At 73.7% G+C, this 53679-nt stretch carries 54 protein-coding genes and 1 pseudogene (1 of these 55 only partly in view); 19 read left to right on the top strand and 36 right to left on the bottom strand.

Annotation, left to right across the window (positions count from 1 at the left end; all coding sequences use genetic code 11):
* Positions 1-802 carry the 5' portion of a beta-ketoacyl-ACP synthase III gene (locus tag ACZ7EC_RS32260; RefSeq protein WP_471068571.1) on the bottom strand. It extends 146 nt beyond the left edge of the window, so only the first 802 of its 948 coding nucleotides appear in the window; the start codon lies at positions 800-802; its stop codon lies off the left edge, out of view.
* Positions 803-1054: 252 nt separating this feature from the next.
* Between ACZ7EC_RS32260 and fdhD the strand changes: the two genes are divergently transcribed.
* A complete protein-coding gene (gene fdhD / locus ACZ7EC_RS32255; protein ID WP_471068568.1) occupies positions 1055-1909 on the top strand; it encodes a formate dehydrogenase accessory sulfurtransferase FdhD in 855 nt (284 codons plus the stop codon).
* Between the two features lie 81 nt (positions 1910-1990).
* Here fdhD and ACZ7EC_RS32250 read toward each other — a convergent pair whose 3' ends face one another.
* Positions 1991-2446, bottom strand: a complete 456-nt coding sequence (locus ACZ7EC_RS32250; protein WP_471068565.1) for a MarR family winged helix-turn-helix transcriptional regulator — start codon at positions 2444-2446, stop codon at positions 1991-1993.
* Positions 2447-2582: 136 nt separating this feature from the next.
* On the opposite strand from ACZ7EC_RS32250, the gene ACZ7EC_RS32245 reads away from it, so the two are divergent.
* On the top strand, positions 2583-3500 hold the full coding sequence (locus ACZ7EC_RS32245; protein WP_471068563.1) for a quinone oxidoreductase family protein: 918 nt from the start codon (positions 2583-2585) through the stop codon (positions 3498-3500).
* Positions 3501-3580: 80 nt separating this feature from the next.
* Here ACZ7EC_RS32245 and ACZ7EC_RS32240 read toward each other — a convergent pair whose 3' ends face one another.
* Entirely contained in the window at positions 3581-4711 is a 1131-nt protein-coding gene (locus ACZ7EC_RS32240; RefSeq protein WP_471068560.1) for a bile acid:sodium symporter family protein, read from the bottom strand.
* 161 nt (positions 4712-4872) lie between these two features.
* Here ACZ7EC_RS32240 and ACZ7EC_RS32235 point away from each other — a divergent pair, with 161 nt between their 5' ends.
* The 3 genes from ACZ7EC_RS32235 to ACZ7EC_RS32225 all read left to right on the top strand — a co-directional run bounded on the left by ACZ7EC_RS32235 (position 4873) and on the right by ACZ7EC_RS32225 (position 8833).
* Positions 4873-5742: a LysR substrate-binding domain-containing protein gene (locus ACZ7EC_RS32235; protein ID WP_471068557.1), complete on the top strand. Its 870-nt coding sequence runs from the start codon at positions 4873-4875 to the stop codon at positions 5740-5742.
* Between the two features lie 319 nt (positions 5743-6061).
* Positions 6062-7888, top strand: a complete 1827-nt coding sequence (locus ACZ7EC_RS32230) for an AMP-dependent synthetase/ligase (RefSeq protein WP_471068555.1) — start codon at positions 6062-6064, stop codon at positions 7886-7888.
* A 108-nt stretch (positions 7889-7996) separates the two neighbouring features.
* Positions 7997-8833 (top strand): aldo/keto reductase, encoded by an 837-nt coding sequence (locus ACZ7EC_RS32225; protein ID WP_471068552.1) that lies wholly within the window; start codon positions 7997-7999, stop codon positions 8831-8833.
* 163 nt (positions 8834-8996) lie between these two features.
* Here ACZ7EC_RS32225 and ACZ7EC_RS32220 read toward each other — a convergent pair whose 3' ends face one another.
* Entirely contained in the window at positions 8997-9608 is a 612-nt protein-coding gene (locus ACZ7EC_RS32220) for a hypothetical protein (protein WP_471068549.1), read from the bottom strand.
* A gap of 190 nt (positions 9609-9798) precedes the next feature.
* Between ACZ7EC_RS32220 and ACZ7EC_RS32215 the strand changes: the two genes are divergently transcribed.
* Positions 9799-10506: a glycoside hydrolase family 75 protein gene (locus ACZ7EC_RS32215; RefSeq protein ID WP_471068546.1), complete on the top strand. Its 708-nt coding sequence runs from the start codon at positions 9799-9801 to the stop codon at positions 10504-10506.
* Positions 10507-10566: 60 nt separating this feature from the next.
* Here the strand turns inward: ACZ7EC_RS32215 and ACZ7EC_RS32210 are convergent, their stop codons facing one another.
* Complete coding sequence (locus tag ACZ7EC_RS32210; RefSeq protein ID WP_471068542.1) at positions 10567-11493, bottom strand: class I SAM-dependent methyltransferase; 927 nt, start codon at positions 11491-11493, stop codon at positions 10567-10569.
* A 146-nt stretch (positions 11494-11639) separates the two neighbouring features.
* Here ACZ7EC_RS32210 and ACZ7EC_RS32205 point away from each other — a divergent pair, with 146 nt between their 5' ends.
* Positions 11640-12404: a phytanoyl-CoA dioxygenase family protein gene (locus ACZ7EC_RS32205; RefSeq protein ID WP_471068540.1), complete on the top strand. Its 765-nt coding sequence runs from the start codon at positions 11640-11642 to the stop codon at positions 12402-12404.
* A gap of 46 nt (positions 12405-12450) precedes the next feature.
* On the opposite strand, the gene ACZ7EC_RS32200 is transcribed toward ACZ7EC_RS32205, so the two are convergent.
* Together ACZ7EC_RS32200 and ACZ7EC_RS32195 are read right to left on the bottom strand one after the other, a co-directional pair.
* Positions 12451-13191 (bottom strand): class I SAM-dependent methyltransferase, encoded by a 741-nt coding sequence (locus ACZ7EC_RS32200; protein ID WP_471068537.1) that lies wholly within the window; start codon positions 13189-13191, stop codon positions 12451-12453.
* A 5-nt stretch (positions 13192-13196) separates the two neighbouring features.
* The gene (locus tag ACZ7EC_RS32195) at positions 13197-13502 is read right to left on the bottom strand and encodes a 4a-hydroxytetrahydrobiopterin dehydratase (RefSeq protein WP_471068535.1); all 306 of its coding nucleotides are present in this window, start codon (positions 13500-13502) and stop codon (positions 13197-13199) included.
* Between the two features lie 181 nt (positions 13503-13683).
* On the opposite strand from ACZ7EC_RS32195, the gene ACZ7EC_RS32190 reads away from it, so the two are divergent.
* On the top strand, positions 13684-14511 hold the full coding sequence (locus tag ACZ7EC_RS32190; protein ID WP_471068533.1) for a helix-turn-helix domain-containing protein: 828 nt from the start codon (positions 13684-13686) through the stop codon (positions 14509-14511).
* Positions 14512-14630: 119 nt separating this feature from the next.
* Positions 14631-15494, top strand: coding sequence for a helix-turn-helix domain-containing protein (locus ACZ7EC_RS32185; RefSeq protein ID WP_471068530.1), 864 nt, complete (start codon positions 14631-14633; stop codon positions 15492-15494).
* A 150-nt stretch (positions 15495-15644) separates the two neighbouring features.
* On the opposite strand, the gene ACZ7EC_RS32180 is transcribed toward ACZ7EC_RS32185, so the two are convergent.
* The 3 genes from ACZ7EC_RS32180 to ACZ7EC_RS32170 form a co-directional block, all read right to left on the bottom strand.
* Positions 15645-16070 carry an OsmC family protein gene (locus ACZ7EC_RS32180; protein WP_471068527.1) on the bottom strand — a complete coding sequence of 142 codons (426 nt, stop codon included), beginning with the start codon at positions 16068-16070 and terminating at the stop codon, positions 15645-15647.
* 112 nt (positions 16071-16182) lie between these two features.
* Positions 16183-18300 (bottom strand): alkaline phosphatase family protein, encoded by a 2118-nt coding sequence (locus ACZ7EC_RS32175; RefSeq protein ID WP_471068525.1) that lies wholly within the window; start codon positions 18298-18300, stop codon positions 16183-16185.
* Between the two features lie 175 nt (positions 18301-18475).
* On the bottom strand, positions 18476-18907 hold the full coding sequence (locus ACZ7EC_RS32170) for a hypothetical protein (RefSeq protein WP_471068523.1): 432 nt from the start codon (positions 18905-18907) through the stop codon (positions 18476-18478).
* Between the two features lie 84 nt (positions 18908-18991).
* Between ACZ7EC_RS32170 and ACZ7EC_RS32165 the strand changes: the two genes are divergently transcribed.
* Both ACZ7EC_RS32165 and ACZ7EC_RS32160 read left to right on the top strand, forming a co-directional pair.
* On the top strand, positions 18992-19765 hold the full coding sequence (locus tag ACZ7EC_RS32165) for an MBL fold metallo-hydrolase (protein ID WP_471068521.1): 774 nt from the start codon (positions 18992-18994) through the stop codon (positions 19763-19765).
* A gap of 20 nt (positions 19766-19785) precedes the next feature.
* Complete coding sequence (locus tag ACZ7EC_RS32160) at positions 19786-20394, top strand: DedA family protein (RefSeq protein WP_471068630.1); 609 nt, start codon at positions 19786-19788, stop codon at positions 20392-20394.
* 5 nt (positions 20395-20399) lie between these two features.
* Here the strand turns inward: ACZ7EC_RS32160 and ACZ7EC_RS32155 are convergent, their stop codons facing one another.
* The 3 genes from ACZ7EC_RS32155 to ACZ7EC_RS32145 all read right to left on the bottom strand — a co-directional run bounded on the left by ACZ7EC_RS32155 (position 20400) and on the right by ACZ7EC_RS32145 (position 23859).
* Positions 20400-21437 (bottom strand): MBL fold metallo-hydrolase, encoded by a 1038-nt coding sequence (locus ACZ7EC_RS32155; RefSeq protein WP_471068627.1) that lies wholly within the window; start codon positions 21435-21437, stop codon positions 20400-20402.
* Between the two features lie 149 nt (positions 21438-21586).
* Positions 21587-22843: an aminotransferase class I/II-fold pyridoxal phosphate-dependent enzyme gene (locus ACZ7EC_RS32150; protein ID WP_471068518.1), complete on the bottom strand. Its 1257-nt coding sequence runs from the start codon at positions 22841-22843 to the stop codon at positions 21587-21589.
* Positions 22844-23058: 215 nt separating this feature from the next.
* Complete coding sequence (locus ACZ7EC_RS32145) at positions 23059-23859, bottom strand: hypothetical protein (RefSeq protein WP_471068516.1); 801 nt, start codon at positions 23857-23859, stop codon at positions 23059-23061.
* Positions 23860-24223: 364 nt separating this feature from the next.
* On the opposite strand from ACZ7EC_RS32145, the gene ACZ7EC_RS32140 reads away from it, so the two are divergent.
* The 3 genes from ACZ7EC_RS32140 (at position 24224) to ACZ7EC_RS32130 (ending at position 27258) form a co-directional block, all read left to right on the top strand.
* Positions 24224-26020, top strand: coding sequence for a thiamine pyrophosphate-requiring protein (locus ACZ7EC_RS32140; RefSeq protein WP_471068513.1), 1797 nt, complete (start codon positions 24224-24226; stop codon positions 26018-26020).
* Between the two features lie 67 nt (positions 26021-26087).
* Entirely contained in the window at positions 26088-26465 is a 378-nt protein-coding gene (locus ACZ7EC_RS32135) for a DUF2795 domain-containing protein (protein WP_471068510.1), read from the top strand.
* A 250-nt stretch (positions 26466-26715) separates the two neighbouring features.
* Entirely contained in the window at positions 26716-27258 is a 543-nt protein-coding gene (locus ACZ7EC_RS32130) for a type 1 glutamine amidotransferase domain-containing protein (protein WP_471068508.1), read from the top strand.
* An 80-nt stretch (positions 27259-27338) separates the two neighbouring features.
* On the opposite strand, the gene ACZ7EC_RS32125 is transcribed toward ACZ7EC_RS32130, so the two are convergent.
* The 3 genes and pseudogenes from ACZ7EC_RS32125 to ACZ7EC_RS32115 form a co-directional block, all read right to left on the bottom strand.
* Entirely contained in the window at positions 27339-27626 is a 288-nt protein-coding gene (locus ACZ7EC_RS32125) for a DUF6158 family protein (RefSeq protein WP_471068505.1), read from the bottom strand.
* Between the two features lie 86 nt (positions 27627-27712).
* Positions 27713-29746 carry an ATP-binding cassette domain-containing protein gene (locus tag ACZ7EC_RS32120; RefSeq protein ID WP_471068624.1) on the bottom strand — a complete coding sequence of 678 codons (2034 nt, stop codon included), beginning with the start codon at positions 29744-29746 and terminating at the stop codon, positions 27713-27715.
* Between the two features lie 246 nt (positions 29747-29992).
* A pseudogene (locus ACZ7EC_RS32115) lies at positions 29993-30274 on the bottom strand (histidine phosphatase family protein); the annotation flags it as partial.
* A gap of 92 nt (positions 30275-30366) precedes the next feature.
* On the opposite strand from ACZ7EC_RS32115, the gene ACZ7EC_RS32110 reads away from it, so the two are divergent.
* Together ACZ7EC_RS32110 and ACZ7EC_RS32105 are read left to right on the top strand one after the other, a co-directional pair.
* Entirely contained in the window at positions 30367-31875 is a 1509-nt protein-coding gene (locus ACZ7EC_RS32110; RefSeq protein WP_471068502.1) for a phosphatase PAP2 family protein, read from the top strand.
* A gap of 111 nt (positions 31876-31986) precedes the next feature.
* Positions 31987-32808, top strand: a complete 822-nt coding sequence (locus tag ACZ7EC_RS32105; protein ID WP_471068499.1) for a class I SAM-dependent methyltransferase — start codon at positions 31987-31989, stop codon at positions 32806-32808.
* A 51-nt stretch (positions 32809-32859) separates the two neighbouring features.
* Here the strand turns inward: ACZ7EC_RS32105 and ACZ7EC_RS32100 are convergent, their stop codons facing one another.
* The 12 genes from ACZ7EC_RS32100 to ACZ7EC_RS32045 form a co-directional block, all read right to left on the bottom strand.
* Positions 32860-33141, bottom strand: coding sequence for a gas vesicle protein K (locus ACZ7EC_RS32100; RefSeq protein WP_450456600.1), 282 nt, complete (start codon positions 33139-33141; stop codon positions 32860-32862).
* Complete coding sequence (locus tag ACZ7EC_RS32095) at positions 33141-33362, bottom strand: gas vesicle protein (protein WP_471068496.1); 222 nt, start codon at positions 33360-33362, stop codon at positions 33141-33143. The genes ACZ7EC_RS32100 and ACZ7EC_RS32095 overlap by 1 nt, the downstream gene beginning before the upstream one ends.
* Positions 33359-34162 carry a GvpL/GvpF family gas vesicle protein gene (locus ACZ7EC_RS32090; RefSeq protein WP_471068493.1) on the bottom strand — a complete coding sequence of 268 codons (804 nt, stop codon included), beginning with the start codon at positions 34160-34162 and terminating at the stop codon, positions 33359-33361. The genes ACZ7EC_RS32095 and ACZ7EC_RS32090 overlap by 4 nt, the downstream gene beginning before the upstream one ends.
* Entirely contained in the window at positions 34159-34506 is a 348-nt protein-coding gene (locus tag ACZ7EC_RS32085; RefSeq protein WP_471068490.1) for a gas vesicle protein, read from the bottom strand. The genes ACZ7EC_RS32090 and ACZ7EC_RS32085 overlap by 4 nt, the downstream gene beginning before the upstream one ends.
* Positions 34503-35669, bottom strand: coding sequence for an SRPBCC family protein (locus ACZ7EC_RS32080; RefSeq protein WP_471068488.1), 1167 nt, complete (start codon positions 35667-35669; stop codon positions 34503-34505). The genes ACZ7EC_RS32085 and ACZ7EC_RS32080 overlap by 4 nt, the downstream gene beginning before the upstream one ends.
* Positions 35666-36286, bottom strand: coding sequence for a DNA primase (locus tag ACZ7EC_RS32075; RefSeq protein ID WP_471068485.1), 621 nt, complete (start codon positions 36284-36286; stop codon positions 35666-35668). Before ACZ7EC_RS32075 ends, ACZ7EC_RS32080 begins: the two co-directional genes overlap by 4 nt.
* Positions 36283-36546, bottom strand: a complete 264-nt coding sequence (locus ACZ7EC_RS32070; RefSeq protein ID WP_471068482.1) for a gas vesicle protein GvpG — start codon at positions 36544-36546, stop codon at positions 36283-36285. The genes ACZ7EC_RS32075 and ACZ7EC_RS32070 overlap by 4 nt, the downstream gene beginning before the upstream one ends.
* Positions 36547-36607: 61 nt before the next feature.
* The gene (locus ACZ7EC_RS32065) at positions 36608-37366 is read right to left on the bottom strand and encodes a GvpL/GvpF family gas vesicle protein (RefSeq protein ID WP_471068479.1); all 759 of its coding nucleotides are present in this window, start codon (positions 37364-37366) and stop codon (positions 36608-36610) included.
* A complete protein-coding gene (locus ACZ7EC_RS32060) occupies positions 37363-37776 on the bottom strand; it encodes a gas vesicle structural protein GvpA (RefSeq protein WP_421677306.1) in 414 nt (137 codons plus the stop codon). The genes ACZ7EC_RS32065 and ACZ7EC_RS32060 overlap by 4 nt, the downstream gene beginning before the upstream one ends.
* Before the next feature lie 53 nt (positions 37777-37829).
* Positions 37830-38288, bottom strand: a complete 459-nt coding sequence (locus ACZ7EC_RS32055; RefSeq protein ID WP_471068475.1) for a gas vesicle protein GvpO — start codon at positions 38286-38288, stop codon at positions 37830-37832.
* A gap of 56 nt (positions 38289-38344) precedes the next feature.
* The gene (ligD, locus tag ACZ7EC_RS32050; RefSeq protein ID WP_471068471.1) at positions 38345-39283 is read right to left on the bottom strand and encodes a non-homologous end-joining DNA ligase; all 939 of its coding nucleotides are present in this window, start codon (positions 39281-39283) and stop codon (positions 38345-38347) included.
* Positions 39280-41127 carry a transketolase gene (locus ACZ7EC_RS32045; RefSeq protein WP_471068469.1) on the bottom strand — a complete coding sequence of 616 codons (1848 nt, stop codon included), beginning with the start codon at positions 41125-41127 and terminating at the stop codon, positions 39280-39282. The genes ligD and ACZ7EC_RS32045 overlap by 4 nt, the downstream gene beginning before the upstream one ends.
* 370 nt (positions 41128-41497) lie before the next feature.
* On the opposite strand from ACZ7EC_RS32045, the gene ACZ7EC_RS32040 reads away from it, so the two are divergent.
* On the top strand, positions 41498-42457 hold the full coding sequence (locus tag ACZ7EC_RS32040; RefSeq protein ID WP_471068467.1) for an LLM class F420-dependent oxidoreductase: 960 nt from the start codon (positions 41498-41500) through the stop codon (positions 42455-42457).
* Between the two features lie 56 nt (positions 42458-42513).
* Here ACZ7EC_RS32040 and ACZ7EC_RS32035 read toward each other — a convergent pair whose 3' ends face one another.
* Positions 42514-42951, bottom strand: a complete 438-nt coding sequence (locus ACZ7EC_RS32035; RefSeq protein WP_471068464.1) for a phage holin family protein — start codon at positions 42949-42951, stop codon at positions 42514-42516.
* An 81-nt stretch (positions 42952-43032) separates the two neighbouring features.
* Here ACZ7EC_RS32035 and ACZ7EC_RS32030 point away from each other — a divergent pair, with 81 nt between their 5' ends.
* A complete protein-coding gene (locus ACZ7EC_RS32030) occupies positions 43033-43380 on the top strand; it encodes a VOC family protein (RefSeq protein WP_397983094.1) in 348 nt (115 codons plus the stop codon).
* 4 nt (positions 43381-43384) lie between these two features.
* Here the strand turns inward: ACZ7EC_RS32030 and ACZ7EC_RS32025 are convergent, their stop codons facing one another.
* The 6 genes from ACZ7EC_RS32025 to ACZ7EC_RS32000 all read right to left on the bottom strand — a co-directional run bounded on the left by ACZ7EC_RS32025 (position 43385) and on the right by ACZ7EC_RS32000 (position 51060).
* A complete protein-coding gene (locus ACZ7EC_RS32025; protein ID WP_471068461.1) occupies positions 43385-45358 on the bottom strand; it encodes a DUF5107 domain-containing protein in 1974 nt (657 codons plus the stop codon).
* 91 nt (positions 45359-45449) lie between these two features.
* Positions 45450-45995, bottom strand: a complete 546-nt coding sequence (locus tag ACZ7EC_RS32020) for a GNAT family N-acetyltransferase (protein WP_471068459.1) — start codon at positions 45993-45995, stop codon at positions 45450-45452.
* A gap of 41 nt (positions 45996-46036) precedes the next feature.
* Positions 46037-46960 carry a S66 peptidase family protein gene (locus tag ACZ7EC_RS32015; RefSeq protein ID WP_471068455.1) on the bottom strand — a complete coding sequence of 308 codons (924 nt, stop codon included), beginning with the start codon at positions 46958-46960 and terminating at the stop codon, positions 46037-46039.
* Positions 46957-48924, bottom strand: coding sequence for a dipeptidyl-peptidase 5 (locus tag ACZ7EC_RS32010; protein ID WP_471068452.1), 1968 nt, complete (start codon positions 48922-48924; stop codon positions 46957-46959). The genes ACZ7EC_RS32015 and ACZ7EC_RS32010 overlap by 4 nt, the downstream gene beginning before the upstream one ends.
* Positions 48925-48929: 5 nt before the next feature.
* Positions 48930-50234 carry a M20/M25/M40 family metallo-hydrolase gene (locus ACZ7EC_RS32005; RefSeq protein ID WP_471068450.1) on the bottom strand — a complete coding sequence of 435 codons (1305 nt, stop codon included), beginning with the start codon at positions 50232-50234 and terminating at the stop codon, positions 48930-48932.
* Entirely contained in the window at positions 50227-51060 is an 834-nt protein-coding gene (locus ACZ7EC_RS32000; protein WP_471068448.1) for a M55 family metallopeptidase, read from the bottom strand. Before ACZ7EC_RS32000 ends, ACZ7EC_RS32005 begins: the two co-directional genes overlap by 8 nt.
* A 221-nt stretch (positions 51061-51281) precedes the next feature.
* Between ACZ7EC_RS32000 and ACZ7EC_RS31995 the strand changes: the two genes are divergently transcribed.
* Positions 51282-52961: a chloride channel protein gene (locus tag ACZ7EC_RS31995; RefSeq protein ID WP_471068621.1), complete on the top strand. Its 1680-nt coding sequence runs from the start codon at positions 51282-51284 to the stop codon at positions 52959-52961.
* Between the two features lie 49 nt (positions 52962-53010).
* Here the strand turns inward: ACZ7EC_RS31995 and ACZ7EC_RS31990 are convergent, their stop codons facing one another.
* A complete protein-coding gene (locus ACZ7EC_RS31990; protein ID WP_397983101.1) occupies positions 53011-53547 on the bottom strand; it encodes a MarR family winged helix-turn-helix transcriptional regulator in 537 nt (178 codons plus the stop codon).
* Between the last annotated feature and the right edge of the window lie 132 nt (positions 53548-53679).

Here is a 53679-nt window from a genome sequence, read left to right as displayed (position 1 = left end):
CCGTCACATCGCGGGCGATCACCGCGTTCACGGCGCCGAGTTTCTCGGCGAGGGGCTCGATGATGCGCAGGTTGGCCTGGTGGAGGACGACACCGGCGAGGTCCTCGGGGGCGATACCGGCGCGCTCGCAGGTCTGGCGGGCGATGACGGGCAGCCGGGTGGTGGCCCAGCGGTAGACGCTCTGGCCCTCCTGCGCGAATCGCGGCGGCGTGCCCTCGATCCGCACCGCGTGCCCCATCTCCGGCACCGAGCCCCACCGCACGGGCCCGATCCCCGGCTCCTGCCCCGGCGCGCACGCCTCCACCACCGCGGCCCCCGCGCCGTCGCCGACGAGGACGCACGTGCTGCGGTCGGTCCAGTCGGTGATGTCGGTCATCTTGTCGGCGCCGATGACCAGGGCGCGGGTGGCCGCGCCGGCGCGGATCGTGTGGTCGGCGGTGGCCAGCGCGTGGGTGAACCCGGCGCACACCACGTTGACGTCCATCGCGGCGGGGCCGGGGACGCCGATCCGGGCCGCGACGCGGGCGGCGGTGTTCGGGGACCGGTCGATCGCGGTGGAGGTGGCCACGAGGACGAGGTCGATGTCGGCGGGAGCGAGCCCCGCGGCGGCGAGGGCCTTGGCGGCGGCGTGCGCGGCCAGCTCGTCCACGGGCTCGTCTGGCCCGGCGATGTGCCGGGTGCGGATGCCGACCCGCGTGCGGATCCACTCGTCGCTGGTGTCGACCATGCCGGCCAGGTCCTCGTTGGTGAGCACCCGAGCGGGCTGGTAGTGACCGATGGCGGCGATGCGAGAGCCGTGCATGACGGAGGTCCCCTTGTTGCCGTGGGTGGTGAACGGGTTCCACAGTCTGGCCAGTGACTCGTCAGTACGGCGGCACGTGAAGCCACAGGAAACGGGCAAACGAATTGTCGGCTCCCCTCAGCCCGCCGGGCCCGCGCGGAGCGGACGCGGCGTCGTCCTCCATGTGCAGGACAATGCGTGTGCAGGACAATGAGATCTCCGCACCAGGGCCGCCAGGGCCACCCGCACGGACAGACCGGGGCTGATCAGCACATGGGACGAGTCACGGACCGACGCAAGGTCCTCCGCATCCGGGACGGTGCGGTCTCCACCCGGCCGGACACGCTCGTCGCCGAGGAACCCCTGGAGATCCGGCTGAACGGCAAACCGCTGGCGATCACCATGCGCACTCCGGGCGACGACTTCGCGCTCGCGGCGGGATTCCTGGTGAGCGAGGGGGTGCTGGCCGCCGCGTCCGACCTCCAGAACATCGTCTACTGCGCGGGGGCGACCGCGGACGGTTCGAACACCTACAACGTGGTCGACGTGCGGACCGCTCCGGGCGTCCCGCTCCCCGATTTCACCCTTGAGCGGAACGTCTACACCTCGTCCTCCTGCGGACTGTGCGGCAAGGCCAGCCTGGACGCCGTGCGTACGACCACCCGCTGGCCGATCGCCGACACCCCCCGGCTCCGCGTCACGCCCGAGCTGCTGGCCGAGCTGCCCGAACGGCTGCGGGAGGCCCAGCGGGTCTTCGACCGCACGGGAGGTCTGCACGCGGCCGCCCTGTTCACCGAGGACGGGGAACTGCTCGACATCAAGGAGGACGTCGGCCGGCACAACGCGGTCGACAAGCTGGTGGGCCGGGCCCTCCAGGACGGCGGGCTGCCCCTGTCCCGGACGGTGCTGCTGGTCTCCGGCCGCGCCTCGTTCGAGCTGGCGCAGAAAGCCGTGATGGCCGGCATCCCCGTACTGGCCGCGGTGTCGGCGCCCTCGTCCCTGGCGGTCGACCTGGCGGCGGAGACCGGCCTGACGCTCGTCGGATTCCTGCGCGGCAGCTCGATGAACGTGTACGCGGGCGACGACCGGATCGCCCTGGAGGGACGACCGGAACCCACCAAGCCCTGACGGCTGGCCGTTCGCGGTGGCCGAGGGCGCGGCGCGGGAGGACGCCGAGGGCTGGTCGCCTCCCGGCGGCCCGGCCGGTCCTCACCCCGGCCCCGGTCCGCCCTCGGCACCGGAGATCCTGGTCAGCAGCAGGAGGAACAGCTCGCGTTCGCCCGCCGACAGCGGTGCCAGCAGTTCCTCGTTGGCCGTACGGGCGGCCCGCTCGCAGCGTTCCAGGAGCAGGCCGCCCTCCCCGGTGAGGGACACCGCGTTCTTGCGGCGGTCGCCGGGATCCGGCGCGCGGACGATCAGGCCGGCGCTCTGGAGGTCGTTCAGGACACCGACGAGGTCCTTGGGATCGAGCGCGATGCCCCGCGCGAGGTCGGCCTGGGCCACGGGGGCGAGGTCGCGGACGGCCGAGAGCACCACGTGGTGCCACATCTTCAGACCCTCCGCGGCGAGGGCGTCGGCGACGAGGGCGCGCCCCCGCGCGGCGGCCCGCCCGAGGAGCCAGCTGGGCAGCGCGCGGATCGCGGTCAGGGGAGGTTCGGCGGCCATGGCATCAGCCTATCCGAGAAATCGTTGGACTTCCCCATGACTTTCGGCTTATCGTTGGTGCTCCCAACGATTCCGCGGGGACGGACGAGTCCGCTCCCGTGCCCGAACGCCGGCCCGACCGGCCGAGGAGACCCCGATGCGCCGTGTCCGGTACGACTCCCCCGGCGGCCCCCTGTTCATGGAGAAGGCCGGTGTCCCCGAGCCCGGACCGGGACAGCTGCTCGTGCGCTGCGCCGCGATCGGGGTCACGCTGCCGGTCGTCCGCAAGGTCCGCGAGGCCGCCGAGCCGATACCGCTGGGCGGTGAACTGGCGGGCGAGGTGGTGGCGGTCGGCGCGGGGACGACCCGGTTCCGGACCGGCGACCGGGTGACCGGGCTCTGCTTCGGACACGGGTACGCCGATTTCGCGGTGCTGGACGAGGCCATGGCCTCCCCCGTGCCGGAGGGCGCCACCGAGGTGGACGCGGTCGCGCTGGTGCGCAGCGGGCTGGTGGCGCTGGGCGCTCTGTCGGCGGCGCGGCCGGAACCGGGCGAGTCGGTGCTGGTGACGGCGGCGGCGAGCGGCGTCGGACACCTGGCGGTGCAGTTGGCGCGGGCGCGGGGTGCGGGGCGGGTGGTGGGGGCCGTGTCCGACCCCGCGAAGGCGGACTTCGTGCGCTCCCTCGGCGCCGACGGCTGCGTCCGGTACGCCGACGGGAGCTGGGGAGACCCCGTGGACTGCGTCCTGGACGCGGTCGGCGGCGAGCTGCTCACCCCCGCCGTCGCCGCCCTCGCCCCGCACGGCCGGCTGGTCGCCTACAGCTCGGGCGGCGGCACGGTCCGGGCCTACGACCTGCTCGTGGGCGCCAAGTCGGTGATCGGCTTCCAGATGGCACTGATCGCCCGCGGCCGGCCCGAGCTGTACGAGCGCTGGCGCCGGGAGCTGTGGCGGCTGTTCGCCGAGGGGAGCGTACGGCCCGTCGTGCACGCGGAGTTCGCACTGGAGGAGGCGGCGCGGGCCCACGAGGCCATCGAGACACGGTCCAACCTGGGCAAGGTCGTGCTGCGCCCATGAACCCCCATCCGCTCGCCCCGGTGAGCCCTCGGACGGTTCCGGTGACCGGCCGGCAGCCGGCGGACCCGGAGGCGCTGCGGTCAGCGAAGGGCGCGGTGCTGTGGCTGCCCCTGGACCGGGCGAGCCGCTGGCCCCTCGGCGCCACCGCCCTCCCCGGCCGCGCCACCGCCCTCCCCGGCCGCGCCATCGCCCTCGGCCCCGGCCGTGCCACCGTCCCCGGTCCCGGCGTCCCCGTCCTCGGCCTCCGGGTCGTGGGCCCGGCGCTTGGCGATGACCGCGCACACCATCAGCTGCATCTGGTGGAACAGCATCAGCGGGAGCACGGCCAGGGAGGCATGGGCGCCGAAGAGGACGCTCGCCATGGGCAGGCCCGAGGCGAGGGACTTCTTGGAGCCGGCGAACTGGATGGCGATCCGGTCCTCCCGGCCGAAGCCCAGCGCCCGGCCGCCGTACCAGGTCCCCAGCAGCATCACGGCGAGCACCGCGGCCTCGACCAGGAGGAGCGCGCCGAGCCGGGCGGGGCTGACCTGGTGCCAGATGCCCTGGATCATGCCCTCGCTGAACGCGGTGTAGACGACGAGGAGGATGGAGCCGCGGTCGACCAGCCCGAGGACCTTCTTGTGCCGGGTGATGAAGGGGCCGATCCAGCGCCGCAGCAGCTGCCCGGCGAGGAACGGCACCAGCAGCTGCAGCACGATCTTGACGAGTGAGTCGGCGGAGAAGCCGCCCCCGCTGTTGCCGAGCAGCACCGCCGCCAGCAGCGGGGTGAGGACGATGCCGACCAGGGAGGAGAAGGAGCCCGCGCAGATGGCGGCGGGCACGTTCCCGCGGGCGATGGAGGTGAAGGCGATGGAGGACTGGATCGTGGAAGGCACCAGAGTGAGGAAGAGAAGGCCCTGGTAGAGCGGCTGGGTGAGCAGCACGGGCACGGTGGCGCGGGCGGCCAGGCCGAGCGCGGGGAAGACGAGGAAGGTGCAGGCGAGCACGGTGACATGGAGCCGCCAGTGGCGCAGTCCGTCGAGTGCCTCGCGGGTCGAGAGGCGGGCGCCGTAGAGGAAGAACAGGAACGCGATCGCGGCGGTCGAGGCGCCGGAGGCCACATCGGCGCCGGTGCCGTGGGCCGGGAACAGGGCGGCGAGGCCCACCGTGCCGAGGAGCAGCACGATGTACGGGTCGATCGGCATCCAGCTCGGCCAGCGCAGGCGTGTCACGGTGCTCCGATGGGTGTGCGACGGCAAGGGGGTGTCTGACGGCGTTCCGGTCGGGCCCCGCGGGGCCTGTCCTCATGATCCTCCGCCCCGCCTCGATCGGGAAACCCGTACACCACTCTCACTGTCATCACGTTCCGCGATAAGCGGCGTACGCTGGGGCGGTGTACGACCCGACGCAGTTGCGGACCTTCCTCGCGGTCGCCCAGACGCTGAGCTTCACCCAGGCGGCCCGGCGGCTCGGGCTGCGCCAGTCCACGGTGAGCCAGCATGTGCGCAGGCTGGAGGAGGCGGCGGGGCGTCCGCTGTTCGCGCGGGACACCCACTCCGTGGAGCTGACCGAGGACGGCGAGGCGATGCTGGGCTTCGCGCGCCGGATCCTCCAGGTGCACGAGCAGGCGACGGCGTTCTTCACCGGGGCGCGGGTGCGCGGGCGGCTGCGGTTCGGCGCGTCGGAGGACTTCGTACTGACCCGGCTGCCGGAGATCCTGGAGGGCTTCCGCTACGACCACCCCGAGGTCGATCTGGAGCTGTCGGTCGAGCTGTCCGGCACCCTGCACGAACGGCTGGCCGCGGGGAAGCTCGACCTGGTGCTGGCCAAGCGGCGTCCGGAGGATCCGCGGGGTGCGCTGGTGTGGCGCGACGACCTGGTGTGGATCGGCGCCGAGCGGCTGCGCCTGGACGCCGACCGGCCGGTCCCGCTGATCGTGTATCCGCCGCCCGGCATCACGCGGGCGCGTGCCCTGGAGGCGCTGGAGCGGCAGGGGCGCGACTGGCGGATCGTCTGCACCAGCGGCAGCCTCAACGGGCTGCTCGCCGCGGCCCGTGCGGGGCTCGGGGTGATGGCGCACTCGCGCCGGCTGATCCCGCCTGGGCTGTTCCGGCTGCCGGAGCGCGCCGGGCTGCCGGAGCTCGGCAAGGTCGACTTCGTCCTGGTGCACGGCCGCCGCCGGCCCGGCACGCAGGAGGCGGCGGACGCCCTCGCGGCGGCCGTCCTCGCGGGCGGGGAGCGGCTGCGGCGCCACGGCGGCTGAGCGCGGGTGTGGCACTGTTCACGCCGGGCCCGGCCGCGCCGCCCGGCCCCGGTGCGGTCATGGCCGTAATCGCCCTGTACACAGCGGTAATCGGTGCGTACAGATTCGGTGGAGATTACGGCGCCGAAACTTACTGACCCGTCAGTATTGTGTCCGTCCCTTCCGCATGTGCGGGCATTTTCCGGGCAACCCTCGGGTGGAAGGCGCAGTTTGCTCGGTTTCCGCCCCCCTCCCCTCCGGTCGGGGTGTGAGGTAGCTTTCACGGCGCTGTGCCGCACATCACCGGCGCGTTCAGGCAGCGAGGATCGGGGAGCGAGGATTGCGCGAGTTCACCAACCCGCCTCTCACGACGGCACCGCCGGTGGGTGGTCTGGCCGATGTCGTCTTCGAACACGCCCTGACGGACCCGGACCGGGTCGCCCTCGGCCGCAAGGACGCCGCCGGGCAGTGGCGCGATGTGACCTCCGCCGAGTTCCGGGACGAGGTCCTCGCGCTGGCCAAGGGTCTGCTGGCGAGCGGGGTCCGGTTCGGCGACCGGGTCGCGATCATGTCCCGTACCCGCTACGAGTGGACCCTCTTCGACTTCGCCCTGTGGACCATCGGCGCCCAGGTGGTGCCGGTCTACCCCACCTCCTCGGCCGAGCAGTGCTTCTGGATGCTGTACGACGCCGAGGTCAGCACGGCGGTCGTGGAGCACGAGGACCACGCGATGACCATCGCCACGGTGATCGGCCGGCTCCCGCGGCTGCGCCGGCTGTGGCAGCTGGACGCGGGCTGCGTGCAGGAGCTGTACGACGCCGGAGCGCACCTGGACGACGAGGTGGTGCACCGGCACCGGCAGGCGGTCACCCCGGAGTCGGTGGCCACCGTCATCTACACCTCGGGCACCACGGGCCGCCCCAAGGGCTGTGTGCTCTCGCACGGGAACTTCATGTTCGAGGCGGACAGCGTGATGGGCCGCTGGGAGCCGGTGTTCCACTCCAAGCGGGGCGACGAGGCGTCCACCCTGCTGTTCCTGCCGCTCGCCCATGTCTTCGGGCGCATGGTGGAGGTGGCGGCGATCCGGGGCCGGGTACGCCTCGGCCACCAGCCGCAGCTGAACGCCGCCGCGCTGCTTCCCGACCTCCAGGCGTTCAGACCGACGTTCATCCTGGCGGTGCCGTACATCTTCGAGAAGGTGTTCAACGCCTCCCGGCGCAAGGCGGAGAAGGAGGGCAAGGCGGGGCCGTTCGAGAAGGCGGTCGAGGTCGCGGTGCGGTACGCGGAGGCGATCGAGGCGAAGGCGTGGGGGGACGGGCCCGGTCCGTCGGCGGGGCTGCGGATGCAGCACCAGTTGTTCGACAAGCTGGTGTACGCGAAGGTCAGGGAGGCGATGGGCGGCCGGATCCGCAACGCCATGTCCGGCGGCTCGGGCATGGACCGCCGCCTGGGGCTGTTCTTCGCGGGCGCGGGCGTGCAGATCTACGAGGGGTACGGGCTGACCGAGTCGACGGCGGCGGCGACCGCGAACCCGCCCGAGCGCACCCGGTACGGCACCGTCGGGCAGGCGATCCCCGGAACGACCGTGCACATCGCGGACGACGGCGAGGTCTGGCTGTACGGCGGCAATGTCTTCCAGGGGTATCTGAACAACCCGAAGGCGACCGACGGATCGCTGCACGACGGCTGGCTGGCCACCGGTGACCTGGGTTCGCTCGACGAGGACGGGTATCTGACGATCACCGGCCGCAAGAAGGAGATCCTCGTGACCTCCGGCGGCAAGAGCGTCTCGCCCGGCGTGCTGGAGGAGCGGGTCCGCGACCATCCGCTGGTCAGCCAGTGCATCGTGGTCGGCAACGACCGCCCTTACATCGCTGCCCTGGTCACCCTCGACCAGGAGGCCGTCGAGCACTGGCTCCAGATGCGCGGCAAACCGGCGATGGCGCCCGCGGAACTGGTGCGGGACCCGGATCTGGAGACGGAGGTGCGGCGCGCGGTGGTCGCCGCGAACACGCTGGTCTCCCAGGCCGAGTCGATCCGCACCTTCCGGATACTGGCACAGCCGTTCACCGAGGAACACGGCCTGCTGACACCGTCGTTGAAGCTGAAGCGGAAGGCGATCGAAAAGGCGTACGAGCGCGAGGTCGAGGCTCTCTACAAGTCCTGAGGGACCGAAGCGGATCCGCGTGTCTCGGGCGCGTCAGGAATGGATCGCGGTGTGTGATCGTTGACGATGGAGAACCACGTTGTCGACAAGCGAAGGATCAACGAGCTCGTGAGCAGCAAGGTCCCCCCGATCACCCTCAACAACGGCGTGGAGATGCCCCAGGTGGGCTTCGGCGTGTGGCAGGTGCCGGACGACGAGGCCGAGCAGGTCGTCGGCACCGCGCTGGAGGCCGGGTACCGCAGCATCGACACGGCCGCGGCGTACGGCAACGAAGAGGGCACCGGCCGGGCCATCGCGGCCTCCGGCCTGCCCCGCGAGGAAATCTTCGTCACCACCAAGCTCTGGAACAGCGACCAGGGGTACGACGCGACCCTGCGTGCCTTCGACACGTCGCTGAGCAAGCTGGGGCTCGACCACCTCGACCTGTACCTGATCCACTGGCCGCTGCCGGCGCGGGACACGTACGTCGACACGTACAAGGCGCTGGAGAAGCTGTACGCCGACGGCCGGGTCCGCGCCATCGGTGTGTCGAACTTCCTTCCCGAGCATCTGCGGCGGCTCGCGGAGGAGACGTCCGTCGTCCCCGCGGTGAACCAGATCGAACTGCACCCGCATCTCCAGCAGCACGAGGCGCGGGAGTACCACGCGGAGCAGGGCATCCGGACGGAGGCGTGGTCGCCGCTCGGGCAGGGCAAGGGGCTGCTGGAGGTGCCGGCGATCGTGGCGATCGCGCAGAAGCACAACCGCACCCCGGCGCAGGTGGTGCTGCGGTGGCACGTCCAGCAGGGCACCATCGTGATCCCGAAGTCGGTGACGCCGTCGCGGATCAAGGAGAACATCGAGCTGTTCGACTTCAGTCTGGACGCGGAGGATCTGGCGGCGATCGGCGCGCTGAACGAAGACCGGCGGATCGGTCCCGACCCGGCGACGTTCGACCTGGCCTGACGAGAGGCTTCCGGCCGCGTGTACGGGCGCTGCCCTGTACCGCGGCCGGGTCGATGGCCGGAACGCTCACCAGCCGTGGCAAGCCCCGTGCGGGGCGCGGGGAGATGCGCGAGCGGCCACGGCGGGCCCGCGCGCACGCCGGCTCGGCAGGAGTCCGCCGCCGTCACAGCGCATGCGCGTCCGCGTGCACCACGGTGAATTCCTCCAGCGCCACCACCCTCGCCCGCGCCTTCGCCGTGCCGGATCGGCGGATGGCGGAGACGGCGGCGCGGGAGGACGCCAGGGCGTGGTGGTCGGTGAAGACCGTGCCCGCGATGCCCCGGCCCCGGTCGCGGTCCAGCAGCAGTGCCGTGCGGGCCAGCCCCGGTACCGTCTCCAGACGCGGCAGCACCGTCGCGTGGAAGGCGTCGGCCAGCAGATCCGCGTCGCGGGGGTCGAACTCCAGCCGGGCGACGCGCAGTCCGCCGCCGACCACGGGTCGCGGCAGGGCGTGGAAGACCGCGACGCGATAGTGCTCGACGGCCACCGTCGCGGCGAACGGCTCCAGGAGCGCGGGGCGCCGCTCCCGCATCACCTCGTCGCTGTTGACCTGTGCCTCCTCGGTCTCCCACCAGCTGACCGTGAGCAGTTTGCCCAGCTCGCGATCGACGAAGACGCCCGCACCCCGGTAGCCGGGCCGCTCCTCCAGCAGATCGTGGCCCTGGCTGTCCAGGGCGCGCAGGGCCGAGTCCAGCCGGGCCGGATCCCCGGTCGCGTACACCGTGCGTACGAACATGACGCCTCGCCTCCCAGGGCGCGGATGACGCCGATCCCTCAGGTGACTCCAGTCTCGCCACGGGCGCAAACCACCGCAATACACGCCGCGTTGCGCGAGTTCGCAACCCGAGGGTTGACGCGCACATGGCATCTACGCCACCGTGGAGCCGCCCGGTAAGGAAAGTTTCCTAACAGAAGGGTCCCCCACAGTGCGTCTTCGCTCACTGACCCTCGCCGCGGCCTCCGGGGCCGCCCTGCTCGCCGCCGGCCTCGCGCCCGCGCACGCGCTCGCCAGCCCCGCGCCGGCCGCCGCGCCGAAGACCGCCCAGGAGGGCTCGGTCAGCGCGGCCGATCTGCTCGCCAAGGTGAAGTCCTGTTCGCAGATCTCCAACGGCAAGTACAAGACCGACGACGAGACCTCGGCCACGATCCCCGTGTGCGGCAAGAACGGCGCGGTGTTCTGGAAGGCCGACATGGACATCGACTGCGACGGCCAGCGCACCACCAACTGCAACGAGGACCGCGACCCCTGGTTCCAGGACGACACCGCCTTCCACCAGTCGGACGGCAAGCCTCTGAAGTCCGAGTCGCTGCCCTATGTCGTGGTGCCCAGCACCAGCAGCATCTGGAAGTACACCGACTACGGGATCAAGGGCGGCGGTGTGGTCGCCGTCATCTACAACAACAAGGTGGAGTACGCCGTCGTCGGCGACACCGGACCCACGAAGATCATCGGCGAGGCGTCGTACGCCACCGCCAAGGCGCTCGGCATCGACCCGGACCCGGCGACCGGCGGCGCGGACTCGGGGGTGACCTACATCCTGTTCGAGAACTCGAAGGTCTCCCCCATCGAGAGCCACAGCGCCGCCGTGTCCCTGGGCGATCAGCTCGCCAGGCAGTTCATAGCCGACAACTGACACGGTTGCCACGCCAGCCGGGCCGGCCCGGCTGGCGTGGGCCGCCGGGCGCGGACCGGGTCAGGACGGGCGTACGGCCGTGTACACGGTGTGGGCGGCCAGCAGGAACACGTCCGGCCGCCGGTGGACGCTCGCCGGGTCGGCCGGGTCCAGGAGCCGGTCGAGGGTGTCCCGGTCCTCGGCGCCGAGGGCGTCGCCGAAGCCCTCGCGCAGCCGGCCGAGGTGGGCGGCGGCATAGGCGCGGGTCCGGTCGTCGGCCGGGGCGGGCAGGTCGAGCAGGAAGCTGCGGGTGCCGGTGTGCTTCAGGCCCGCGGCGGTCAGCAGGGCCGGCCAGTCCTCGGTCTCGGCGACGGTTCCGGGGAGGTCGGCGCGCATCCGCGCGAACCAGTCCTCCTCCAGCGCGTCCAGCCGCGCCTGGAGTCCGGGGCGGCCGATGCCGAGGTCGCGGGGCAGGAAGCGGGAGGGCAGGCCGCCTTCGAGCAGGGCCAGGGTGCCGCCGGGGGCGAGCCGCTGCCCGAACGCGGCGAGCGCGGCCCGCTGGTCCCCGAGGTGGTGCAGGCTGCGGCTGGCCCACAGCAGATCGGCCGGCTTCGGCAACTCCTCCAGTACGTCCGGGAGTTCACCGGCGAGGGTGTCGAGGCGCTCGGCGAGGCCCAGCCGGTCGGCACGGGCGCGGGCCCGGTCGAGGAGCGGCGCGGTACCGTCGACGGCGACGACGTGCGCGCCGGGGAACGCCTCGGCGAACAGGCAGGACAGGACGCCGGGCCCGCTGCCCGCGTCCGCGATCAGTCCCGGCGCGGCGACCTCGCTCGCGAGCCAGGACAGGGCCTGCCGGTACAGGGGGGCGAACAGCTCGGCCTGGGCCTCCAGGTGGGGGGCCATCGCGTTCCAGTCGAGGTCCGCGCCGTGGCTGTGCTGATGGCCGTGGCCCTGTCCGTGTCCCTGTCCCTGTCCGTGGGTGTGGTTGCCGTCGTGGTCGTGCGCCATGGTGGTCAGCCTTTCTTCCGGTGCCGTCAGGGTGCGACGGCACACCGGGCGAAGGCCAGTCACGTTGCCGACCCGGCAAATCCGTGGCGGGCGGCCGCCGGAAAAAACCGGATGCCCGGCCGCCGCTCCTCGTCCACCATGGCCCGATGGGCAACGACATGAGGGAGCGCTTCCTCGCCGACGGGTTCGTGAAGGTCGAGGGTGCGGTCGCGCCTCGGGTCGCGGAGGACTGCGCGCGGCTGCTGTGGCGGGAGACGGGGTACGACCCGGAGGACCCCGGCACCTGGAAGGAACCGGTGGTACGGATCGGCGGGCTGGCGCAGGGGCCCTTCGCGGCCGCCGCCAACTCCCCCGTGCTGCACGAGGCGTTCGATCTGCTGGTGGGTGAGCGGCGGTGGCAGCCGCGGTACTCGCTCGGCACGTTCCCGCTGCGCTTCCCGCACACCGAGGATCCGGGCGACGCCGGCTGGCACATCGAGGGCAGCTATCTGCCCGAGGGCGCGACCTGGTTCCACACCAATCTGCGCTCGCGGGACCGGGCGTTGCTGATGCTGTTCCTGTTCAGCGAGGTGGGCGAGGAGGACGCGCCGACGCGGATCCGGGTCGGCTCGCATCTGGAGGTGCCGCGGATCCTCGAACCGTACGGCGAGGCGGGTGTCTCGGGGCTGGAGATCGCGCCGGAACTGGACGCGGCGAGCGCGCACCGGCCGCTCGCCCTGGCCACCGGGCGCCCCGGCGATGTCTATCTGTGCCATCCGTTCCTGGTGCACGCGGCGCAGCCGCACCACGGCACCCGGCCGCGGTTCATGGCCCAGCCGCCCCTGGAGCCCGCGGTGCCGTACGAACTGGAACGGCCGGACGGCGCGTACTCCCCGGTGGAGACGGCCATCCGCCGGGGACTCGGCCGCTAGGGCCGCTCGTTCGGATCACGCCGGCCCCGGTGTGCGCGGAGGCCGCTCACTGTTTGCGGAAGGCGCGCAGGGAGAAGGTCGGGTCGGGGCGAGGACGGTCCTGGTCGGGGAGGGCGGCCAGGCGGGCGGCGTACGTGGCGCGGCGGGGGTCGCCGGGCGGAAGCCGGCTGAACCAGCCCCGGTGCAGGTCGGCGATGGTGCTGCGGGGGCTGCGGCCCTGGCCGGTGCCGGGGAAGGCGGACCGCCCGGCGAGGGCGAGCCCGTGCCGGGCGGCGTGCGCGGTGACGAGGGCGGCGGCGTCCGCGGCGGGGCGGACGGGCCGGTCGGCGAGGGCGGCGTCGATGTCGCTGCCCACGTCGTGCGCGGCGGCCTTGTCGACCGTCGTGACGTACACCCCGCCGGGCCGCAGGACGCGGGCGCATTCGGCGAGGACGGCGTCCAGGTCGCCGGGGCCGGACAGCAGGTGCAGCAGCCAGATGCTGACGACGGCGTCGAAGGTGGCGGCCGGGAAGGGCAGTCGGCGGCTGTCGGCCCGGACGAGCGCGCCGGGCAGCCGGGCGGTGGCCCGGCGGATCATGCCGTCGGCGAGGTCCGCACCGGTGACGCGGGTCGCGGGGCGGGCCGCGGCGAGCCTGCGGGTGACGATGCCGGTGCCGCAGGCCAGGTCGAGGAGGCGGCCGGGACGGTCGGGTATCAGGTCGAGGACGGCTCCCGCGGCGGCCGCGGCACGCTCCTCGCCGCCGCGTAAGGCGTCGTAGTCACGGGCTTCCTTGTCGTAATCGAGCACAGCGCTCAGTGTGCGCCGTGGCCCGGTGCGATGTCCTCCACCCTGCGGGCGAGGGCGAAGTCCTTCTCGGTGAGGGTGCCGCCGGCGCTGTGGGTGGTGATGGCGAGGTCGACGGAGTGGTAGCCGAGGGTGCAGTCGGAGTGGTGGTCCAGCTCGTCCTGGATGCGGGCGATGTGCATGACCAGGGCGGCCGCGGCGAAGTGCGAGGCGAGCCGGTAGGTGCGGGTGAGCCGGTCGCCGTCCGCGGACCAGCCGGGGAGTCCGGCGATCCGGTCCTCGATCTCCTGCGGCGACAGCGGTGCGGCGGCCATGGCGCGGCTCCCTTCGGGACGGGGGCGGGTCTCCTCCCAGCCTGCCACGCGCGGGGCCGGGGGATCCGGCGACGCGTCCGCGCGGCCGGTACCGGCTGGCGCACCGCCGATTCCGGCCTGAGCTGGCGCGTCCGCGTCCGCGAGGTCGTTGCGGTGCGCACTTCTCGTCTAGGGTCGAGGTATGACCATGGTCGCCACCGAAGCTTCCGTGTCCACCGCCGCCCCCGACACCAAGGGGGTGGGCCCGCTGCTGCGTGCCTGGCGGGAGCGGCGCCGCATCTCCCAGCTGGAGCTGGCCCTGCGCGCCGACTCCTCCGCCCGGCACATCAGTTTCGTGGAGACCGGCAGGTCCCGGCCCAGCGAGGAGATGGTGCTGCGGCTCGCCGAGCATCTAGACGTGCCCGTGCGGGAGCGCAACGCCCTGCTGCTGGCCGCCGGTTACGCCCCGCGCTACCCGGAGACCCCGCTGGACGACCCTGCCCTGGCCGCCCTGCGCGACGGCATGGAGCGGCTGATCCAGGGCTACGAGCCGTATCCCGCGCTGGTGGTGGACGCCGGGTACACGGTGGTGGCCGCCAACCGGGGCATCACGATGCTGCTGGACGGCATCCCGGAGAAGCTGCTCCAGCCGCCGAACGCGATGCGGCTGACCCTGCACCCCGAGGGCCTGGCACCGCGGATCCGCAACCTCCGGGAGTGGCGCGGGCATCTGGTGGCGCAGATGGAGCGCCAGCTCGCGCTGCACCGCTCGGACCAACTCCGCGCGCTGTACGAGGAGGTGACGGCGTACCCGGTGCCCGAGGACGCGCCGGGCGAGGAGCCGGACGAGCCGGTGCCGTACTTCGCGCTGCCGATGCGGGTCGAACACGAGGGCCGCGTCCTGTCGTTCGTGTCCTCCATCTCCACGTTCAACACGCCGATGGACGTCACCGTCGCCGAACTCGCCATCGAGACCTTCCTGCCGGCCGACCCGGCGACCGCCAAGTACCTCCAGACGCTGGCGGGTTGACGGGCCCTCTCGCCGGTTGACGAACCTGTGATCCTTTAGTGCGTTCGATCCGCTGTGCGAGAAGGCCGCGCGTGACAGACTGCTGCGCGCCAGGGCGGCACGGCAGGGGAGGGCGTGGCGTGAGTGAGCGGCGGGCCGCACCCACCGTGGGGCAGGTGGTGCTCGGCAAGCGGTTGCAGGAGTTGCGGGAGGCGGCGGGCCTCAGCCGGGAGGAGGCCGCCGGGGTGCTGCGGGTCGCGGCGGCGACCGTACGGCGCATGGAGACGGCCGAAGTCGCGCTGAAGATACCGTACTTGCAGGTCCTCCTGGACACCTACGGGGTGGCGCGGGAGGAGGCGGCCGCGTTCGTGCGGCTGGCCGAGGAGGCCAACCAGCCGGGCTGGTGGCAGCGGTTCCACGATGTGCTGCCCGACTGGTTCAGCCTCTACGTCAGTCTGGAGGGCGCCGCCCGGATCATCCGCTCCTACGAGCCGCACTTCGTGCCGGGGCTGCTCCAGACGGAGGCGTACGCGCGGGCGGTGCTGGAGGCGGGGACGATCGGGCAGAGCTCGCCGGAGTCGGTGGAGCGGCATGTGGCGCTGCGGATGGAGCGGCAGCGGCTGCTGGAGCGCGCGGATCCCCCGCACCTGTGGGTGGTCATGGACGAGACGGTGCTGCGGCGCCCGGTGAGCGCGTCCCCCGAGGTGATGCGGGACCAGCTGGACCGGCTCGTGGAGTGCGCCGAGCAGGACCGGATCACGCTTCAGATCGCGGAGTTCGCCGCGGGCCCGCATCCGGGGACGTACGCGCCGTTCACGCTGTTCCGGTTCGCCGAGCCGGAGTTGCCGGACATGGTGTTCACGGAGTATCTGACCGGCGCCCTGTATCTGGACGCGCGGCGGGAGGTCGCCGCGCATCTGGAGGTGCTGGACCATATGACGGCGCGGGCCGCCTCGGCGCGGCGTACACGGAAGATCCTGCGGGAGTACCGGGCGCGGATCTGAGCGGTGCGGGCCGGCACCGGTCCCGCGGGGCGCGCGCCCGGCTCTGCGTTCTACGACTTCCGGGTGCCGCCCCGCTCCGCGTCGTACGACCCCTGAGTGCCGCGCTCCGGAAGGGAGCGCGGCACCCGTGCCGGCCGACGCCGGCCCGGCTCAGGCCAGTTCGGCGGTCAGGGTGATGGTCGTACCGGTGAGCGCCTGGCTGACCGGGCAGTTCTTCTTGGCGTCCTCGGCGGCGGACTGGAAGCCCTGCTCGTCCAGGCCGGGCACGGTGCCGATCACGGTGAGGTGGATGCCGGTGATGCCGGTGCCGGGCTGGAAGGTGACGTCGGCCTTGGTCTCCAGCTTGGTGGGCGGGGTGCCGGCGCCGGAAAGGCCGTGGGCGAGGGCCATGGAGAAGCAGCTGGAGTGGGCGGCGGCGATCAGCTCCTCGGGGCTGGTCTTGCCGTTCGCCTGCTCGGCGCGCGAGGGCCAGGACACCGGGTACTCGCCGATGCCGGAGGAGTCGAGGGTGACGAGGCCCTTGCCGTCGAGAAGGTTGCCTTCCCATTCGGTGTGCGCGGTGCGCGTGGTGGCCACGATGGTTCCTTTCGCGAGGAGTGCGGTTCCGTTGCCGGGTGTCCGGGATCCCTATCCGATCACATCCGGGCGGCGCGGGCGGAGGTTCGGCGGCACCCCGCGGGACGCGTCGTCAGGCGGCCCGCTCGTCCTCCGCCGCGGCGGCCCCGGCGAGCGGCACCTCGGGGCCGGACAGCTCGCCGAGCCAGCGGCGCAGCACCCGGTGCACCTGCTCGGCCCCGGCCAGCCGCTCCCCGGAATCGCCGGGCGCGGACAGCTCCAGCGGGGACAGCAGGAAGGGGCGGGACTGGGCGCCGCCGAGGCCGCCGTGGGAGCCGATCTGCTCCTCGAACGCGAGCACCTCCCCGTCGGCGGGCTCGTACGCGGAGTTCACCATGATGTCGGCGGTGTGCGGGAAGGAGTGGGTGCGGCGCACCGCCTCGACGGCGCCGGGGCCGAAGGCGGCCAGCGGTCCGGGATCGCGGTCGAGGTCGGCCAGCGGGATCTCGGTGCCGCCGGGACCGAGCAGCACGCCGTCGTGCGCCTCGCTCGCCACCAGCAGGAAGCCGATGCCGGGGTGGTTGGCGAGGGTGGTGAGCAGGGCGGGGTGGCGGGCCTCGATCTCCTCCTTGGTCATGCGGTGGCCCACGTCCGGGAAGGAGACGAGGCCGAGGTTGCCGGAGGCCAGCACGATGGGTTCGCGGCGGCGCGCGGGGCGGTGCCGCTCGCCCTCCTCCACGGGCCGGCGCAGCGCGGCGCGGACGGCGGCCCGCGCCTCGGTGCCGCTGTGGGTGCGCTCCGCCCGGCGCGGCACATGCAGTCCGCAGCCGGCCCGCACCAGGTCGGCGAGGGTGAGGCCGTAGCGGGCGTGGAAGGTCTCGCCGGGGCTCTGCCCGTGGTCGGAGAGGACCACGAGGCGGTACGGGCGCGGGGCGTGCTCGGCGACGCGGGCGAGCAGGGCGAGGCAGCGGTCGAGGCGGGTGAGCACCTTCGCGGCGTCGCGGCTGTGCGGTCCGGAGTGGTGGGCCACCTCGTCGTAGGCGACCAGGTCGGCGTAGACGGCGGTGCGGCCGGCGAGCATGTCGCCCATCACCGCGGCGACGACGACGTCGCGTTCCACGACGGTGGCGAAGGCGCGGACCAGCGGGTAGAGGCCGCCGCGGGAGACGCGGGGGCGCCGGCGGCGGATCCGGGCGCGGGTGGACTCGCCGATCTCGCGGGCCACCTCGGCGAGGAAGGACAGCGCGGTGCGCACGGCGTTGGCCGGATCGGAGAAGTAGGCGAAGTACCCGGCGCGGGAACGGTTCTCCCGGCCCCGGCGGCGGGCCGCTATGGACAGCACCAGGGCCTGTTCCCCGGCGCCGCCGCTGAAGAGGTTGCCGCGGCTGGCGCCGTCCCCGGTGAGCAGTCCGCCGTCGCCGGTGCGGGCGATGGCGCGGCGCTGGAGTTCGGCGGCGCTCGTCGGCCGGTTGCAGACCATCACCTCTCCGCGGTCCTTCTCGTACCAGCGGAAGGCGGGCACGTCGTAGGTGCTGCCGTGCAGGATGCCGAGCTGGCTGGCGCCGGTCTGGCTGGACCAGTCGGTGTGCCAGGGGGTGAGGCGGTGGGTCGGGCGGGCCGCAGGGTGCGGGGCGTCCGCCGCCAGCCAGCGGGCGACCGTGGGCATCAGCCCCCGTTCCACGGCCGCGGTCAGCACGTCGTGGCCGACGCCGTCGAGCTGGAGGAAGACCACGCCGGGGGTGGCCGGGCAGGGCGGATCGGTTCTCCGGCGGCGGGCGGCGAGGCGGTGCAGCCGGCGCCGGTACGCCTCGTCGTCGCGCACGGCGAGCGCGCCGCCGGTGGCCGAGGCGACGGCCGACATGACCGCGGCCACGATGACGGCGGTCTCCGGCGCGACCGCGCCCCGGCCGGTGGGGTTGAGGCGCAGCGCGACCAGCAGCAGGGATCCGTTGAGGAAGAAGACCAGCAGGCCGAGGACGAGGGCGGGCACGAGCAGCAGCAGCCGCACGAGCAGCGGCCACACCACGGCGGACAGGACGCCGAACGCACCCGCGCCGAGGGCCGCGGTGAGGGCGATCCGGGTGGCGCTGTCGCCGTCCGCGGACTGGAGCCGGAAGTCGGGCAGGAGCAGCGCGAGGACCAGCATGGTGAGCGTGGAGACGGCCCATACGGCGACGCTGCGCCCGATCTGGCGGGCGATCCGCCGCCATCCGGTCCCACCGGTGATCCGCCGCCACCCTACGCCCCGCACGCCCGCGCTTCCTCCGCCTCGACCCGCCCCGCCGCGCGGCGGGGCCACCATCCCGGTGCACCGCGGCGACCGGGCCGCCCTCCACCTTGTCATACCGGCAGGGAACCACTCGAAGGAGTGATGACGGGCTCACGGCCGTGGCACCGGGGGATCATCGTCCGCCGTGTCGCCGGGATCACCTTCCGTCGTATCCGGCGGTCGGCATGGACAGCCGGCGGTGCACTCGGGCCTTCATCTGCGCGTCGTACGACGGCTCCGCCCGGCCCACCGTGACCACCCGCACCCCGCGCCGGGCGCACTCGGCGGTGAACTCCTCCACGGAGGACAGGGCCCGGCGCAGGACCCGTAGGCTGGGCGCGACGAACACGTCCACGCCGGGGCGTACGCCGTCCCACAGCGCGCGGTGGTCGAAGCGGAGCCCGCCGACGAGCAGTTCCCGCGCGACGACGTAGCCGTGCTCGTCGGCCCAGCGGGCGCACATGGCGTGCTGGGTGCGGCTGTCGACGAGGAAGGGGTCGGCGTCGAGTTCCTCCAGGGGGGTCAGGCTGGCGATGGCGATGACCCGTGCCGCTGTGCGCGCGCCGGAGGCGCCCCGTGGTTGTCCCATGGCGTCCCCCTCACCTCCGGATTTCGCCGCCGACCCTACTCCTGCACGTAGGCTTCGGACAGGCGCGTGAAGGAGGCGAAGAGGGTGCCGGTGGAGATCACCTGGTGGGGTCATGCCACCTGCACGATCGAGGATTCGAACATACGAGTGCTCACCGATCCCCTGTTCGCCCGTCGCCTCGCCCATCTGCGGCGCCGAAGGGGTGCGCTGCCCTCCGCCGAGGCCCGGCGCGCCGACGTGGTGCTCGTCTCCCACCTGCACGCCGACCATCTGCATCTGCCGTCTCTGGGGGCGCTCGATCCGGGCACACGCCTGCTTGTGCCCCGAGGCGCACTCCGGGTGGTGCCCGGCGTGCGCCGGCTGCGACACCTCCGCGTCACCGAGGTGGTGCCGGGGGACGAGATACGCATCGGCGACCTGCTGGTGCGGGTGGTGCCCGCACGGCACGACGGGCGGCGGCTGCCGGTGGGTCCGCACCGCTCGCCCGCGCTGGGCTTCGTCGTCGAGGGCGAGGCGCGGACCTACTTCGCGGGGGACACCGGGCTGTTCGACGCGATGGCCGACTGGGTGGGACCGGTGGAGGTGGCGCTGCTGCCGGTGGGCGGCTGGGGGCCGTTCCTCGGGGAAGGCCACCTGGACGCGGGCCGGGCGGCACAGGCGCTGGACCGGCTGGCGCCGCAGGCGGCGGTGCCGGTGCACTACGGGACGTACTGGCCGATCGGTATGGACGCGGTGCGCCCGCACGAATTCAACGCGCCGGGCGACGAGTTCGTACGACTGGCCGCCCTGGCCGCTCCGAAGGTGGCGGTGCACAAGCTGGGGCACGGGGAGCGCGCCCGGCTGGCGGCCGCCCGGTGAGCCGGCTGTCCTCCGTCGCGGTGCTGGCCGCCGCGGTGAACTCGGCGGTGCCGCCGGAGACGACGCAACAGGCGCTCGGTTACCCGTCGTTGTTCCTGCTGGTGCTGATCGGCGCGTTGGTGCCGGTGGTGCCGACGGGGGCGCTGGTGAGTTCGGCGGCGGTGGTGGCGTTCCACCAGACGGCGCCGTTCGCGCTGGCGCTGGTGTTCGTCACGGCGTCCCTCGCGGCGTTCCTCGGGGACGCGGCGCTGTACTGGCTGGGGTGGCGGGGGATGCGGTCGCGGGGCGGGTCGCGGTGGCTGGCGGCGATACGGTCGCGGGCGCCGAAGGAGCGGCTGGCGCAGGCGCGGGGGAAGTTGGCGGAGCACGGGGTGGCGGTGCTGGTGCTGTCCCGGCTGGTGCCGGCCGGGCGGATCCCGGTGATGCTGGCGTGTCTGATGGCGGAGTGGCCGCTGGGGCGGTTCGCGCGGGGGAACGTGGCGGCGTGTCTGGCGTGGGCGGCGACGTACCAGGTGATCGGGATCGTCGGCGGTTCGCTGTTTCCTGAGCCGTGGGAGGGTGTGGTGGTGGCTGTGGTGCTGACGGTGGCGGTCAGCGCGGTGCCCGGTCTTGTCCGGCGGTTCCGGTAGCGGGTTCAGTCCAGCTGTCTCGAAGAACCGATCGGCATGTCCCACAGGTCCGCTCTGGGCAGACCCGCCTTTTCCCAGGCCGTCTGGACACGGGTCAGTGGTTCGAGGACCGGTTCCGCCGAGAGGATGAAGGTGGCCCAGTGCATCGGGGCCATGCGGCGGGCGCCCAGGTCGAGGGTGGCCTGGACGGCTTCCTCGGGGTCGCAGTGGACATCGCTGAGCCACCAGCGGGGGTCGTAGGCGCCGATGGGCATCAGCGCGAGGTCGATGCCGGGGTAGCGGCGGCCGATGCGGGAGAACCAGTGGCCGTAGCCGGTGTCACCGGCGAAGTAGAGGCGCGGGCCGCCGGGAGCGGTGAGGACCCAGCCGCCCCACAGGCTGTGGCAGGTGTCGGTCAGGGTGCGCTTGGACCAGTGGTGGGCGGGCACGAAGTCGAAGCGGACGCCGCCCAGTTCGGCGCCCTCCCACCAGTCCAGCTCGGTGACGCAGGTGAACTCGCGGCGCCGGAACCAGCGGCCGAGCCCGGCGGGGGCGAACACCGGTGTGTCGCGCGGGAGTCGGCGCAGGGTGGGGGCGTCCAGGTGGTCGTAGTGGTTGTGGCTGATGACGACCGCGTCGACGCGGGGCAGCCGGTCCCAGGGCACGCCGACGGGGGTGATGCGGGCCGGGGTGCCGAGGATGCGGCGTGACCAGACCGGGTCGGTGAGCACGGTCAGACCGCCGACCTGGACGATCCAGCTCGCGTGTCCGGCCCAGGTGACGGTGAGGGTGCCGGTGCCCGCGCGGGGCAGCGGGGCGGGCGCGTACGGCAGCCGGGGGATGCCGGCGAGGCCCCGGGCGTCGGGGCGTACGGCGCCCTCGCGGGCGAAGCGGGCGAGAGCCTTGAGGCCGGGCAGGGGCGCAGTGAGCCGGTCGTGGAACGTGCGCGGCCACACCCGGCGTTCGCCCAGCGGGCGGGGTTCGGCCAGCGGCGGGAAGGGGGGCGTGCCGGGGGCGGGCGGGGCGCTCGCCCCCGGCACGCCCCCGGCCGCCGTCACCGTCATCGTGTCGGTGGCGCTCGCCGTCGCCGTGACCATGTCGGTGCCGCTCGCCGTCGCCGTACCGGTGTCGGTGCCGCTCGCCGCCGCGGCCGTGGGAGCCGTGGGTGAGGTGTCGGACGGCGGGGTCGATCCGGGCTCGTGCGTCTGCTGCGTCATCGAGGGGGCTCCCGTCGCTTGGCGTCGTCGCGGAGATCGTCGAGGACCGACCTCAAGGAGATCAACGAGCTTTGCACGAAGGGCAATTCCCAGGGTGTGGGGGAGGTGAGGGATTGCGCGCGTTCCTCGTCCGTGCCGACCAGCAGCGGCCCGGTGCCCAGTCGTACGCGCGGCGCCGCCAGGTCGTCGCCGAAGCGGTGGCCGCCGGGGGCCGGCATGCCGGTCGCCGCGGTGAGGAAGTCCTCCAGCTCCTGGGCGTCGCCCACCCCTCGGGCGGCGAGGGCGTCGCGGAAGGGGCTCAAATCGGCGTAGAGGTGGCGGCCGGCCTGCGGGGGGCGGGCGACGGCCCCGGCGGCGGTGACCTCGGCGTGCGCGGCGGCGGCCAGCCGGGCGTGCAACCGTACCGCGGCCTCGCGGCGTTCGGTGACCGGCGGGGGTTCGTCCAGGGCGTAGCACGCGGCCGCGGCGACGGGGGCGGCGAGGCGGGCGCCGAGCGCGGTGAGGATGTCCAGCACCCGTGCGCGCAGGCGCCGTCCGCTGTCACAGGCGGGGAAGCGGGCGACGGCGGCGGGCCAGCCGGGCGGCAGCAGGGCGCCTGCCAGGTCGGTGACGACGGTGACCCGGTCGGGCCACATCTCGGCCGGGCTGAGCAGGACGGTGTCGTGCGGCGCGTGCACGGTGTCGCGCCAGGTCTCGTCGCTCACCAGGTGCAGGCCCTCGGCGGTGGCGGCCTCCACGGTCTCGTGCAGCAGTTCGGGCGGGGCGACGGTGGCGGTGGGGTCGTCGGCGACGGACAGCACCAGCAGCCGGGGGTCGCCGCCCTCGGCGCGGACCCGGCGTACGGTCTCCAGCAGCGCGTAGGGGTCGGGGACGCCGCCGCTCTCGGCGGGCGTCGGCACATGGAAGACGGGTCGGCCCAGGACGCGGGCGTACGGGGCCCACCAGGCGGCGCAGGGGCGGGGGACGAGGATGTCCGCGCCGTCCCCGGCGAGCGCGGCGGTGAGGGCGAGGAGCAGCGCGGGTGCGCCGGGTCCGGCGGCGATCTGGTCGGGGACGCAGGGCAGGGCGCGCCGGGTCCAGTAGCCGCAGGCCGACTCCAGCAGGGCGGGGGCGCCGCCCACGGGCTGGGCGTCGGCGCGACCCGCGGCGGCGGCGACCACGGCGGTCAGTTCGGGGAGCACGGGCAGGCCGTCGCCGGGCAGCGGGGGGCCGTAGCGGACCGGGCCGTGGCCCTCGGGGTCCGTCCGCCGCATGTCCGCCTCCGCGCAGTCCTGGCGCCGCCCGCCCTGGGCCGTGCCGTCCGGTATGCCGCTCGGGAGACGCGTCCTGCCCGCGCCGGACGGTGCCGAAGGTGCGGCGGTCGGTGGATGGTTCCGGTGTTCCGGTCTTCTGGTGGGTCGGGTGGTGCTCTCGGGATGCTGTGTACCCGCTCCGCGTAACTCCATGGGCGGCGCGGGAGTTGTGCGGGTCACACGCCCGCGGGCCGCTCCCCCGCCCCGTCGCGGACGCGGCCGTGGATCCGGTAGCCGGCGCCCGCGCAGGCGGCGGCGATCAGGGCCGCGCCGGCGGCCAGGGCGGGGACCGAGTCGCCGAAGGTGCCGCCCGTGCCGGCGGCGACGCCGTGCCGGCCGCCGGTGCCGCCCGCGGCACAGCCGTCGCCCTCGCCGTCGTCGTCCCCCTGCCCGGCGTCCCAGCCCGTGTCGCCGTTGCGGCCGTCGCCGCCGCCGTCGTCGTAGGTGTCGCGGGATTCGTACGAGCGGGAGGAGTCGCCGGCCCCGTCGGAGCCCCTGGACGAGGTGTGGGGGTCACGGCAGGAGTCGTCGCCGGAGTCCGCGCAGGCGCCGGAGCGTGCGCCGTCGCACGCGTGGTCGTCGTCGGCGCAGGACCCGCTCCTCGCGCCGGTGCACTGGCGCGCGTCACCGGTGCAGGTCTCCCCCGCCCGGCACTGGCTGCCGGTTCCTGTCCCGGTCCCGGTCCCGGTCCCGCCGCACGGTGTGCCGGGGCCGCTGCTCGCGCGGACGTCGGGGCCCCCGCTCGCACGGGACGTGGGTCCGGGCACGCGGCCCGCGGCGCCTCCCGTGTCCGGGTCCGGCGCGGGTGCCGGCGCCCGGCTGGTGCCCGGCATCCGGGGCTCCGGGGCGTTCGTGGGGGCGCAGGTCGCGGACCCCGCGCCGGGGGTGGCCGCCGCGGCGAGGGCGGCGGGACCGGTCAGGGCGAACGCGGCGCCGGCGGCGAGGACGACGGGCAGGGCGCGGGCGGTGCGGCGCATGGAGGGGCTCCTCGGGAGCTGCGGCGGACTGCGAAACGGGAGGGCGGACGGCGGATCGGCGAGAGGCGGATGGCGGGCGGAGGGAGGCGGATGGCGGGCGGAGGCAGCGTGGTGCGGCACCCGCGCCGGCCGGCGCCCGGAGCCGTACCCCTGCCTCCTCAGCCATCACAGCCCGCCGCCCGCCCCGGCGCGCGCGGCCGGGCCCCATTCGCGGGACGCGGACGGCCAGCCGGGTGACGGTGCGCCGCGCACGGGGCCCGCGCCGTCAGTCACCGGCCCCGAGAGGTTTTCCGCTCTGCCCACCGGAGACTCGGTCACCGCTGACCGGATCGTCCGCTCCGCAACCCCACCGGGAGGTCCCTTCATGAGCACCAAGGTGTCCGACCACGTCCTGGAGCGTCTGCGCGCCTGGGATGTCGAGCAGGTGTTCGCCTACCCAGGCGACGGCATCAACGGGCTGCTCGCCGCCTGGGGCCGCGCCGGGGACAAGCCGCGCTTCATCCAGTCCCGGCACGAGGAGATGTCCGCGTTCGAGGCGGTCGGGTACGCGAAGTTCAGCGGGCGCCTCGGTGTGTGCGCGGCGACCTCCGGGCCGGGCGCCATCCACCTCCTGAACGGCCTGTACGACGCCAAGCTCGACCACGTCCCGGTGCTGGCGATCGTCGGCCAGACCAACCGCAGCGCGATGGGCGGCTCCTACCAGCAGGAGGTCGACCTGCACACGCTGTACAAGGACGTCGCCTCCGAGTTCGTGGAGACGGTGACGGTGCCCGAGCAGCTGCCTAACGTGCTGGACCGGGCGATCCGCACGGCGTACGCGCGGCGCTGCCCGACCGCGCTGATCATCCCCGGCGATGTGCAGGAGCTGGACTACTCGCCGCCCACGCACGCCTTCAAGATGGTGCCCTCCAGCCTGGGCATGAGCGAGTGGACGGCGACCCCGACGGACGAGGCGCTGCGCCGGGCCGCGGAGGTGCTGAACGCGGGCGACAAACCGGCGATCCTGGTCGGGCAGGGCGCCGCGGGCGCGGTCGCCGAGGTGCGGGAGATCGCGGAGCTGCTCGGCGCGGGCGTCGCCAAGGCGCTGCTCGGCAAGGACGTGCTCAGCGACGAACTGCCGTACGTCACCGGGCCGATCGGGCTGCTGGGCAGCCGGCCGTCGTACGAGCTGATGCGGGACTGCGACACGCTGCTGACCATCGGGTCCTCGTTCCCCTACACCCAGTTCATGCCGGAGTTCGGCAAGGCTCGCGCGGTGCAGATCGATCTCGACCCGCACATGATCGGGATGCGGTACCCGTACGAGGTGAACCTCGTCGGTGACGCGCGCGAGACGCTGCGGCGGCTGATCCCGCTGCTGGAGACCGACCGGGGCGGCCGGGAGTGGGCCGACACGGTGGCCGCGAACGTGCGGCGCTGGCGCGAGACGATGGACCGGCGGGCCGCCCTCGAAGCGGACCCGATCAATCCGGAGTACGTGGCGCGGGCCCTCGATCCGCTGCTCCCGGACGATGTGATCCTCACCTCCGACTCGGGGTCGGTGGCCAACTGGTACGCGCGGCACATCACCATGCGGCCCGGCATGCGCGGCTCGCTGTCCGGCACGCTCGCGACGATGGGGCCTGGCGTGCCGTACGCCATCGGGGCGAAGTTCGCGCATCCGGACCGGCCGGTGGTCGCGCTGGTCGGCGACGGCGCGATGCAGATGAACGGTCTCGCGGAGATGATCACCGCGGCGAAGTACCGGGACCGCTGGACGGACCCGCGGCTGGTGGTCGCGGTGTGGAACAACCAGGACCTGAACCAGGTGACGTGGGAGATGCGGGCCATGGAGGGCGCGCCGTCCTTCCTGCCGTCCCAGCAGATCCCGGACGTGCAGTACGCCGCCTTCGCGCGCTCGCTCGGTCTGGAGGGCATCCGGGTGGAGAAGCCCGAGGACGTCGAGGCGGGCTGGCGGGCGGCGCTCGCCGCGGACCGGCCCTGCGTAATCGAGTTCCTGACCGACCCCGCCGTACCGCCGATCCCGCCGCACGCCACCTGGGAGCAGATGGAGGCCACGGCCTCCGCGGTCCTCAAGGGCGACCCGGACCGGGGCTCGGTGGTCAAGCAGGGGCTGAAGGCGAAGGTGCAGGAATTCCTGCCGGGCCGCACCCGGCAGTAGGCGGCGGGCGGTGTCGGTGGTGCCGTACCGGGTACGCGGTGCGGACGTTCGACCCCTGGAGGGAGATATGCAGCGAGGCAGTGACCGGCTGAACGTGCACCGGGACGACGAGATGAAGCACGAGCTCAAGGGGCTGCTGCGGTCCGGGCACCCGACCCGTGTCGAGGAGTGGCACGACCCGGAGCCCGCCGCGGACGACGACCCGGAGGTGACCGGCGGCCCGGTCGGCGGGATCGGTTCCCCCGCCTCCGTGGAACGGGTGCGGCTGGAGCTGGCCCGCAGCCTGAGCCGCAGCACCTTCCCGGCGCGGCCCGGCGAGCTGGCCTCGGCCCTGCGCCGGGACAACGCGCCGGACCCGCTGGTGGACGCGGTGGCCCGGCTGCCGCGCGGCGAGCGGTACCGCAATGTGCAGCAGCTGGCCGAGGCGCTGACGAGCGGCGGATGAGCGAGGGCCAGGCGGCACGGATCGCGCGGGGCACCACCGTCGACGTCGGAGACGTGCCCACGGCCGTCGACAGCGACCGCGAGGTCAGGCCGGCGGAGCGGCACATCCACAGTTTTCCGGAGTCGCTGCACGCCGATCAGGTGCCGTACGGCGAGGAGCTGCTGCGCTGCGCGCGGGCGGACAAAGCGAGGAGGTGGCGCGCCCGGAACGCCGAGGCGGACCGGGGCGCCGGGAAAGGAGTACGAGGATCATGCGTATCGCGTTTCTGGTGGCGCCCGAGGGCGTCGAGCAGGTGGAGCTGACCGAGCCCTGGAAGGCGGCCTCGGACGCGGGGCACCAGCCGGTGCTGGTGTCGACCGAGTCCGGGAAGGTTCAGGGGTTCAACCATCTGGACAAGGCGGACACCTTCGACGTGGACGAGGTGGTCGGTGAGGCGGACGCCGGTTCCTTCGGGGGCCTGGTGCTGCCCGGCGGGGTGGCGAACCCTGACTTCCTGCGGATGGACGAGAAGGCCGTCGCGTTCGTGAAGGGCTTCTTCGAGCAGGGGCGTCCGGTCGCCGCGATCTGCCACGCGCCGTGGACGCTGGTGGAGGCGGACGTCGTACGGGGCCGGGTCCTGACCTCCTGGCCGAGCCTGAAGACGGACATCCGCAACGCGGGCGGCACCTGGGTGGACGAGCAGGTCAAGATCTGCGACCACGGGCCGAACCATCTGGTGACCAGCCGTAAGCCGGACGATCTGAAGGCGTTCTGCGACGCGTTTCTGCACGTTTTCGCGGGAGAGGCCGGCTGAGGGCCGCTCCGCGGAAAAAGGGGGGGCCGGTCCGTGGTGGACCGGCCCCCTTTCCTGACTTCTTCCTGGTTTCCGCCAGGTCAGGTGCCCGATTGCCCCGGCGTCACCGATTCGCCGGGGTGGCGCTCACGGGCGCCCTCGCGGGTGCGGGCCGCGCTGACCACGCGGCGCGGGTTGCGGCGCAGATACTCGCCCTCCAGCTGCGCCATGCGCTCGTTGTGGGCCCGCAGCGCGTCGTTCGAGCCGTACAGGAGGGTGTCGTGGCGCGTGCGGTGGATCGTCGCCAGCTCCTTCATGAGCTGCTGGTCGTCCAGTCGGCTGGGGTCGACTCCGGTCATGGTGGTGCCCCGCTCGTCGTGTCCGTTCATGGGGTCCGGGTACCCGCGTTCCTCAGTCCACTGTACGAACATCCCGGACCCGCGGCCTCCGCATCCGGCGGCGGCCCCGGCGGGGGCTACCGGGCCCGCTGCACACGGCGCTCGTCCCACACCGGCTCCGGGGTCTCGCGGACGTGACCGTCGGTGCCGAAGACCAGGAAGCGGTCGAAGGAGCGGGCGAACCAGCGGTCGTGGGTGACCGCGAGCACCGTGCCGTCGAATGCCTCGAGGCCCTCCTGGAGCGCCTCGGCGGACTCCAGGTCCAGGTTGTCGGTCGGTTCGTCCAGCAACAGGGCGGTGACGCCCGCGAGTTCGAGCAGCAGGATCTGGAAGCGGGCCTGCTGGCCGCCGGACAGCCGCTCGAAGCACTGCTCGGCCTGCTGGGTCAGCTCGTAGCGGCGCAGCCGGGACATGGCCGGGCCCCGGTCCTGGGCGTGCTCCTTCCACAGGATGTCCAGCAGGGTGCGGCCCTGGAGTTCGGGGTGCGCGTGGGTCTGCGCGAAGTGGCCGGGCACGACGCGGGCGCCGAGCTTCCACCGCCCCGAGTGCTTGACGTCCTCCCCGGCCAGCAGGCGCAGGAAGTGGGACTTGCCGGAGCCGTTGGAGCCGAGGACGGCGACCCGTTCGCCGTAGAACACCTCCAGGTCGAACGGCTTCATCAGGCCGGTCAGCTCCAGTCCCTCGCAGGTGACCGCCCGCACTCCCGTACGGCCGCCCTTCAGGCGCATGCTGATCTCCTGCTCGCGCGGCGGCTCGGGAGGCGGTCCCGCCTCCTCGAACTTGCGCAGCCTGGTCTGGGCGGCGGCGTAGCGCGAGGCCATCTCGTGGCTGACGGCGGCGGCCTGACGGAGGTTCAGGACGAGCTTCTTCAGCTGGGCGTGCTTCTCGTCCCAGCGGCGGCGCAACTCCTCGAAGCGGGCGAAGCGTTCGCGGCGGGCCTCGTGGTAGGTGGCGAAGCCGCCGCCGTGCACCCAGGCGTCCGCGCCGGCCGGTCCCGGTTCGACGGAGACGATCTTCTCGGCGGCGCGGGCGAGGAGTTCGCGGTCGTGGGAGACGAACAGGACCGTCTTGCGGGTCTCCTTGAGCTGCTGCTCCAGCCACCGCTTGCCGGGTACGTCCAGGTAGTTGTCCGGTTCGTCGAGGAGCAGGACCTCGTCGGTGCCGCGCAGCAGCGCCTCCAGCACCAGGCGCTTCTGCTCGCCGCCGGACAGGGTGCGCACCTGGCGCCACTGCGCCGTGTCGTACGGCATGCCGAGCGCGGCGGTGGTGCACATGTCCCACAGGGTCTCGGCCTCGTAGCCGCGCGCCTCGGCCCAGTCGGCGAGCGCCTGCGCGTAGGCGAGCTGGGCGGCCTCGTCGTCCACCGTCATGACGGCGTGCTCGGCCTCGTCCACCGCCTTCGCCGCCTCGCGGATCCGCGGGGTGGCGACGGAGACCAGCAGATCACGCACGGTGCTCTCGTCGCGCACCGAGCCGACGAACTGGCGCATCACGCCGAGCCCGCCGCTGACGGTGACCGAGCCGCCGTGCGGCTTCAGCTCGCCGGAGATCAGCCGCAGCAGGGTGGTCTTGCCCGCGCCGTTCGGGCCGACCAGGGCGACGGCGGAGCCTTCGCCGACCCGGAAGGAGACATCGCCGAGCAGCGTCCTCCCGTCGGGGAGGTGGTATTCGAGGTGTGCGGCTTCCAGATGTCCCATGGGGAGGCATTCTCCGGGCCGGGGGCGGAGCGGGGCAAACCGATATCGGACCACGGGGGCCGCCGGGCCTTCCCCGGCGCCCCGGCCGGGCTGCCCCGGTTCAGCCGCTGGTGTCCAGGGCTCCCCCGCCGGGCCGGATGCGCCCGGCGGCTCGACGGTGCGGGTCTCCCAGGTCAGGACCCGCCAGCCGGTGCCGGGGGTGCCCTCCAGGGTGACCACACCGGTGTTGGCCAGTGGGCGCGCGGCGGCGAAGGCGACGTCGATGTTGCGGGCGCGGGCGGCGGTCCACACCCGGATGGCGGCGCCGTGGCTGACCAGGGCGGCCGTCGCGGCGCCGCTGCCGTACGCCTCCTTGACCACGGCGTCGAAGCGCGCGAGTGCCTCCTCGCCGCTCTCTCCGCCGTGGACGCGCAGCGCGGTGTGCCCGGCCGACCAGGCGAAGGCGGTCCGCAGATAGGACCGCGCCTAGGGCCTTTCTTCCGGATCAGGTCGGCTTGAGTTGGCGGTGCCTTACGGCCGAGCCGAGCGGGGGCTGGTGCGTGCAGATGCAAGGCGGAGGAGGGAGTCGACGCGGAGCGTCGACGACCGACGACAACGCCGCAGATGTGCGTACCAGGCCCCGCGACCCCGGCAAGATCCGGAAGAAAGGCCCTAGGGGGCGTCGCCCGGCAGCATCTCCAGGTGGCCCGCGGACAGCTCCCGGATGCCGTCGCGGACGGTCACTCAGAGCCCGCGCGCCAGGGCCAGCGGGGCGGCGGTGAGCCGGGTGCGGATCAGCGGGGAGGCGTACAGGGCGCCGATGTCCTCCGCTGCCAGCGTCCGCGGCAGCGCGGCGGCCTGCGCCTCGCCGAGGGGGGTGAGCCCCGGACCGGGTGCGGCGGTGTCCAGCAGGTCGCGCACATTGGACGCGGTCTGGCCGTGGCGGATCAGGAGCAGGCGCATCCGGGCGGCGTCCTCGCGGCATCCGGGCGGCGTCCTCGCGGGACAGGCCGTCGCGGGACAGGAAACGGGCACTTCAGGGTATCCGCACCCCTATGAACCAGACCGAGACTCCGGACGTGGATCTGACCGCCCCGACCGCCGCCCCGCATCCCCTGTACGAACGGCTGCTCGCCGCCGACGGCCGCCTCTTCCAGCGGGCCGCCCGCTGGAACTGGCCGGGGGCCGAACACGTGCTGCCCCGGCTGAGTCGCGCCGCCAACCACGGGGTGCTGTGGGGGGCGGTGGCCGCCGCGGTGGCGGCGAGCCGTACGCCGCGGGCCCGGCGGGCGGCCGTGCGGGGCCTGGCCTCGCTTGCCGTGGCCTCCGCGACCGTCAACACGCTCGGCAAGCGTTCGGTGCGCCGGGCCCGGCCGCTGCTGGACCCGGTGCCCCTGGGGCGGCGGCTGCGACACCAGCCGGTCACCACCTCGTTCCCCTCGGGCCACGCGGCGTCGGCGGCCGCCTTCGCCACCGGAGTGGCCCTGGAGTCCCCGGCGTGGGGCGCGGCGGTGGCGCCGCTGGCTCTCTCGGTGGCCGCCTCGCGCGTCTACACCGGGGTGCACTTCCCGAGCGACGTGCTGGCCGGCGCGGCGCTGGGCGCGGGCGCCGCCTTCCTGGTGGAGCGCCTCGTGCCGGCCCGCACCGCGACGGTGCCCGGCGCCCGGCCGCGCGCCGAGGTGCCCGCGCTGGTGGAGGGCGAGGGGCTGGTGATGGTCGTCAACCAGGGCTCGGGCACCGCGGACCGGGTGGGCGGGCTGCGCGCGGCACTGCCGCGCGCGGAGATCGTGGAGTGCGAGCCCGAGGAGGCGGGCGACGCGCTCGCCAAGGCGGCGGAGCGGGCGCGGGTGCTCGGGGTGTGCGGCGGCGACGGCACCGTGAACACGGCCGCCGCCGTCGCCCTGCGCCACGGGCTGCCGCTGGCCGTGCTGCCGGGCGGCACCCTGAACCACTTCGCGCTCGATCTGGGCGTGGAGGACGAGCGCGACCTGGCCCGTGCGGTGCGCAAGGGCGAGGCGGTGCGGGTGGACGTGGGCCGCTTCGTCTCCGACGGCGACCAGGGCCTGTTCCTGAACACGCTGAGCCTCGGGGTGTACCCGGAGCTGGTGCGCGCCCGCGACTCCTGGTCGCACCGGATCGGCAGCTGGCCGGCCGGGCTGCTGGGCGCGCTGCGGGTGCTGCGCGAGGGCCGGCACCCGCTGGAGGTGGAGGTGGGCGGTGAGCGGCGGCCGCTGTGGATGCTGTTCACCGGCAACGGCGTCTACCACCGGATGGGGCTCGCGCCGGGCCGCCGCAACGACCTGGCGGACGGACTGCTGGACGTGCGGGTGGTGCACGGCAGCGGCCGGCCCGCGCTGCGGCTGCTGGCCGCGGCCGCCGCGGGGCCCCTGACCCGCTCGCCCGCCCATGCGGCCGTCCAGGTGAACCGGCTGCGGCTGACCGGCCTCGCGCCCGGCACCCCGCTGGCGTACGACGGGGAGGTCACGACCGTCTCGGGCGAGGTGACGGTGGAGAAGCTGCCGGAGGCGCTGACGGTCTACCGTCCGCTGCCCGAATCGATCTGACGGCCTGTCAGTCCGTATGGCGAAACAAGGGTCTCGCCATACGGGCGCCGCGCGTACCGTGAACCGTGACGCGGGCCGGGTCCGGCCGGTGCGGTGAGAAGGGGTACGGGCATGGTGAAAGCACGGGAGACGGCCATCTACACGCACGGGCACCACGAGTCGGTGCTGCGCTCGCACACCTGGCGTACCGCCGCCAACTCGGCGGGCTACCTGCTCGGTGTCCTCAAGCCGCACATGAGGATCCTGGACATCGGCTGCGGGCCCGGCACCATCACCGCCGACCTGGCCGAGCTGGTGCCCGACGGTCATGTGACCGGCGTCGACCAGGCCCCCGGCATCCTGGAGCAGGCGCGGGAGACGGCCGCCGCGCGCGGGCTCGCCAACACCGACTTCGCGGTCGCCGATGTGCACGCCCTGGACTACCCGGACGACACCTTCTGCGTGGTCCACGCCCACCAGGTGCTCCAGCACGTGGGCGACCCGGTGCAGGCGCTGCGCGAGATGCGGCGGGTGACGAAGCCGGGCGGGTTCATCGCCGTACGGGACGCCGACTACGCGGCGATGACCTGGTACCCGGCGCTGCCCGGCCTGGACGACTGGCTGGAGCTGTACGAGCAGGTGGCGCGGGCCAACGGCGGCGAGCCGGACGCCGGGCGCCGGCTGAAGTCCTGGGCGCTGGCCGCCGGGCTGCGGGACATCACCGCGACCTGCGGCACCTGGACCTTCGCCACCGAGGAGGAGCGCGCCTGGTGGAGCGGCCTGTGGGCGGACCGCACCCTCGCCTCCGCCTACGCCGAACGGGCTACGGCGTCCGGCCACGCCACGCCCGAGCGGCTGCGGGCGGTGTCGGACGCCTGGCGGGAGTGGGGACGGCGGGAGGACGGCTGGTTCGCGGTGCTGCACGGGGAGATCCTGTGCCGTAAGGAGGCGTGAGCACCGTGGGGCGTTCCTGAGCGCCCCCGGTGCGCCCCTGCCCTGTGTGCGTCAGTCGCGGGGCAGCAGCGGGCCGAGCGGCCCGAGGTCCAGGTTGAGGTCCTCGGGCCGCAGCCCGTAGCGGTCGCGCAGCTCTGCCATCCGGTCCTCCAGGAGCATCAGGGTGAGCCCGATCCGCTCCTCCTGCTCCTCGGTCAGGTCGCCGGTGTCGAAGCGCCGTACCGCCTGCCGCTCCATCAGCTGGCGCAGCAGCTCCACCACGGTCAGGACCAGTTTCACCAGGTCGCGCTCGACGGTGTCGGGTTCGAGGTCGAGCCGGTTGCGCGCGGACATCACAGCTCCTTCGCGGGCGCCCCGGACGGCGCTTCGAGCGGTATCGCGAACGGCGAGGGCACGGTTTCGTTGACCGAGCTGATCAGCGCGTTCAGGTCGATGCGGACGAGGTCCACGTCGGCGATGCGCAGCGTGACGTCGCCGGTGATGACGACACCGCCCGCCAGCAGCCGGTCCAGCAGGTCGACCAGGGCGATCTCCCGGCGCTCCACGACGGTCACCGGCCCTCCCCCACCCGCGCACCGTGCCGCGCCTCCTCGTCGGCGAACCCGCTGAACGAGTACGCGGCCCAGGGCCCGGTCAGCTCCACCCGCAGCCCGCCGGCCTCGTCCTTGGTGCGGTCCACCAGCTCCACGAACTCCTCGCACCGGTCGCGGGGCACCAGATAGGCCGCGTTCAGCACATTGCGGCCGCGGGCGCCGGACAGCGAGGCGTTCTGCGGGGGATGCAGCCTGCACGCCTCGGCGTGCGCGCACAGCCGCTCGTGCAGGGCGTCCGCGAACGCCTCGGCGGCCTGCAGGTCCGCCTCGTGGGCGTGGGTTTCCGCGCGGCGGCGGCGCAAGTAGTCCCGGCCGCTCATGGGCTTGCCGGACGCGCCGGCCGGTGCGGCGGGTTCGGCGGGCGGCGGCTCCGTGAACACCTTGACGCCCCACTCCACCCGCCCCTCCAGCCGGTCCAGGGCGCTCAGGAAGTCCGCCTCGCGAGCTTCGATCATGCTGCGCACCCCGCTGTCGTCCCGGAAGACGGTCGCGAGGCGCAGTGGCAGCGGGGTGGTGACGGTGGTGAGCGCGTCGATCACACCCTGGTGGGCGCGGGCGGTGGCGGCCAGCCAGTCCAGGTCCTCCAGGTGGGCTTTGAGGCCCTCCTCGCAGAAATCGGCCTCGGGGACCGTGCTGACCACCGCGACCAGGCCGCGGTGGGACAGCAGGGCCGGCGGGGCGCCCCCGACGCCCGTCAGCTGGGCCTGGAGGGGCGCCCCGAGGGGGCGGCAGACGGCGTACACATAGCGCAGCCCGGTCATGGCGCCTCCTTCCGCGCGCGGCCCGGCTCCAGTTCCTCCAGCCGGGCCAGCCGCTCTCTCAGCTCGGCGTTCTCCCGCGTCAGCTCGTCCCGGCGGGCCCGTGAGGACAAGGCCGGGTCGCTCTCCCACCAGTCGATCCCCATCTCCTTCGCTTTGTCCACCGAAGCCACGATGAGCCTCAGCTTGATGGTGAGCAGTTCGATGTCGAGCAGGTTGATCCGGATGTCACCGGCGATCACGACACCCTTGTCGAGCACCCGTTCCAGGATGTCGGCGAGGTTCGCGCCCGAGCTGTGGCCGTACGGGTCGGGGAACCCGCCCGACCGGGGGGCGGGGGTCGTCATCGACGGCTCCCGCGCTCGGTGTACTCGGGTTCTTCCTCCTCGTCGCCCTCGTACTCCTCGTCCTCGGGCTCCTCGTCCTCGTACTCGTCCTCCAGTTCCTCCTCGTCCTCCTCGCCCTCTTCGGGCTCCCCGGCTTCGTCTTCCTCGTACTCGTCCTCGTCCTCGTACGAGTCCTCGTCCTCCTCGGGCCCGGCCGGTTCCCGGTCCCCGGCCCGGTCCTCGGGCTCCTGGTCCTCGGGCTCCTGGTCCTGCGACTCCTCGGATTCCTCGGATTCCTCCTCCGCGACCGCGTCCTCGTGGCTGCGGACGACCTCGCCGTCGCGGATCTCACCGCGCCAGCCGTCCTCCGCCTCCGCCTTGAGGGTGATGAAGCGGGCGAAGTGCTTCAGGTCCAGCCTGGTCCGGCGGCCCTGGGCGCGCCACAGGTTGCCGGTCTTCTCGAAGAGACCGCTCGGGTAGTACTCCATGACCAGCAGGACCCTCGTCAGGTTCTCGCCGAGGGCGTGGAAGGTGACGACGCCCTTGGTGCTGCCCTTGGCGCCCTCGGAGGTCCACTGGATGCGCTGGTCGGGGATCTGCTCGGTGGTGCGGGCCTTCCAGCTGCGGCTGGACAGGAAGATCTTCGCCTGCCAGTCGGTCTCGGTGTCGCCCGCGCGGGAGACGCTCTTGACGCCGTGCGCGAAGGTGGAGAAGTCCTGAAACTGCGTCCACTGGTCGTAGGCCGTGCGCAGCGGCACGCCCACGTCGATGGACTCCATGATCACGGTCGGCTTGTTGCCGCCGCGGCCCTTGCCCTTCTTGCCACCGCCGAGGTTCTTGACGGCGTTCGTGACGCTGTCCTTGGCATGGGAGGCGCCGAGTTCCAGCGCGGTGCGCAGCGGGCCCTTGCCCTCGGCGATCTTGCGCCCGCCGTCGAGCGCGAGCTTCGCGAAGCCGGGGCTGTTGCCCTCCGCGATGTCGTTCAGCTTGCCGGTGGTCTCGCCGAGCTTGCGGCCGAGGCCGGTGAGCAGCCGCTGCGCCTGTGCGGACAGGTACTCCTGCGCCTCCTCCTTCAGCCGGTCGGCGGCCTCGCTGTGGGCGAGGTCGGCGAACGGCCCCGTGTCCTTGGCGGCGCCCTTGGCCCGCCCGGCGGCCGAGGCCGCGGAACCCACGGTGTCGGTCATCGTTCGTCACCGCCCTTCGCGGAACCGCCGCCGCGGGGGCCGGCCTGCTTCTTCGCGGCCGTCTGACGCTGGGCGCCGGTCTTCTTGGCCGCCGCCTTCTTCGCGGGGCCCCGCTTCTCCGTCGTGCCCGTGCGCCGCGCCGCGGTCTTCTTGGCTGCCGGCTTGCGGGTGCTGGACTTCGCGGCCGCGCGGTCCTCGTCCCGGCCCTCGCGGTCGCCGTCCCCGTCGTCGCGCCCGCTGTCGCGGGCCTCGCGGTCCTCGCCGTCCTCGTCCGCCCGCTCGTCGCCGCCGTCCGCGGGCGCGCCGGAGAGTTCGCCGCGCACCTGGGCCGTACGGTCGTGCAGGCGGTCGGCGAGGCTGCTCATCTGCCGTTCGACCATGGCCCCGGAGGCCGCCTTGCCGACGCCCCGCAGATCGGTGCGCAGCTGGTCGCCGATCTCCTTGAACTGCGGGTTGTCCCGCAGCTGCCGACGGGCGAGGTCGGCGAGCGCACCCGGACCGAGGTTGAGCTTCTTGCCCGCCACCAGCGAGCCGACCGCGAGTGCCATCTTCAGTTTCCTGGTACGTCCCAGGAAGTATCCGGCCCCTACGGCGAGGCCCAGTGCCGTTCGGTTCATCGTCCCGTTCCGTTGCCTGTGGTGTCGCCGGGGCCCTGCTGGGCCTCCAGCCGGTCGAGCAGTTCGTCCTCGCGCCGGTCGAACTCCTCCTCGGTGATCTCGCCCGCCGTCAGCTGTTCTTCGAGGCGGGCGAGTTCGGCCCGTACGGTGGCGGGGTCGTAGTAGATCCGTTCCGCCTCGCGGAGCACCTGGTTGATCGCCCAGCCGCTGCCGCGCACGGGCGCGAAGGGCAGCAGCAGCACTTCCTTGATCAGCCCCATGGGATCCTCCTTCCGCTCTCCGTCCGGGCCGTCCGCCCGGGGCCGGGCCGGCCTCTTGCCCCTAGGGGGCCGGGGCGGTGGCCTCCGCGGGCTGGGCGGGGCCCGGCTCGACGAAGCTGTACGGCGGCAACGGGCCGTTGACGCGCAGCTCCAGGTGGGAATGGCCGGCCCGGACCCGCTCGACGGCGGCCAGGAACTCCTCCGCGGTGTCGCGGGCCACCAGGAACGAGTCGTTCAGCAGCCAGCCGGTGGACTGGGGGCCGGAACTCACCGCGGCGGCGGCCGGCTCCAGCTGGGCGCGCACCTCGGCGGCGTCCGTCGCCTCCCGTGCCTTGACGGCACCGGCGACCATCTCGCCGAGGCGCAGCTTGTCGTCGTAACTCCCGCCGCCCGCCTTGCGGTTGGCCTCCGCGAGGGCGCGCACGTCCGGCTGCTCGGCCATCACCAGGTGCAGGACGGCCTCCTCGATGTGGTTGGCCTTGACGTTGTACTCGACCTTGCCCTCCAGGGCCGCGAGCCGCTCCCGGTAGTGGTCGGCGCGCTCCTGGAGGACCTGGGTGACGGTGTCGTCGTCGGGCGCCACGTTGCCGAACCGCATGGGCAGCACGCAGCCGCCGGCGCCCGCCTCGGCGAGCACGTTCTGGTGGGCGAGCAGGTCCCGGCGCTTGGGGCGCAGGTTCTCGGGGGCCTCGCTGACCAGGGCGGCCAGCTCACCCGCGACGAGGACCCGTACGGGCAGGGCCGGATCGCCCACGCCGGTCATCCCTTCGGGGAGCGCCGGGTGCGAACGGGCGGTGATCCCGTAGACGTACGTGCTCACTCCTGCTCCTCCTTGCGGCGGGCCGCGGCCTTGCGGGTGCGGGGCCGCTCCTCGCCCTCCTCGCGGGCCTGCTTGAAGGCGTCGGATATGGTCTCTGCGGCGCCGGAGAGAGCGCCCTTGGACTTGCCGCGTGCGCCGGACTCGGTCACCTGGCCGACCACGTCGGGCAGGCCGGGGCTCTTGTTGGGTCCGGATTCCAGATCGAGGCGGTTGCAGGCCTCGGCGAAGCGCAGGTAGGTGTCGACGCTCGCGACGACGACCCGCACGTCGATCTTCAGGATCTCGATGCCGACCAGGGAGACGCGCACGAAGGCGTCGATCACCAGGCCGCGGTCGAGTACCAGTTCGAGAACGTCGTAGAGGCCGCTGCTGCCTCCGCCGCCGGACTGCTGTGCCGGGACAACGGTCATGCCGGCCGTTCCTCCTCCGTGGTAGGTGCGAAATGTCGTGGTGGGCGGTCCGTCTAGCGGCCGCCGGGGCGCGGGTCGGCTCTGCCGCGTTCGTAGCGGCGGACCCGCCGGTAGCCGGTGAGCTGCCCGTCCTGGTCGAGTTCGACCTGGTAGGCGCCCATGAGGCTCATGGTGTCCGGCACCCGCTCCAGCTCCAGTACCTCCACCTCCAGCGACCAGCCGTCCCCGGTCTGCTCGAAGGAGGAGACCGACTCGGGCACGAGTCCGGTCAGCTCGGCGAGCTGGGCGCGCGCCTGGCGCAGTACCTCCATGGGGCCCGGCGCACGGGCCTCGGGCTCGTGCGTGGACTCCTCGCCCTCGGGGGCCGGCCGGGTCCGCTTCCGGGCCTTCCGGGGCTCCCGCTCCGGTTCCTGTTCGATTTCTTCCCGCGCCTCTCGATCTTCTTCCCGCTCGGGTTCCTGCTGGGGATCTCGTGAATTCTGTGTCCGTGCTGTGCGATGTGTGTTCGACATGGCCACCTCTTGGTGCGGGTGGCCGCTCATCCCGTGGCCAAACCTTCGGACCGCTCTCAGTCCCCGCGCAGCTCCGCGAGGCGCCGCCGGGCGGGCCCGAGGCCGCGGCCGCGGGCCGGCAGGTCGGCCCAGGGGTCGGTGCGGGCCTGTTCGAGGGCGTCGGCGATGGTCCAGCGGCGGGCGTGGACACCGGGGTCGTCCAGCTGCGGCCAGGCGACGGGGACGGCGACGGGGGCGCCGGGGCGGGCGCGGACCGTGTAGGGGGCCACGGCGGTCTGGGCGTAGGCGTTGCGCTGCACGTCGAGGTAGAGGCGCCCGCCGCGGTCCTCCTTGCGGACGGCGGTGGTGAGCCCGTCGGGGTGCCGTGCGGCGGCGAGTTCGGCGACGTCGTGGGCGAATTGCCGTACCTCGTCGAAGCCCTGGCGTCCGTCGAGCGGGACGACGAGGTGCAGTCCGCGCGAGCCGGTGGTCATCGGGGCGGCGGGCAGGGCGAGTTCGTCCAGCAGCGCGCGCAGCACGGCGGCGGCCTCGCGGACGGGGGCGAAGTCCTCGTCCGGTGGGTCGAGGTCGAACACCAGCCGGTCGGGGCGGCCGGGGCCGGCGGCCCGGTCGGTGCGGGAGAGCCAGCGGTGCAGGGTGACGCAGGCCTGGTCGGCGAGGAAGAGGAGGGTGGCGGTGTCGTCGCACACCACGTGCCTGACGGTGCCGCCCTCCTTGGGGACCTCGGCGCGGGTGATCCACTCCGGGTAGTGCTCGGGGGTGTTCTTCTGCATGAACCGCGGGCCGTCGACACCGTCCGGGTGGCGCTCCAGCATCAGCGGGCGGCCCCTGAGGTGCGGCAGCAGGTAAGGGGCGACCGAGCGGTAGTAGTCGGCCAGGTCGCCCTTGGTGTACTCCGGCGTACCCCCGCGGCCGGGGAAGAGGATCTTCCCCGGCCGCTGGATCCGCACCACCCGGCGGCCCGCCCGTATCCGCCGCGGCGCGCCGTCGCTCACCGCACCACCGCCTCCTCCACCAGCAGCTTCGCCGCGGCCACGATGCCGAGGGAGTCGATGCCGGCGGCGTGCAGCTGCTCGTCCGGAGCGGCCGAGCCGGGCATCGTACGGACCCCGAGCCGGACCAGGCGGGGCACCGGGCGGCCGTCGGCGAAGGACTCCGCGACCGCGTCCCCGATGCCGCCCTCGGGGTGATGGTCCTCGACGGTGAGCAGGCAGCCGGTGTCCTCCGCGGCCCGGCGCAGCGTCTCGGCGTCCACGGGCTTGACCGAGTACAGGTCGATCACCCTGACCGCGATGCCGTCCTCGGCGAGCCGGTCGGCCGCCGCGAGGGCCTCCGGCACGGTGACCCCGGCGGCGACGATGGTCAGCCGGTCATCCTCCGAGGAGCGCAGCGTCTTGCTGCCGCCGACCGGGAACTCCTCGTCGGCGTCGTAGAGCACCGGGGTCTTGCCGCGGGAGGTGCGCAGATAGCGGATGCCGTCGAGGCCGGCCATGGTGGCGGCCAGCCGGGCGGTCTGGTTGGCGTCGCAGGGGTAGAGGACCGTGGAGCCGTACACGGAGCGGAACATGGCGAGGTCCTCCAGGCCCATCTGGGAGGGCCCGTCCTGGCCGATCGCGACGCCGGCGTGCGAGCCGACGAGGTTGATGCCGGAGCCGCTGATGGAGGCCATGCGCACGAAGTCGTGGGCGCGGGTGAGGAACGCGGCGAACGTCGCGGCGTACGGCACCCAGCCGCGTGCCGCCATCCCGACGGCCGTGGCGACGAGCTGCTGCTCGGCGATGTAGCACTCGAAGAAGCGATCGGGGTGCGCCTTGGCGAACTCCTCGGTGCGGGTGGAGTCGCCGACCTCGCCGTCCAGGGCGACGACGTCGCCGCGCGCGTCGCCGAGCGCGGCGAGGGCGGCGCCGAAGGCGTCCCGTGTGGCGGCCTCGTCGCCCTTGTCGTAGCGCGGCAGCCGGATCGCCTCGGTGGTGTGGTCGTGCAGCGCGGCGGCGGCCGGCGGCTCGCCCACGCGCAGCCGCAGCCGGCGGGGACCGCCGAGTTCGGCGATCGCCTCGTCGGCGTCGGGCAGCGGCTTGCCGTGCTGGCCCTCCCGGTCCTCCACGGCGGCCACGCCCTTGCCCTTGAGGGTGCGGGCGAGGATCGCCACCGGCTGCCCGGTGGTGGACAGCGCCTCTCCGTACGCCCGGTCGATCGCGTCCACGTCATGGCCGTCGATCTCGATGGTGTGCCAGCCGAATGCCTGGAAGCGGCGGGCGTAGGCGTCCAGGTCGTGGCCGTGCCGGGTGGGGCCGCGCTGCCCGAGCCGGTTGACGTCGACGATCACCTTGAGGTTGTCCAGGTTCTCGAACCCGGCGTGCTCGGCGGCCTCCCAGATCGAGCCCTCCGCCAGCTCGCTGTCCCCGCACAGCACCCACACCCGGTAGCCGGTGCGGTCCAGGCGCAGCCCGGCGAGCGCGATGCCGACCCCTACGGGCAGACCCTGGCCGAGGGAGCCGGTGGCCGTCTCCACCCAGGGCAGCCTGCGGGGCGTCGGATGTCCTTCGAGCCGGCTGCCCAGCTTGCGGAAGGTGACCAGCTCGCCGTCCTCGATGGCGCCGGCCGCCTTGTAGGCGGAGTACAGCAGGGGCGAGGCGTGGCCCTTGGACAGCACGAAGCGGTCGTTGGCGGGATGCTCGGGGCGCTCGAAGTCGTAGCGCAGATGGTTGGCGAGCAGGACGGCCACCAGGTCGGCGGCGGACATCGAGGACGTGGGGTGCCCGGAGCCCGCCGCCGCGGCGGCCCGTACGCTGTCGACGCGCAACTGCTGTCCGAGTTCGGCGAGTTCGGCGGTGTCCATGGTTCTCCTTGCGCGAGATCGTGAATCGTCGGTGGATGGCCGGCACCCGGATTCACCAGGGCGGCGCGGGTGCGACCGGGCGGGTGCGTGCCGGGGGTCCGGGACCGGCGTTCCCCGCCGCGCGGCGGCGCCTCGGGCGGTGGGCTCGTGCGAGGTCTTCCGCGTATCCGGGGCCCGGCCAACCAAACGCGGGGGCGCTCACCCGGCCGGAGCACACACGGACCGCCCCGCAGGTGCGCGGGCGGCCCGGCACGTCGGTACGGGCCGCCTCGGTGCGGGCCACGGCGGTGCCGGGCGCGTTTCGCCCCGGTACCCCCGGTTACCCGGCCGCGGACACGCACACCCCGTTCCGGCACCCGGAGGTCCCCTCATGCCCGAGTACGGCTATTTCCTGGCGAGCGAGGAGCACGGTCCGGCCGCGCTCGTGGAGCAGGCGCGGATGGCCGAGCAGGCCGGGTTCCAGGCGCTGTGGATCTCGGACCACTTCCACCCGTGGAACGACGCGCAGGGCCAGAGCCCCTTCGTCTGGTCGGTGATCGGCGCGCTCTCCCAGGCCGTGTCGCTGCCCATCGAGACCGCCGTTACCTGCCCGACCGTGCGGATGCACCCGGCGGTGACGGCGCATGCCGCGGCCACCTGCGCGGTGCAGACCGGGGGCCGCTTCCGGCTGGGCCTCGGCACCGGCGAGGCGTTGAACGAGCACATCCTCGGTGACCGCTGGCCCCCGGCGCACGTGCGTCTGGAGATGCTGGAGGAAGCGGTGCAGGTGATGCGCCGGCTGTTCACCGGCGAGGAGGTCGACCACCACGGGACGCACTACACCGTGGAGAACGCCCGCCTGTACACGGTGCCCGACGAGCCGGTCCCGATCGACATCTCCGGCTTCGGCCCCAAGGCGACGGCGCTCGCCGCGCGGGTGGGCGACGGCTACATCACCATGATGCCGGAGGAGGAGATGGTCACCTCCTTCCGCAAGGGCGGCGGCGGGGCCAAGCTCGTCAGCGGCGGCACCAAGGTCTGCTACGGCACCGACCGCGAGGAGTGCGTCCGCCAGGTGCACCGGCTCTGGTACAACGAGCTGCTGCCCGGCGAGATGGGCCAAGTCCTGCCCTCCCCCAAGCACTTCGAGCAGCTGCACGAGCTGGTCACGCCGGACATGGTCCGGCAGAACGTGGTGTGCGGCGACGATCCGGACGAACACGCCGCCGCCCTGCGCGCCTTCGGCGATGCCGGGTTCGACCGCGTGTACGTCAACCAGATCGGCCCCGACCAGCAGGGCTTCTTCGACTTCTACCGTACGAAGGTGCTGCCCCGGCTGGCCGAGGGCTGAGCCGGGCGGGGCGCCCCCGGACAGGGCGCCCCGCTCCGCTTGTCACTCGTCACTCGTCACCGGCGCGGGTCGTCCAGTCCGGCCGGCGGGTTCTCGGGGACCGGCGGGTACGGCAGGCCGAGGCCGCCCGGCGGGGCGACCGGCGGGGTGCCGCCGATCACATGGTGCGGCGGGTGCGGCTGGTGTCCGGAGGACGAGGAGTGGGCACTGGCCCGCAGCGCGTACGCCACCACGGCCAGCAGCGCTCCGGTGATCAGCGCGGCCGCCCAGCCGGGCAGCCCGGTCGCCAGGGCCAGCCCGACGGCGACGACGACCGCGCCGCCCGCGTACAGGGCGGCGGCGCCCGACGCGCCGTAGAGCACGGCGGTACGGCGCTGCTTGCGGGTCTGCTCGCGCAGCTCCTCCCGTACCGTCACGCGGGCCACCTGAGCCAGCTCCTCGACCAGCTCCTTGTCGAGATGTTCCAGATGATCCAAAGGCTGTGAACGGTTCATGGTACGCGGGTACCCTGTGCGCATCTCGGGTAACTCCGGGGGACCTGCGCGCGGGCCCTGATCCCAACTAGGCTCGCCGGTATGGAGATTATGGGCGCCTCGCTGCGTATCTGCGTTGCCGACATCGAGACCGCGATCCCCTTCTACGAGCGGCTGGCCGGTGGCACCGCCCAGCGTTTCGAACGGGGCGGGGTGCGGGTCGCCGCGATCGGCTCCTTCCTGCTGATGAGCGGTCCGGAGGCGGAGCTGGACATCCTGCGGAAGGTCACCGCGACCATCGCCGTCAAGGACGTGGGCGAGGCGCAGGAGCTGCTGACCGGCCTCGGTGCCCGCATCCTGGTGGAGCCGGTGCCGACGCCGGCGGGCCGCAACATGCTCGCGATGCACCCGGACGGATCGATCTTCGAGTACGTGGACCAGCACGGCTGACGGCTCAACCCAGGTCGGGGCGCATCCGGAAGTCGTAGCGGGCGGGCAGGGGTTCGCCGGTGAGCCGGGCCCACACGCGGTCGAGCGCGCGGGAACCCTCCCGCAGGTCGGCGACCTCGAACCCGGCGTCGAACACGGCCCGCGCCGCGTCCCGCCGGCCCTCCGCGAGCAGCAACTCCGCCTCCAGCAGCCGGAATCGGCCGCGCTGCCGGACGGCCGGGGGCAGCCGCTCCCAGACGGCGCGGGCCTCCGCCGTCCGCCCGGCCCGCAGCAGCGCTTCGAGCGTCTCGCGGCCGAGGGCGGCCAGCACGGCGGTGCGGTCCGCGTCCCGGCCGCCGTCCTCGGGGCGAGCGGTGGCGCACAGGTCGGCGAAGGCGCCGGCGTACCGGTCGGCGGCCCGCTCGTGGTGGCCGTCGTCCGTGTCCGCGACGGCGAGAGCGCGCAGCAGCGGCCAGCGCGCGGGCGCGTGCGGCAGGGCGCGTTCCCAGCTGCGCACGGCCTGGGCGCGGTCGCCCGCGTGCCACTGGGCGATGCCGAGGTGGTACTCGGTGTGCCAGGTGGCGGGCGCGGTCTCCAGCAGTTCCCGCCAGTGCGGGGCGACCAGCGTCTCGGCGCCCGGCCACGCGCCGGGCGGGGCGGGCAGACTGCCGGTGCGCAGCAACTCCCGCCAGGGCGCCTGGTCCTGGCCGAGCGTGGACTCGGGGAAGGGTGTGCCGGGCAGCTTCCATCCGGCGCGCAGCACTTCGAGCGCGCCCCAGCCGGAGCCGGTGGCGAGGATCTCGCCGGGTTCGGTGTCGGCGGCGGGCCGCCACCGGGTGTACGCCTCCTCGACGCGGGCGCGGGGCAGCGCCGACTCCAGCCGCCGCTCGGCCTGCCGGACGGCGCCGGGCCACTCCCCCGCGGGCGCGGTGTCGAGCGGGCCGTACGCCTCCAGCCAGCTCACCTCGCTCTCCGCGGCCAGCCGGACGTGCTCCAGCTGGGTGCGGGCGAGGCCCGCCTGGATCTCGCAGTAGCCCCCGGTGCCGGGCTCGGTGAGCCACTGCTGCCAGCGGCGGCCGCCGGCCCCGCTGCCCCAGACGAACAGCTTGCGGCCGCGCAGCGCGTCGGTGGACGTCTGCACCAGCCCGCGCCCGTCCGCGCCCAGCGCGACGATCCAGCGGCGCCGGCCGTCGGGGATGTCGTAGAAGTAGTCGGCGGCGTACGGGCTGTTGAGCGGGTACGTGCGGTCGATGCCGTCGTACGACGGGACCGGCACCCGGCGCAGCCGCCGCTCGTAGCCGAAGTGCCAGGCTTCCTCGGCCGGGGCGAGGACGCGGACCTTCTCGGGTACCGCGATGTTGGTCCACCAGTACGCGGGCACCGGGTGCGGGTGCGGATTGCGGACGCGGACACCGGCGTAGAGGAAGTCGGAGCCGTCCGGCAGCCACAGGTCGACCTGGAAGGGCAGGTCGCGCAGCCGCTCCCACTCCCACAGGCGCAGCATCTGCCCGCCGTCGGGGGCGGGGACGCGCGCGGCGTGCAGAGGTGCGCAGGACAGGGTGGTGTGGCCGGTGGCGCCGATGTTCCACTCGATGCCGCCGGAGTACCAGGCGCCGTTGAGGGCGAAGTCGGCGGGCTGGAACACCGGGTTGCGGTACAGGAGTTCGCGGCCGGTCGGCAGGTGGACGAGGGAGGCGACACGGCCGCCGAGACCGGGCAGGACGGTGGCGCGCAGCCGGTCGTTCTCGATCACCAGGGCGTCGAGCCGGCGGGGCGCGCGCATCCTGTCGTAGCCGTCGCGGAGGCGGACCGGCAGCAGGCTGCGCAGCGGCGCGTAGCCGATCCCGCGCGCCATGTCGCGGGGTATGCCGTCGAGGTCCCGGTCGTCGGCGCGGTGGACCTCGTCGAGCGGGCGCAGTGCGGGCAGCGGGTTGTCCGGGCCCAACTCGGCGGCGGGCAGGGTCAGTACCTCACGTCGGATCCTTGTCACGACGACCATGGAACCCGGCGGGCGGTGACTCGGCCAGGGGAGCTGCCGGTCAGGATTGCGCAAAGGGCGCCGGTGTCCCGGCGCGGCGGGGCGTGCGAGGTCAGGCGCGCATCTCGGTGGTGAGCGCCCAGCGTTCGTGGTCCCGCCAGTCCCCGTCGATGTAGATCATCTTCGGTGAGAAGCCCTCCAGGCGGAACCCGGCGCTCCGGGCCAGCGCGATCGAGGCGGTGTTCTCCGGCTGGGCGTTGATCTCCAGGCGGTGCAGACCGAGCGGCCCGAAGGCGTGGCCGATCACCAGCTCCAGGCCCTCGCGCATCAGGCCCCGCCCGGCGGCGTGCGCGAACGCGCCGTAGCCGAGGGCGCCGCAGCGGAAGCCGCCCCGGACGATGTTGTTGATGTTGATGAAGCCGGCGATGTCCCCGCTGTCGCGCTCGCACACCAGGAAGCCGGCCTTCGCCGGGTCCTCGATCAGCCGCCCGGCGTAGTCGGCGTAGGCGTCCTCGGTGTCCGGCGGGAACAGCCACGGCCGGTGCAGGTCCCTGCTCTCGCGGGCGCGCGCGGTGAACTCGGGTCCGTCCGCCAGGGTGAAGTGACGGATGCCCACACGGGGGGCTTCGGCGAGGTAGCGGGACGCGGTGTGCGGCATCCGGCCAGCTTACGTGTCCCGCCCCGTCGCAGACGGCAGGATCAGCGCAGCGCGGGCTCCGCCAGCGTCAGCGTCCCCGCGTCCGCGTCCAGCTCCGCCCGCACCCCGAACGGGATGGTCAGCGCGCCCTCGCAGTGCCCGAACCCCATCTCCTGGAGGACCGGCACCCCGAGTCCGCCGAGCCGGTCCGCGAGGACGGCGCGCACCTCCTCGTACGGGCCGCAGCGCTCCCAGGAGCCGAGCCCGATCCCGGCGACCCCGTCGAGCCATCCGGAGCGCAGCAGCTGGGTGAGCAACCGGTCGATGCGGTACGGCTGTTCGGTCACGTCCTCGATCATCAGCAGCCCGCCGCGCGCACCGGCCGGGGCGAACGGGGTGCCGAGGTCGGCGGCGAGCCCGCCGAGGTAGCCGCCGAGGGTCACCCCGCCGGCCCGGCCGGGCACCAGCGGGGTTCCGGTCGTGGCGATGGTGCGTACCGTCTCGGGCGCGAACAGCGTGGCCTTGAGATGGTCCTGCGCCCGCGCGCTCTTGATGAAGTCGATCCCGGCGGCCACCGGCCCGTACAGCGTGACCAGGCCCAGACGGGTGGCGAACGCCTGGTGCAGATGGGTGATGTCGCTGAACCCGGCGAAGACCTTCGGCCCGGCCGCGCGCATCGCCTCCCAGTCGATCAGATCGACCATGCGCTGGGCGCCGTAGCCGCCGCGGGCGCACAGCACCGCGGCCACCGACGGATCGCACCAGGCCCGCTGGAGATCCGCGGCCCGCTCGGCGTCGCTGCCCGCCAGGTAGCCCAACTGCCCGTGCCGGGCCAGGACATGGGGCATGACGACCGGGTCGAGGTCCCAGCCGCGCAGTACGTCGAGACCCGCCTGGACGCGCTCCTCGGGTACGGGCCCACTGGGGGCGACGACGGCCACGCGGGCGCCCGGTGCCAGCCGTGGCGGGCGGACGAGGGGTCTCACCGGTGCAGCTCCAGTCGGGGCAGGCCGGGCACGTCCAGCTTGAACACCTGGGCGTACAGGGAGAGTTCGGACTCCAGGGCGCGGATCATGGTGTCCGCCCTGCGGAAGCCGTGCCCCTCCCCCTCGAAGGTGAGGTAGGCGTGCGGGACGCCCTTGCCCTGGAGGCGGGCGAGGAACTCCTCACACTGCACGGGCGGGCAGATCACGTCGTCCAGGCCCTGGAGCATCAGGAACGGCACGGTGAGCCGGTCGGCGTGGTTCGCCGGCGAGCGCTCGGTGTAGCGGGTCGGTACCTCGGTGAACGGCCCGATCAGGGACTCCAGGTAGCGCGACTCGAAGTCGTGGGTGCCGCCGGAGCCCCAGCCGGTCAGATCCAGGATGGGGTAGAGGATGGTGCCGCACGCGTAGACGCCGGTGGTGGTGAGGGAGGCCGCGGTGGTCCAGCCGCCCGCGCTGCCGCCCCGGATCGCGAGCCGGCCGGGGTCCGCGGTGCCCTCCCCGGCCAGCGCGCGGGCGACGGCCGCGCAGTCCTCCACGTCGACCACGCCCCACTGCTCGCGCAGCCGCTCGCGGTAGGCGCGGCCGTATCCGGTGGAGCCGCCGTAGTTGACCTCGGCGACACCGATGCCCCGTGAGGTGAAGTAGGCGATCTCCAGGTCGAGGACGAGCGGCGCCCTGCTGGTGGGACCGCCGTGCGCCCAGACGACGTACGGCGGCAGCTCGCCGTCGGGCGCGGTGCGCTCGGGGTGGTGCGGCGGGTAGATGTGGGCGTGCACCTCGCGGCCGTCGGGTCCGGTGAAGACGCGGATCTGCGGCTCGGGGTAGTAGGCGGGGTCCACCGGGTCCCGGTGGCGGGCGCCGACGGCGCGGGCGCGGCCGGTGGTGGTGTCCAGCTCGACCACCTCGTAGGCGCTGCGCGGGCTGGCGCCGACGGCGGCGACCCGGCCGCCGTGCACGGCGAGGCTCGGCGCGAACTCGGTCCACGGTCCGGCGGCGTCCACGATCTCCCCGGTCTCCGGGTCCAGGATGCCGAGCAGGGTCGAACCCTTGCCGTGCACGACCGCGATCAGGCCGCTGTCCAGGGGCGCGAACCAGCGCAGGCCCAGTTGCCACAGCGGGCCGCCGAACTCCTCCTCGCGGGTGCACAGCGGGACGCCGTCGCGGTAGAGGTTCCACCAGCCGCCGCGGTCGCTGGAGTACAGGAGTCTGCCGTCCGCGGCCCATTCCACCTGTGCGACGGCCTCGTCGGGGCCTCCGGCGACGGTGTGCGCGCCGTGCAGGGTGCCGTCCTCGCCGACGTCGGCGACCAGCAGTTCGGTGCCCTCCCAGGGCATCCGGGGATGGTCCCAGGCGAGCCAGGCGGCGCGCCGGCCGTCCGGGGAGAGCCGGGGGCCGGTGACGAACCGATGGCGTTCCGCGGTGAGTTCGCGCACCGCGCCGCGGTCCTCGGCGGCGGAGCCGTCCAGCGGTACGGCGGCGAGGACGCGCCGCACGTCGCCGGGGTCGTCGCCGGTGAACTCCTCCAGCACGCACCACACTTCGCCCCGTTCGAGGTCGAGGCGCGGCTCGGCCCAGCGCAGTCCGCCGCCGACCGGGGAGAGCGGGGTGAGCGGGCGGGGCTCGCCGCCGGGCTCGTACCGGTAGAGCCGCTGGTCGGCGAAGTGGGCGAACACCACGAGGGGCGTGCCGCCCTGCGTCCCGGCGGTCCAGGGCCGGCCGCCGTACTCGATGACACGGCTGCGCACGTTCCACGGCGCGGGCAGCAGCGACTCCTCGGTGCCGTCGGCGCGTCGCCGCATCAGGGCGCGGCGGCCACCCTCGCCGGGGCGGGGTTCGGTCCACCAGGTCTCGTCCCCGACGTAGCCCACCCAGTCCGGGCGGCCGTCGTGGGCGGCGGCGAGCGCCGCGTCGATGGGTGACGGCCAGGTGCCGTAGGGCGTCGTGAGCATGTTGTCCTCCCCCATGTCGTCTAGGCCGTGCGCAGGAAGCGGTCGAGGACGCGGACACCGAAGTGCAGCGCCTCGACGGGCACGCGTTCGTCCACGCCGTGGAACAGCGCCTGGTAGTCGAGGTCCTCGGGCAGCTTCAGCGGGGCGAAGCCGTAGCCGGTGATGCCGAGCCGGGAGAACTGCTTGGCGTCGGTGCCGCCCGACATGCAGTACGGCACGACGTGGCCCTCGGGCGCGAACTCCCGTACGGCGTCCCGCATCCGTGCGAACAGCGGCACGTCCACCGGTGCCTGGAGGGCCACCTCGCGGTGGGCGAACTCCCAGTCGACGTCCGGGCCGGTGAGCCGGTCGAGGGTGGCGGTGAACTCCTCCTCGCCGTCCGGCAGAAAGCGCCCGTCGACATGCGCGACGGCCTCACCGGGGATCACGTTCACCTTGTAACCGGCGTCCAGCATGGTCGGGTTGGCACTGTTGCGGATGGTCGATTCGACCAGCCTGGCGGCCGGGCCCAGCTTCTCCAGCAGCCGTTCGACGTCGCGGAAGTCGGCGTCGATGCCGTACACCGCGGCGAGTTCGGTGAGCGCGGCGCGCACGGTCGGGGTGAGCCGCGGCGGCCACTCGTGCTCGCCGATGCGGGTGACGGCGGCGGCGAGCCGGGTCACCGCGTTCTCCTCGTTCACCTTCGAGCCGTGCCCGGCGCGCCCGCGGGCGGTCAGCTTGAGCCAGCCGGTGCCGCGTTCTCCGGCCGCGATCGGGTAGATCTGCCGCCCGGCACCGTCGTGGAAGGTGAAGGCGCCGGACTCGCCGATGCCCTCGGTGCAGCCCTCGAACAGCCCGGCGTGTTCGTCGGCGAGGAAGCCGGAGCCGTCCTCGGCGCTGGCCTCCTCGTCGGCGGTGAACGCGATGACCAGGTCGCGGCGGGGCCGCACTCCCGAGCGGGCCCAGGAGCGGACGACGGCGAGGATCATCGCGTCCATGTTCTTCATGTCGACGGCGCCGCGCCCCCACACCACTCCGTCGCGGACCTCTCCGGAGAAGGGGTGCACGCTCCAGTCGGCGGCCTCGGCGGGCACCACGTCGAGATGACCGTGGACCAGCAGGGCGTCGGCCCCCGGATCGGTGCCCTCGATCCGGGCGACCACATTGGTGCGGCCCTCGGTCCGCTCCAGCAGCAGCGGTTCGAGGCCGGCGCCGGCCAGCCGCTCGGCGGCGTACTCGGCGGCGGGCCGCTCCCGGCAGTCGCCGCCGCCGCGGTTGGTGGTGTCGATCCGGATCAGTCCCGAGGTGAACTCCACGACCTCGTCGAGGGCTTGCGCGTCAGCCATACTGCTCCTCCACGGCGCTGGAGACGATCGTGGTGACCGCCTTGAACGTCCGGATGCCCTCGTACATGGTGGCGCTGGTGTACGCCACCTTCCGCTCGCCGATGCGCGCGACCCCCGGCACCACCGTCGCGGCCATCGCCAGGTGCTCGGCGTCGAACTCCACGGCGACGGTGAACGGCCCCGCCTCCACCGGCGCGTGGCGCACGGCGAGCCGCGCGGCCTCCTTGGCGGCGGCGCGGATGCCGGCGGCGGTACGGGCCGGGGTGCGGCACACGGCCGCGTACCGCGACACATGGTCCTTGACGGCGACCTTCAGTGCCTCGGGCGCGTAGCCGAGCGCGTCCTCGCAGGCCACGTCGTCGCCCGTGACGAGGACGACGGGGACGCCGTACTCGGCGACGACGTGCGCGTTGAGCAGGCCCTCGCTGGCGCGTACGTCGTTCAGCCAGACGCCGGTGATCTGGTTGGCGAGGTAGGTGTGGGCGAGTACGCCCTCCATTCCGGCGCCCGCGTGGTAGCCGACGAAGGCGATGCCGTCCACGTCGCCGTGCTGGACGCCTTCCACCATGGACAGCTCCTTGTGCCGCCCGGTGAGCATCTCCACCCGCTCGTCCAGCTGTTCCAGCAGCAGATTGCGCATGGTCCAGTGGGCCTCGTTGACGAGTACCTCGTCGGCGCCGCCGTCGAAGAAGCCCTGTACGGCGGCGTTCACGTCCGAGGTGAACATCCCCCGGCACCGCTCCCACTGCGGCGTCCCCGGCAGTACGTCCGCCGGCCAGGTGACGCCCGTGGCCCCCTCCATGTCGGCACTGATGAGGATCTTCATGGAGCGTCACGTTACGCGCTGCGGGGTCCCCGGACCACCAGTGCCGCGGCGGCGCCGTGGCGGCACCCCCCATGCGTTTTGCATAATGCAAAAGTGAGGGAGGAGAATCAATGAGTGCCATATCGGTGGCAAAGGACACAAAGCGCGGGCCGGGCGGGGCGGCACGGGGCCGGGCGCCCGCACCGGGACCGGCAGGTCCACCGCACGGCGCCTGGATCGTCCTGGTCCTGGCCGTGGTCGTGGGCGCCGGGGCGGGCCTGGGCTCGATCGTCTTCCGCTGGTGCATCCGGACGTTCACCCGGCTGCTGTCCGGCCATGCCGACTACGCCGCCTCCCCCGGCGCGGACAACCCGCACGTGCCCTGGCTCGGCCCGTGTTTCGTGCTCCTCGCCCCGGTCGTCGGCGGCCTGCTCTACGGCCCCCTGGTCAACCGGTTCGCCAAGGAGGCACGTGGGCACGGCGTGCCCGAGGTCATGCTGGCCGTCGCCCAGCGCGGCGGGCGGATCAGCCCCAAGGTCGCCGTCGTCAAGACGCTGGCCTCGGCACTGACCATCGGCTCCGGCGGGTCGGTGGGCCGCGAGGGTCCCATCGTGCAGATCGGCTCGGCGCTCGGCTCCACCCTCGGCCGGCTGACCCGGTCGGCCGAGAGCCGGATGAAGCTGCTGGTCGCCTGCGGCGCCGCGGGCGGCATCGCGGCCACCTTCAACGCACCCCTGGCCGGTGTCTTCTTCGCCATGGAGCTGATCCTCGGCACCTTCACCGCCGAGGCGTTCGGCGCGACCGTCCTGGCCAGCGTCACCGCGAGCGTGATCGGACGGGCCGCGTTCGGCGACAACGCCTTTCTGAACCTGCCGGACTTCCACGTCGGCCACCTCCCCCAGTACGGCCTGTTCGCCCTGCTCGGGGTGGTCGCCGCCGCCGTCGGTGTGGGCTTCACCCGCTTCCTCTACCTGGTCGAGGACGCCTGCGACTGGCTCTGGCGGGGCCCGGAGTGGCTGCGCCCCGCGGTCGGCGGCCTCGCGCTCGGCCTGGTGCTGCTGGCACTGCCCCAGATGTACGGCGTCGGCTACCCGGTCCTCCAGAGGGCGACCGAGGGCGGCTACGCGGCGGGCTTCCTGCTGCTGCTCCTCGCCGGAAAGATGCTGGCGACCAGCCTCACCATCGGCATCGGCGGCTCGGGCGGCGTCTTCGCGCCGAGCCTGTTCATCGGCGCGATGCTCGGCTCCGCGTACGGCATCGGCGTCCACCACCTGCTGCCCGGCTCGGCCGGCGCCGTGGGCGCGTACGCACTGGTCGGCATGGGCGCGGTGTTCGCCGGTGCGGCACGGGCGCCGATCACCGCCGTGGTCATCCTCTTCGAGCTGACCGGCGAGTACTCGATCATCCTGCCCCTGATGCTGGCCGTCGTGCTGGCCACCGTCACCAGCAGGCTGCTGTGCCGGGACACCGTCTACACCCTCAAGCTGCGCCGCCGCGGCATCGACCTCCAGGGTCCCGCCCCCGGCGCGCCGATCGGCGCCCAGCGCGTCGGCACCGTCATGGAGCCGCTGCCCGCACCCCTGCCCGCGGCCACCCCGCTGGCCGGCGCCGCCGAACTGCTCGGCCGCTCGGGCCACGGCGCGCTGCCGGTGGTCGACGACCAGGGGGCGTACGTCGGCGTCGTCACCGCGCGGGCGGTCGCCGAGGCCCTGGCGGAGCAGCCGGACGCGGCACCGGCGACCGTGGGTCCGCTCGCCGAGCCGCCCGCGCCGGTGACCGCCGACCAGCCGCTCGCCCAGGCCCTGCACACCCTGCTCACGGCGGCCGGGAGCGGGGTACCGGTGCTCGACGCGGAGCGGGGCGACCCGGTGGGCTGGCTCAGCCATCAGGGCGCGTTGCGCGCGGTGCACGCGACGAGCTGAGCGCCGAGCCGATTCTTTGCATCATGCAAGGGACGCGGACGGCCGGGGCTCAGACCTCGTGGGCCAGCGATCCGTCCACGATCCAGCCCAGCGGATGCGGTTCGGGGTCGTCGGCGCCGGGGGCCGGCGGCTCGCCGCCCGCCTCGTTGAACGCGTCCAGGGCCTCGACGAGGGCCAGCCGCTCGGTGGGGCGGAGCCTGGCCACGATGGCGGCGATCTCGGCACGGCGCCCGGCCGTCACGTCCGCCACGATGCGCCGGCCCTCGTCGGTCGCCCGCAGCAGGGTCTCGCGCCGGTTGTCCGGATTGGGCTGCCGGTCGGCGAGCCCGGCGGCGATGAGCCGGTCGACCATGCGCATCGCGGTCGAGGGCGCCACCTGGAGGAGTTCGGCGAGCGCCACCAGCTTGGTCGTCCCCCGCGTCGCCAGCACCACGAGCATCCGGAACTGGGCGAGGGTCACCCGCTCCTCCACCGCGGCGAGGGAACGGGCGGACACGGCCACCAGCAGACGGGATGCGGTCAGCACGGCCCTGGTGACCGCGTCGACATCGTCCAAGGCGCCCGCGGGGGTCTTTCGTTCCGGCATGGGTCCTTTCTACCGCGTGCGGCGCGCCCCGCTCCACGAGAGTCCCGGCGGGGCCAGGGGGGGGGGGGGGGGGGGGGGGGGGGGGGGGGGGGGGGGGGGGGGGAGAGGGGGGGGGGGGGTGGTGGGGCGTAG

The organism is Streptomyces sp. NPDC037203 (genome assembly GCF_055605065.1).
This window is presented reverse-complemented; position numbering and strand designations above follow the sequence as displayed.

What these genes read in the sequence shown, in the direction of transcription:
- fdhD (WP_471068568.1), top strand. Translation starts at nt 1,055, where the DNA reads ATGGGACGAGTCACGGACCGACGCAAGGTCCTCCGCATCCGGGACGGT.
- ACZ7EC_RS32250 (WP_471068565.1), bottom strand. Translation starts at nt 2,446, where the DNA reads ATGGCCGCCGAACCTCCCCTGACCGCGATCCGCGCGCTGCCCAGCTGG.
- ACZ7EC_RS32245 (WP_471068563.1), top strand. Translation starts at nt 2,583, where the DNA reads ATGCGCCGTGTCCGGTACGACTCCCCCGGCGGCCCCCTGTTCATGGAG.
- ACZ7EC_RS32220 (WP_471068549.1), bottom strand. Translation starts at nt 9,608, where the DNA reads ATGTTCGTACGCACGGTGTACGCGACCGGGGATCCGGCCCGGCTGGAC.
- ACZ7EC_RS32210 (WP_471068542.1), bottom strand. Translation starts at nt 11,493, where the DNA reads ATGGCGCACGACCACGACGGCAACCACACCCACGGACAGGGACAGGGA.
- ACZ7EC_RS32205 (WP_471068540.1), top strand. Translation starts at nt 11,640, where the DNA reads ATGGGCAACGACATGAGGGAGCGCTTCCTCGCCGACGGGTTCGTGAAG.
- ACZ7EC_RS32195 (WP_471068535.1), bottom strand. Translation starts at nt 13,502, where the DNA reads ATGGCCGCCGCACCGCTGTCGCCGCAGGAGATCGAGGACCGGATCGCC.
- ACZ7EC_RS32190 (WP_471068533.1), top strand. Translation starts at nt 13,684, where the DNA reads ATGACCATGGTCGCCACCGAAGCTTCCGTGTCCACCGCCGCCCCCGAC.
- ACZ7EC_RS32170 (WP_471068523.1), bottom strand. Translation starts at nt 18,907, where the DNA reads ATGGGACAACCACGGGGCGCCTCCGGCGCGCGCACAGCGGCACGGGTC.
- ACZ7EC_RS32155 (WP_471068627.1), bottom strand. Translation starts at nt 21,437, where the DNA reads ATGACGGTGACGGCGGCCGGGGGCGTGCCGGGGGCGAGCGCCCCGCCC.
- ACZ7EC_RS32150 (WP_471068518.1), bottom strand. Translation starts at nt 22,843, where the DNA reads ATGCGGCGGACGGACCCCGAGGGCCACGGCCCGGTCCGCTACGGCCCC.
- ACZ7EC_RS32145 (WP_471068516.1), bottom strand. Translation starts at nt 23,859, where the DNA reads ATGCGCCGCACCGCCCGCGCCCTGCCCGTCGTCCTCGCCGCCGGCGCC.
- ACZ7EC_RS32140 (WP_471068513.1), top strand. Translation starts at nt 24,224, where the DNA reads ATGAGCACCAAGGTGTCCGACCACGTCCTGGAGCGTCTGCGCGCCTGG.
- ACZ7EC_RS32135 (WP_471068510.1), top strand. Translation starts at nt 26,088, where the DNA reads ATGCAGCGAGGCAGTGACCGGCTGAACGTGCACCGGGACGACGAGATG.
- ACZ7EC_RS32130 (WP_471068508.1), top strand. Translation starts at nt 26,716, where the DNA reads ATGCGTATCGCGTTTCTGGTGGCGCCCGAGGGCGTCGAGCAGGTGGAG.
- ACZ7EC_RS32125 (WP_471068505.1), bottom strand. Translation starts at nt 27,626, where the DNA reads ATGAACGGACACGACGAGCGGGGCACCACCATGACCGGAGTCGACCCC.
- ACZ7EC_RS32110 (WP_471068502.1), top strand. Translation starts at nt 30,367, where the DNA reads ATGAACCAGACCGAGACTCCGGACGTGGATCTGACCGCCCCGACCGCC.
- ACZ7EC_RS32105 (WP_471068499.1), top strand. Translation starts at nt 31,987, where the DNA reads ATGGTGAAAGCACGGGAGACGGCCATCTACACGCACGGGCACCACGAG.
- ACZ7EC_RS32100 (WP_450456600.1), bottom strand. Translation starts at nt 33,141, where the DNA reads ATGTCCGCGCGCAACCGGCTCGACCTCGAACCCGACACCGTCGAGCGC.
- ACZ7EC_RS32090 (WP_471068493.1), bottom strand. Translation starts at nt 34,162, where the DNA reads ATGACCGGGCTGCGCTATGTGTACGCCGTCTGCCGCCCCCTCGGGGCG.
- ACZ7EC_RS32085 (WP_471068490.1), bottom strand. Translation starts at nt 34,506, where the DNA reads ATGACGACCCCCGCCCCCCGGTCGGGCGGGTTCCCCGACCCGTACGGC.
- ACZ7EC_RS32080 (WP_471068488.1), bottom strand. Translation starts at nt 35,669, where the DNA reads ATGACCGACACCGTGGGTTCCGCGGCCTCGGCCGCCGGGCGGGCCAAG.
- ACZ7EC_RS32075 (WP_471068485.1), bottom strand. Translation starts at nt 36,286, where the DNA reads ATGAACCGAACGGCACTGGGCCTCGCCGTAGGGGCCGGATACTTCCTG.
- ACZ7EC_RS32070 (WP_471068482.1), bottom strand. Translation starts at nt 36,546, where the DNA reads ATGGGGCTGATCAAGGAAGTGCTGCTGCTGCCCTTCGCGCCCGTGCGC.
- ACZ7EC_RS32060 (WP_421677306.1), bottom strand. Translation starts at nt 37,776, where the DNA reads ATGACCGTTGTCCCGGCACAGCAGTCCGGCGGCGGAGGCAGCAGCGGC.
- ACZ7EC_RS32055 (WP_471068475.1), bottom strand. Translation starts at nt 38,288, where the DNA reads ATGTCGAACACACATCGCACAGCACGGACACAGAATTCACGAGATCCC.
- ACZ7EC_RS32045 (WP_471068469.1), bottom strand. Translation starts at nt 41,127, where the DNA reads ATGGACACCGCCGAACTCGCCGAACTCGGACAGCAGTTGCGCGTCGAC.
- ACZ7EC_RS32040 (WP_471068467.1), top strand. Translation starts at nt 41,498, where the DNA reads ATGCCCGAGTACGGCTATTTCCTGGCGAGCGAGGAGCACGGTCCGGCC.
- ACZ7EC_RS32035 (WP_471068464.1), bottom strand. Translation starts at nt 42,951, where the DNA reads ATGAACCGTTCACAGCCTTTGGATCATCTGGAACATCTCGACAAGGAG.
- ACZ7EC_RS32030 (WP_397983094.1), top strand. Translation starts at nt 43,033, where the DNA reads ATGGAGATTATGGGCGCCTCGCTGCGTATCTGCGTTGCCGACATCGAG.
- ACZ7EC_RS32025 (WP_471068461.1), bottom strand. Translation starts at nt 45,358, where the DNA reads ATGGTCGTCGTGACAAGGATCCGACGTGAGGTACTGACCCTGCCCGCC.
- ACZ7EC_RS32020 (WP_471068459.1), bottom strand. Translation starts at nt 45,995, where the DNA reads ATGCCGCACACCGCGTCCCGCTACCTCGCCGAAGCCCCCCGTGTGGGC.
- ACZ7EC_RS32010 (WP_471068452.1), bottom strand. Translation starts at nt 48,924, where the DNA reads ATGGGGGAGGACAACATGCTCACGACGCCCTACGGCACCTGGCCGTCA.
- ACZ7EC_RS32005 (WP_471068450.1), bottom strand. Translation starts at nt 50,234, where the DNA reads ATGGCTGACGCGCAAGCCCTCGACGAGGTCGTGGAGTTCACCTCGGGA.
- ACZ7EC_RS32000 (WP_471068448.1), bottom strand. Translation starts at nt 51,060, where the DNA reads ATGAAGATCCTCATCAGTGCCGACATGGAGGGGGCCACGGGCGTCACC.
- ACZ7EC_RS31990 (WP_397983101.1), bottom strand. Translation starts at nt 53,547, where the DNA reads ATGCCGGAACGAAAGACCCCCGCGGGCGCCTTGGACGATGTCGACGCG.